This window comes from Proteus sp. STS61-E, from assembly GCF_040932335.1.
Taxonomy (GTDB): domain Bacteria; phylum Pseudomonadota; class Gammaproteobacteria; order Enterobacterales; family Enterobacteriaceae; genus Proteus; species Proteus mirabilis_B.
On sequence record NZ_JBFQGE010000007.1, the window covers coordinates 115,344 to 173,014 of the forward strand.

A 57,671-nucleotide genomic window follows, 5' to 3' on the forward strand; every position below is an offset into this window, starting at 1 on the left:
ATCCAACATGTTGTCTTTTTCGACTTGTGCATAAACCTTTTGAATCGCTTCTTTGGTTCTATCAATGTAAGGGTCCATTGATATGGTCGAGTCGATAACAAACACGACTGCGGCAGAAAAACCTTGCATCATATTGTCAGCATCTTTGCTGTTAGGTGTTGTCGGTTTTGTATTGTTTGCCGTTGCATTCGCATTCTGTGCTTCTTTGCTGTCTTTGGTTTGTGAAGAGACAGAAGCCACATTGAGGACACGCACTTTATAGCCTGCATCAGTAAAGACTTCATCTGAGCCTAATACAGGTAACAGATAAAAATTGCTTTTCTGATCAATCATATAATCTGGCTCTTTTGCTAAAACAGCCGGATTCACTTTCTGGTTTTTGATATCTGCTAAAAAGGGCTTGTACTGTTTTTCAGGTGTTGGGCTTTCAAGTAAGCTTTCAACCGTTTGCTTATCTTTGAAAAACAGCATTGGGTTACGACCCGCAGGGTTAGTAAACGCGAGTGTTAACTGCATTTTCCACTCTGAGGTACAACTTGCATTCATCCAACCACTGATATGACCTAAGCTATCAGGGCCAACTTGTAACCACTCATTGGCACCTTGTTTTTGGCGCTGATAAACATAAAAACGGCTAAATGCAGGTTGCTCTTTACCTTTTGCGCCAATAGTGTCAGCCACTTGGCAACCCGGGTAAGTTAATACACGTTGATAGAGAGTCTTTTTACCCTCTTGTAATAACGGCTTTTTCTCTTCAGCACTTGCTGGCGCTGTCAGAATTAAACCGCTGAGAATAAGAGTAAGCCAATGCGCCTTTTTCATGCGACTTTCCTATTTTTTCAAAGCTTCAAGACGCGCTTTTGCGTCACTGTTTTGTGAGTCGTGATTAAGAACCGCTTCGTACCAATAAATGGCCGTTTCTTTGTCTGCACCAAAGCAACCTTGTGCTGACGCGGTTTCTGGATCGTATTCACGAGCGTAATTCAGTGCGATATCAACATCACCTGATTGTGCTTTATAAGCATATAAACGCTGGGCAACATCACATTGATTGTTCTGTTTCGCTTGTTCAATAGTTGCAAGGATAGTTTTGCTATCCGGTTGGCTCTGTATGCAACTTTGTACAAAGGCTAATGCGGTACCCGATTTCATATTTTCGACACTGCATACACTCGGTGTTGCGGGTTCGGGTGTCGGTTGTGGTGCTGGCTCGCCAGCAGGATTACCTCTTAGTAAGAAGAACCATGTTAAGACACCCGCTAAAATTAAGATCAAGATAATGGCTAAAATTAAGCCAATTTTTGATTTCTTCGGTGCAGGTGGTGTTGGTCGTTGTGGCGGTTCATCCACGTTGATTTCAGGGATAACCGGTTCTACTTCTTCAGGCTCAATTTTGAGAGGTTCTGGCTCTGGCTCCGGTGGTGTTTCTTCAATAATAGGAGCAGGCGGAACGGGCTGATTATCTAATGTCGCTGTTGATTTTAATGCTTCACTCTGACCTTGCGCTTGTGAGGCTAATACGCCATCACGAATACGTAATCGCCCGATATCTTGTGTTTCGTTATCGTCTTTTAACGTAAATTGATACGCCATTTGTAAGTTGCTAACGAGGGGATCAACGAGCGTTTTATCAAGAACGATTTGATAACCATCATCAGCATCTTCAAGTGAAAGCTGGTGGAAAAAGGCATTACCTACCCATTCCCCTTTATCATTTAAGAAATAGCGATCTTGGTTACGCTGAATGCTTAAATAAACAGGGGAAGCATCACCTTCCCAATTACGAATACTTAATACCGCAAAGCCGGGACGAGCAGGTTGTACGGGTTTTAATTCTGGATTAAACACGAATTATGACTCCACGACGGATGATTTCATGGTTTGAATGATTTGACCTAATAGTGCGTTTTGTTCAGCACTGATCTCTCTTCCCGCAGAATGCCCTGCATTCTCAGTAATAACCGCTGATAAAGCGATAAGCCAATCAATCACAAATAAAAGGGTGTAGTTAACAGGGTTAGTAGGTAAGCGGACTAAACGCTCATCATCACCCCATTGCACACTAGCGCTATCAGGTCTTTCAAAGATCTTATGACCCGCATTGATTTTGCTATCAGGCTTCTCAACACCGTTATCTTTAAAATTAAACCAAGTAATAAAATCACCCAGCACATTATAAACGCGAGATGATTGCTGTTCGGCTAAGTCATCACGACGAGCAATAGCTTCTGTCCCTGCAAGGGTCTTCAACATACGCTGTTCAACACCAAGGCGATTGATTGCAGTGATAAGTTCATCAACTAACAGCACCATAATTTCTTGATCAATGCCTAAATAGGTTAACAAAGTACTGTTATCAGGCAGGCTACGCAGATGGTTTATCCATAATGCCATCACTTTTTTAGGGTAAGTAACCTCATTGCCATGACCTTTAGGGAGTTCATCTTCTTCTGGTACTAGAGAGATTGGCGCATCACTAAAGAGATCGAAAGCAGGTTGTTCCATAGCCGCAAAGGCGGAAACAGGGGCTTGTGTTGCCTTCTTGTCTGAAAGTGTATCGATAACCTCTTTTTCCTGCATATACAGGTCGTAGAGTGATTTGCGAGAAGGCAACAGGTAATCCAGTAACGCACCTTGTAAATAAGGACGGCTTTGCATAAAGCGTAAAATAGTGGCTGCATTACGGCGTTTGACTTGAAGCTCTTCTTCACCACCTGATTGATACCATTTTTCAAGGTGATGACCGATTAAATCACGTTGAATTTCTTGCAGTTGTTCGCTAATACGTTCAAGTTTTAGTGATTTTAATGCGACGGTTTCAAGGTAGTCGGCAAGGCGTTGCATACCGCCATCATTAAGCGCCAACATGGCATCCCATGCTTGGTCTGGCTCTCGAATATAGCGTTGGACCGTTTCATCTTCCGCAAAGGTTTTTTTCATCAGATGTAGCTGAGAAACACTGTCTTCATTTAGAACAGTTTCTTTGCCATTACTGATTTGAATAAACGGAGTAGGTACGCCCGGTTTACGCACTAAGAAGGTGTTATTAAATGCTTCACCGTTGATCCAATCTGATGACATCCATTCATATTGACCAAAGCGCTCTAACATCGCCATTTTGATCATGCCACCTTTACCCCATGATTGACGCAATAACGCTTCATTCATGGTTAAGGAGTTGGTAATACGCATATCAAACATGGTCATTGCCCAGATTAAACCTGAAGGGCGTTTGGCGCGCGTTAATGCATCTTTACCTTGGGTGTTATTGATCCATTCTGTGAGGACTGCACCGACTTCTTTCACATCTGATTGTTTGTTTGATGCGGTACATACCACTAAAACATTCATCTCTTGGTTATCGGTATAACGTTCAAATAGATAGGCGACTTTACCCCGTAGAATAAGCTGTGCCAGCGGATTTGCACTGTCATCGTTAACTTGACGACGTACATCAGCCATAGTTTCAACCCCTAAACGGCCGCGATAGCCCGGGAAATCGAGCAGTTCAACGTGTTCAAACAGGGCTTTACTTGGTGTATCTAATAGCGGAACGACTAATTCAACCGTCAGCGCAGTTAACTCTGCTAACGAAAGCGTCACAGGAGCATCAATACGATCGCCATGAACAGGACAAATGCTGATCTGGCTATCATTGGCAGTATTGAGACGCTCTAACATATCCACGTTCATAATACTGTCTTTTTGTATTAACACGCCGTCTTGCTCTTTGACTAAAGAAGTGAGCGGAGCCAAAACAAGAGGTGCATTACCTAAAGAGGCAAGAGTGGTGCTAAAACGTTGATAAGCAGATGTCAGCTCTGCAATATCGCCCCATAAAACAGAAAAGAGTTTAGCGCGTTGTGCAATGCTGAGATAAGGCGCTAACTCAATCGCTTTAGGCCAATAGGTTGTTGCCAATTTTTTCTGGCTTTTTTCAGCATGACGTTGCAGATAATCCCATAACGAGACAACGTCATCATGAGTAATGCCAGCAACAGGTGTAGCACTGCATTGTGTGCTTAATGAATTGATTAAACGAGAAATTTTCTCGTCATCTAATTCAAATTCAATTTTTTCCTGATTAAAGTCATACAGATAGGCATTGGCGAGAATTTTAACTATCTCAATTTCGCTGAAAAGATGCAGCTCAACAGGAAACTCTTGCGTACCTTTTGTGGCGTTGCGACTAAAGCGGGTTACTAAACCTGTGGCTTCTTTACCGCCACCCGGTGGGTTGATGTGGTCGATAAAATCAAGGGTTTTACCTGACATATTGGTTCTTAGGCGACCATCTTGCCCTGCGGCAAGTGCTGAAATCAGGTACGACTTTCCTGCTTGAGAAAGACCAAAAAAGCCCACAGACATTGGTCTCTGTGTTGCTAAACTGAGATTTTTTGCCATGTTACGGCTACGGCGCAGACGATAGATAAGGCTATCGGCTTCGGTATTTAAACGAGGTGCATTACCTCTTACTGCCGTTACCCAATCAATGGCTTTACCCGCGCCTTGATAAATGGCATCCCATTTGGCTGTTAACTGTTTTTCATCCATCATATTCATTTACCTAATACACTCCCGCTATCCAGCCAATAGGATGTTTCACCAATACCACTATCTGCTAACGTATTGAGTTTGAAGCTTAAACCGTTCTTATTAACGCCACCTTTGCCATTAATAAGCTCCATCTCTTCAATGCGTAATTTTTCAGATTTATTGTCATCATTATGGCCAGAAGCGCCTCTTTCTTCCCCTAGCTTGATATGCAATACGCTGTCTTCTTGGCTAAGTTGCTGTGCCAATTTCGGATTTTTAATGCGCAAGGTATAAAGTGGAGATGCGGGCCAACGGGCATTATCTAATTGACGGAAACCTAAGCGTATCCCGCCTCTAACTTCAAAATAGGTATCAGGATCAGGCTCAAATTTATCCTGAATATCACGGTAGTAAACGTCATTATCAGAAATGGTGTTGTTATTATCCAACATCCCTAAATAACGTACTGTTGAGTAAGTTTTAAAGTTACCTGTCGAGAAGTAAAAGTTGAGTAAACGTGCATTTTCAGCCATTAAACACAACATCGCACCGACCGCTGCTGTTGATTTTGGATCGTCAATACGACCTTTTTTGTTGAATGGATACCAACCACCTGTTTTGTAGCCATGTAATGGCAGAATACGAGAAGGCGGTACTGGCTGTAATACTTTTAACAGTGCTTGAATACCCGGTAAGCGCGAAGGACGACCTGTCAGCAGTAAAACATCACAGGAGTAGTAATAAAGCACTTCACACAGCGCTTTTAAACTACGCGTGATATTAATGCGTTCACCTGAAATAAATTCGGCGTGCAATTGCGCAAAGTTAATTTGTACAGGCACATTTAAAATGGAGAAACTCTCGCCACCACCCAGCTCTTTATTGGTTGCGTCATCAATATAACGACGTACATGCTCTGTCGGTAGAACGTTAAGTAATTCACCAAAAGTACTGTTAATACCTTCATGTGGAACTAATGGATCGTAGTTTTCATATTGGCTTAAAATCTTTAACCCAATCGGATTAAAGATTTGTAGGGTAAGCTGTTGGCGCAACACTTGCTGCCCTGCATCTAAACCTTCACTACCAAAAAGAGAAGACATCAGAGCATCGGCATCAGAAATACCTGCATCCGTTAATGCTGTGCGTAATGCAGGTAATACGCAAATCTGGATGATATCTAATAAAATATCATCACCCGCAATTTTAAATCCTTCACGGAATAACTGTGTTGGAATAATTTTAACGTTGCTACCTGTACCCGTATCCAGTTTATAACGTGTAATAACGAGATCGGTTGTTCCGCCACCAATATCGATTGAGGCAATTTTTAACGTGCTATCACCCGTTAATGCGCGGTTATCTTCGCGCACTTGGCTGGCAAAGAAGGCTTCAGTACGCTCACCAAATTTAATTTGTGTTTCGTTGTAGAGGTAAACTAACTGGCCACAAGTGGCTTCATCCCATTTCACATGGATGTTTGGCATTGGGATACGACACTGTTCATCTTTGCCATCAAAACGTAGTTTTTCGTCCGTTGGGTCCCAATTCATTGCTTTCCAAATGAGTCCTAATGCGTTTTCCATACACGTTTCAAAAATGGCACGCTCTGGTTTTGGCATCGCTGGTGGAATAGTCAAAATGATATTGCGTAATTGACGAGGCGCACTTGCGTGGCTCATTTTAAGGCGTTGAGCTGGGCTGTTCATTTGCGTTAATGCTTGCGCTAACACTTCGGTTAACATCATGGTCATTAATGAACTACGGGTATAGTTTGGCGTAAATACCGGCATGCGAAAGTCAGGCTCTAAACGGAATAACGGCTCACCGTGATCGTTTAGAAGGTATGTCATCGGAACAGCGGTTGCCAGTGGCTCTCTGTCTGTTTGACCAAAAGAGCGACTAAAGCGCCAACCCGGAGAATATGGCGAATCATCCCATAAATAGCGTTTAGGGCTTGAAATACCTGTTGAGCCTTCTGTACCTAATCGTTGCGCAGCCATGCGGTTGGCTTCAGGGCCAACACGACCAATCGTCGGCCACATAAAGGCATTATTGCGACCGCTATTCACTGAGAAATCTTGTTTACCAAATTCAGCTTGCGCAAATTCAACACGGCTTTCAAATGGTTCATTATAGATTTGATAAGGGTGGCTTAAATCACGCAGCGTCATTTCATAGAGTTGCGTTAACCCTTTATTATCATTGATATGATCTTCAATTAAGATCCCACAAGTGCGTGAGTTACCCACATCAAGAATAAGATCAACTTCAATCGCTGGCTCTTGTGGTTTGGTTTCGTTAATTTTGATTTCAGGTAAGCGTAGCTTCTCACCTAAGATATTGAGTAAATTGAGATAATGTGCCTGATGTTGAAACTCTTTGAGCGCATCTTCAAGTTCATCATGGTACATTTTGGTCACAGCCAGTGCTCTTTCGCTAAAGACTTCCTTTAACCAACCATCAATCCACGGTGTTTCAAGGAAGTTCTCAACTTCATAGCCCAAATAAGCCAACGCAAAAGCGACACCAGAGCGAACATCTTCTTCGTTTGGTGCTAGATAAGTTGTATTGGCGCGATTGGGTTCAATTCGAGTATCAAATGCCACAACAACGCGGTGTGTATGTCCATCTTCATCTGGCTCTGGCAGTTGATGGAACATCATTCTTACCCAGTTATCAGGGCCTTGAGAGAATGCGCGGGGTGGGTTAAAACGGAAAAATGGCACTGGTAGCCATGTGTCATTTAATAGCGTTAATGACTCTTCAAGGGAGAAGCTAAATTCAGCCTCTCTCGGTGTTTGAGGCTGATTTTTAGGTGCGGGATAAAGATAGTTATCATCTCGTTCATTATAGATGAGTCGCATTAACGGGCCGTTTTCGCCTTTTTTAACAAACTCACCGTACTCTTTGCGCTGTGGTAGCTTAAAACCAAAATCCAGAAACTGAATATTGCTGTCTCGGATAAGGGTAATTTTATCTTTATAATCGGTCAGTGGCGCTAACATGAATTAGTTATTCTCCCGCTTCATTGATAATGGGAATGGCTGATTGTTTTCATATTTCCCTTGGCAATCAGCAATATTTTGGCTTCCTGGTTGGCAAATAATATTTGGCATCAAATAGTTTGAACCATCACTACACAGAGCCTGACCTTGGTTATTGATATTTAATCCGCCCTGATTGACGGCAGCATTAACAGGTGCTTTACAGGTCACGCCATCACTGCGTGTCATGACGACTTGTCCTTTACCATTATCTAATTGGTAATTTAGGCTTAGTGGTTTACCTGTTTTTTGATCTTGAATTCCCGCCCCAGCTTTCCACTGGCCATTTAGGAATTGGGTTGAGCCATTCGCTAACGCATTCGCCGGAATGGTCAGCGGTGTTGTGTTATCTGCTGTCGCAGGTGGTGTCACATCTGGTGGTGCATTGGGATCAATAGGAGGGGTAGGAGTGTTGTTCTCATTCCCTGTATTTTGATTGTTATCTGTTTTCGGTTGCTCATTTTGTGCCGCTGGATCAACCGGAGGTACGTTAGGTTGTTGCGCATCTTCAGGCAATGTTCCTTCAGGTAATGCACCTTGGTTATTGTCTGTTTGAGGATCAACCACAGGTAAACCCGTATTAGGATCAACGATTGCGCCGTTATCACTTGTGCCATTAATCACATTCCCATTGGCATCAACGGTGCCTAATGTTCCTGTGTGAACCGTATTTGTTGGCACACCAACGGTGTGACCGTTAGTGACCACGGTGGGGACTTTCGGTTTTTCAAGCGTAGGATCTGGCAATTTAGGTGCTTCAATATCGGGTGTTTTAATATCGACCGTAGGTAATGCTGGCGTTGAAAAACAGCCTCTTAAGAAGAAAATCGCGAGTAGAAGTAATAATAAAGGTAATAGCCACCATAAGAAACGCCACCAAGGGCGCTTAGTGTCAGTAATAATAACTTTTTCTTGCACTGGTGGAACCACGGTTGATGCTGGTGCGATTGGCGCAACAGCGGGCTTTAAGCAAGCAACAGGGTCAACTCTAAGTTGTTGATTAGCAATGACAAAACCCCAGAAGGTAATAATAGGTTGGCCATCAACAATAAAAATATGGTTTTCATCAGGAAATTGGATAGTTTTACTGAGTAAGGCACCAAAAAGCTGACTTTCTTTATTTCCAGCCCTTTGCTGCTCTTGTTCACTAAAGGCGATTAAATCATCTTGATTCTTTTTCAGTAGCGCATAAGCGGCGGTGCGTTCTTCTTCTGAAGCCGCAGACCAAGGAATAACAGAGCCGTCAATCGGTGAATACCAGTCAATGCGCTCGCCAGTTTCATTTGGCTGAGGAATAGCAAGGCATTGAGAAATATGAGCCTTTCCTCTTAAACGCAGGGTTTCACGCAGCTGCAGTGCAGAGATATAAACAGCCTGTCCATTTTCTCCCATAGGGAGGTAACTTTCTAATTTACCACTTCGTAAGAATGCTTTATTCACGACGATCATTCCGCTAGGCAAGATTATCTATGGGTAAGTTGGCTTATCCGTAAATAGGCTTTAAGGCTAAAAATAAAGATATAAAATTTATATACATTTTATATTATCAGAAATTTGGTGTCTATCTAGCGGATTATTTAGGGTTAATTAACTGATTATTATTAAAGGATTTTTTATTTTTCTTGAGTGAAAATGGGAATATTAAGATGACGATGATGATAATTAAATAATGACATTACAGGTTGCGCTATATTTTCTTAAATATATGGATTAAATCACCGATATATTGGCTTTTGCATTAAAAAATAATGAAATAGAAGAAAAAAAAGACAAAATATAAAAGAATAAACTATTGGTAAGTATCTAATTGCTGTGATAATAATCACAAAATAGGTTTATTCTGAATAATGAGATAATAAGAAAAGAAAAAAACACACAATTAAGGAATGGTCTTAAATAGATAAGATATAGAGTTTGCCAGCGCCAATATAATAATAAAATACACGTAATACGTGAAAAATTCACCCTCAATATGAAATCAAAGAGGGTGAATTAAATATTAGAAACAGTAATCAATCATTATTTACAGTTCTTTGGAATATAATCTTCAATCGCTTTTCGAGTCATTAAAGTAACTTCATTAGCATTACGCGCCGTGAAGACTTTACCACCAGTGGCACTTGCCACACAGTTACCTGCGCCTGTGCCTAAAATATCAACTACATTAATGACGGCGCGGGGATGAGCTCGTTTTAACGTTCTGGCCGCTGCGCATGGGTCTTGATCGCAAGATTCTAAACCATCTGATAACAAGACAATAATAGTGTCACGATTATTACTTTTGATCAGAGAGCCTGCTCGTTGGATAGATTCGGCTAATGGTGTACCGCTATCAGGTTCAATACGTTTAATGTAGTTAAGCAATTTTGAGCGCTCATTGCCACCATAAGCCGGACTAGATTTCACTACACCGCAGTCTGATGCCACAACGGTGGTGATCTTCATATCTGAAGGAATGCTATTAATAATTTTTGTCGCTGCATTTCTTGCTACGGTGATACGACGAGGTTCTGCATCATAGCCCGCGAAGAGTTTCCCGGTGCTTGAGATAAAGTCTAAATCGTCTTCCGTTAAACTCATACTCAATGCCATTGAACCTGAAGCATCAAAGATAATAATCACTTGAGGTGCTAACTCTGCTGGACGTTCAGCTGGGCACATTTGCTTAATTTTGCTGGCTAAACGATTTTCACAGGTGGCATTTGCTGTTTTCTCCGTCACACCCGATTTTTTCAGTTCATCTTGTACACAAGCTTCTAGTGGCGTGAGTTTTTTCACTGGTACAGGTTTAGGCACTGGAGCCGGTTCTGGTACAGGTTCAGGTACAGGTTCAGGTACAGGTTCAGGGATAGGCTCCGGTACAGGCTCTGGAACGGGTTCAGGAATAGGCTCTGGCTCGGGGATAGGCTCTGGTTTTGGCGGTATGACAACGGCTGGTTTCTCTTCAACCACAGGAGGAACCACTGTCGGATCAAAACAGCCTTTTAGCCAAGATGCCAGTAAGACCAAAAACAGTAAGAATAACAGCAGTAATAACCAACGTAGCCAGCGATTGCGTGTTTTGGCTGGCACATCGGCAAGTGCGGCACCCGCAGCGGCTGCACTTGCACCTGCGGTAACTTGTGCAATTGGGGGTGGTAATGGAGTGGTGCGTGGCCACCATGTAATAACGGGTTGCCCATTAATAATATAGACACTTTCGCTATCAGGTAGCGTTGATGCTGTATCTAAAAGATGGCGCTCTTCATCCGTGATCCTATTTTGTGATGCTAATAGCGCCGTTTGCGTTTTAATATCGTTAAGGCGTTCATCTAAAATACGTCTTATTTCTTGTTGCTCTTGCCCTTGTAACGACGTTAAAGCGACAGGATTACCAGAAACCGGAGAATACCACTCAACAACGTCATCCGATTTTTTCTCTGGAGTCGCAAATAGAGAGCGGTACTTAGTCGGAAAGTGTTGAGTTAGCAATTGAAGTAATTGCTGTTGATGCGTTAAGGCAAAATCGGCGCGGGTAATATCAGCCGTTAATCGTGAGATTCGATTCATATTTTAGAGAGCCTTATGTGACGGCTATATTCGTTTAAAGAAAGAAATTTAAGATAACAATATTATTGACTATAACGGTTTTATAAAAAAGGTGAAATTAAAGCGCTCACTTTTTTAATATAAGGCAAAATTAATTTTTATTTCTAAATTCGCTCAATTTATTTCTCTATTTTAACAGGGGAAATAATCCATTTGCTCATTTATCTTCACGTCCATTAGGATGGTGTATTTATGTTAAAGAGGGAGATCGCAAATTGGCAGATCTTCCTTATTGAGTACTGGTGAATATTGATATAGCACATAGAGCATCTTGGGGTTACAAGGTATGTTACCCACACTAAAAAATAGCCAAATCATTCGCTTTTAGGGGAATTTATTCCTCTCTTTACGTTGATATAACAGCAGGTTTCTGATGACAAATAAAATAAATAATAACCAATTACTTAATGATGTAACTCGCTACTGGAATATCAGAGCTGAAAGTTATAGTGAGTCGAATCAACAGGAATTGCTGAGTGAGAAACAACAGAAATGGCGTCATCTATTATTGGGGCATACCAAAGTAGGTGAAACCTTAAAAGTGCTTGATATTGGAACGGGACCTGGTTTTTTTGCCATTTTATTAGCGCTATCAGGTCATGAGGTGACGGCAATTGATGCAACGGAAGGTATGTTGCTGGAAGCCAAACAAAATGCGCAAACGCACAAGGCAAATATTCAATTTGTTCGTGGTGATGTACACCAACTGCCTTTTGCCAGCGAACAATTCGATTTAGTGGTCAGTCGTAACGTGACATGGAATTTAAAAGCACCTCAAAAAGCGTATTCGGAGTGGTTTCGAGTATTAAAACCGGGTGGCAGTTTAATTAATTTCGATGCTAACTGGTATTTACATCTCTTTGATGAAAGCTACTGGCAAGGTTTTGTGGCGGATAGAGAGCGTTCAATTGAAAAACAAGTTGAAGATCACTACGTCAATACAGATACCAAAGAGATGGAGCGAATTGCTCGCCAATTACCATTAAGTCAAATTAAACGTCCGCAATGGGATATAAACACCCTGTTAGAAGTCGGTTTTAGTCGATATATGATAGATACTCGTATTGGTGATTTTGTGTGGAACGAAGAAGAAAAAATCAATTATGGTTCAACACCGATGTTTATGATCCACGCACAAAAACAAAGAATAGATGATTAAAGGAGAATAACGTGAAGCCCTTACTTTCAGTGTTCCCAACACTATTATTAACACTTGCATGTGCTTTTCCTGCATTAGCAGACAAAAGTAATAATATGCTGGATTATGCCAGCACAAAAGATATTCGTGATATCAACCCGCATCTCTACTCTGGTGAGATGGCGGCTCAAAACATGGTATTTGAATCCCTTGTATTAAATACTGAAAAAGGCGTTGCACCTTATTTAGCGGAGCGTTGGGATATTTCTCCTGATGGAAAGAGCTACACTTTCTTTTTACGCCATGATGTGACGTTTAGTGATGGCGAACCCTTTAATGCTAAAGCAGTAAAACTAAACATTGAAGCGGTACTAGACAATTATGAACGTCATGCGTGGTTAGAGTTAGTTCGTCAGATTGATAGCGTTGAAATTGTTGATGAATTCACGGTTAAATTAAATCTAAAAAACCCTTACTACCCAACCTTAACGGAATTAGGTTTAACTCGCCCATTCCGCTTTATTTCTCCGAATTCTTTTATTAATGGCAAAACTAAAACGGGTGTTGCGAACTATGTGGGCACAGGACCTTGGGTATTAACTGAGCATAAAAAAGACCAATATGCGGAGTTTAAAGTTAATCCCAATTATTGGGGAGAGAAGCCGGTATTAAATGGCGTGATGTGGCGAGTGATCCCCGATAGACAAACCATGCTACTTTCTCTGCAAAAAGGGGATATTCAGCTTATTTTTGGCGCAGATGGCGACATGTTAGATATGGATTCATTTGAAGCTCTTATGGCATCAGATAAATTCAAAACTGAAATGAGTGCGCCGATCGCGTCTCGTGCCATTGTACTCAATAGTAGCCGTGCAATGACATCCAGCCAAAAAGTACGTCAAGCATTGCAATATGCGGTTGATAAAGAAGGGATTGCCCAAGGTATTTTAGCGGGAAGTGAAAAAGTTGCTGATAGTTTAATGGCTCGCAGTGTACCTTACTGTGATTTTGCTTCTCCAACCTATATTTATCGTCCTACAAAAGCGATTGATCTATTAGAGGCGGAAGGTTGGGTATTACCAAAAGGTAAGACTATCCGTGAGAAGCAAGGTGAGAAATTACAGCTATTGCTCTCTTATAATGTGAATAATGCTGTTGAAAAAGAGATAGCTGAGCTTATTCAAGATGACTTTAAAAAGATTGGTGTCGGCTTAACGATTTTAGGTGAAGAGAAACAAGCCTATTTAGATAGACAAAAAAATGGTGATTTCGATTTACAATATTCGCTCTCATGGGGAACACCTTACGATCCGGCTTCTTTTGTTTCATCATTTAGAATACCTGCTCACGCGGATTATCAAGGGCAAAAAGGATTGGCGAATAAAACCCAATTGGATGCAATGATTGGCGAGTTATTGATTACACCTAATGAAGCGCGTCGTCAGGAATTATATAAAACCTTGTTTACCTCATTAGCAGAGCAAGCAGTTTATATTCCATTAACTTATTCACGTACTAAGGCTATCCATCGTAGTGAATTAGAAAATGTGGGCTTTAATCCATCTCAATATGAAATACCGTTTGAAAAGATGCGCTTTAAGCCTTAATTAATGCATCAATGAGATTAACCATAATAAGTGTGGCTCGTAATATCAACGTGCCACACTGATCAAACCTTATGCTACGTTATATATTCTGGAGAGTGCTGGCTATCTTCCCACTGGCACTGATGATTTCATTTATTGCCTTTATTCTGTTGGAGTTAGCCCCGTCTGATCCTGCGGAAGTCGCGTTACGCGTCAATGAAATAGTACCAACACCCGAAGCTATTGAAGGGATGCGCCATGAGTTAGGGTTAGATAAGCCTTTTTTCACGCGTTACTTTTTATGGTTAATATCAGGCTTACAACTCGATTTTGGTACTTCTTTTCTTACAAGAACGCCTGTTATTCAAGAGATGCTAAGGGCATTACCGCCAACACTTTGGTTAGCCTCAACAGCGCTATTCTTTACGATTATTCTGGCATTACCTTTAGCATTATGGTGCGTGGCTAAACCTCAAAGTTTTACGGATAAATGCATCCGTTTTATTGTGTTTGTTTTAACGGCAATTCCTAATTACTGGTTAGGGTTGCTCTTAATTTGGGGCGTCGCGGTTTATTTAGATTGGCTGCCTGTCAGCGGGATGTTATCGCCACAGTCTGTTATTTTGCCCGCACTAGCACTCTCTTTAGGATATATCGGCACTTATTTACGATTATTACGCGGTGCGATGTTAAATCAATGGCATCAGCCTTATGTCTTTTATGCCAAAGCGCGTGGATTACCCGATAACCTTATTTTACGTCGCCATATTTTGCGTAATTCGCTGTATTCCAGTTTAACGGCATTGGGAATGAGTATTCCGAAGCTTATTGCTGGTACGGTGGTGATTGAAAATATTTTTGCTTGGCCGGGAATAGGGCGACTATGTATCAGCGCTATATTTGGTCGTGATTATCCGATGATACAAGCCTATATTTTATTGATGTCACTGTTATTTCTCTTTTTTAATTTTCTGATGGATGTCATTCAAATGATGACTGATCCACGGTTAAGGAGATAATGATGTGGCAACTGTTTTGGCAACGACTTGCAAAAGATAAAAGCGCACAACTGTGCTTATTGGTGATTATGATTGTGGTTATCGCAGGAATATTCGCCCCTTGGTTGGCACCGCATGATCCCACATTAACCTCGATACGTTTGAAATTTAAGCCAATGAGTTTTGATTATCCGTTAGGTACGGATAATTTAGGACGCTGTATCTTTTCAAGATTATTGTTTGGTGTAAGAACAACGGTATTTTATGCCTTATTAGCCATGAGTGTGACATTAATAATTGGTTGGTTAATGGGAATGTTAGCCGGATTTTTTCATGGCAAGACAGATACATTAATTATGCGGTTATGTGATGTGGTTTTGTCATTTCCAGCAGAAATTATGATCTTGGCGTTAGTGGGAATAATGGGACCGGGTATTGGTAATATCTTAATTGCCGTTATTTTAGTGAAATGGGCATGGTATGCCAGAATGATCCGAGGGGTTGTTCGCCAATATTCTCATCGTAATTACATTGCATATGCACAGGTAATTGGTGCGCCGTCTAGTCATATTTTACGGCGACATCTATTACCCGTCACTTTCGCTGAAACTATTGTCTTAGCATCAACGGATATTGGTAGTGTTATTTTAATGATATCGGCTCTCTCCTTCTTAGGATTAGGTGTACAACCACCCACGCCAGAATGGGGAAATATGCTCAGTGAAGCAAAAAATGTCATGGTATTACATCCAGAGCAAATGTTACCCGCAGGAATTGCGATTACCCTTGTTGTCACCGCATTTAATTTTTGGGGTGATTTTTTACGTGATGTGTTTGATCCCGATAATCGTCAGTCAGTAGGAGAAAAGCATGAACAACTTACTGACGCTTGAGCATGTTTCTATTTTTCATCAAGAAAGTGGAAAAAAACTGATTGATGATATCTCTTTCTCGATAAAACAGGGACGTACATTAGCGATTGTCGGAGAAAGCGGTAGTGGTAAAAGTTTGATGAGTAAAGCCATTATGGGATTGCTACCTGAACAATTAGCAATGTCAGGAGAGATTTTCTTTGAAGGAAAGAAAATCGGTCATGAAGCACTTTCTCAACGTCGAGCTTTATTAGGAACATCTTTAGGTGTGATTGTGCAAAACGGCATGAGTGCCTTTGATCCTCTGATGAGGATTGGAAAGCAATTTTGCCAAACTTTAATCTACCATTTTTCCTACTCTAAAAAGCAAGCCATAGAAGAAACTCAGTCGGCATTATCTCATGTTTTTCCTTATCAATTTCAATCTATTATGCAGGCGTTTCCTCATCAATTAAGTGGCGGGCAACTACAACGTGTAATGATTGCGATTGCACTTGCTTTATCACCGAAGTTATTAATTGCTGATGAACCGACAACGGCGCTTGATGCACCACTTCGCCAAGATATTTTAAAATTGCTTCATCATGTCGTTACAACACATCATTCAACACTGATTTTTATTTCTCATGACTTGGGGCTAGTTAATGAAATTGCTGACGATATAGTCGTTATGCAAAGAGGCAAAATGGTTGAATGTGGCGATAAAACAACCGTTTTATCGCATCCAACACAAGAATATACGCGTTATTTAATTAATGCACGCCGACAGCTTTCATTACGTTTCGAGCAATTGATTAATAAAAAAATAGATTAGTATCATCATAATAAAAGAGGGTTTATGTTATTAAACGTTGAGAATATGAGTAAGTTTTATACTCAAAAAAATAACACACTATTTGGTGAAAAAGTGAAGGTTATCGACTCACTCTCTTTTAATATTAATTCAAGTGAAGCCTTTGGTTTAGTGGGTGAAAGTGGTAGTGGAAAAAGCACATTAGCACGTTTAATTTGTGGATTAGAATTACCTGATAGTGGCGCTATTTCTTTAAATAATAAGCCCGTTACAAAACGACTTCATCGCCAAGGTATAATTAGTATCGTTTTTCAAGATTATATGACTTCCGTTAATCCGACATTAACAGTAGGTGAAATTATTGCTGAGCCGATTAAAATCATTAATCCAAGTATTAGCCATCAAGCATTGAAAACACTTATTTTTGCTTTTTTAGATAAAGTAGAATTACCTAAAAGTTGCTATACACGTTATATTTTTGAACTTTCTGGTGGGCAGGCTCAACGAGTCTGTTTATGTCGTGCATTAGCGTCTTATCCAAAACTTATTGTATTAGATGAAGCGCTTAGCTCCTTAGATATTCCCACGCAAGTTCAAATATTAGATTTATTAAAACAGTTAAAAGAAGAGTTTACACTCTCTTATCTTTTTATTAGTCATGATATTCAAACGGTGGCTTATTTCTGCGATAAAGTGATGTTTTTTTTACAAGGCAGGAATATTGAATTGTGTGAGATAAATAATTTAGGCAATGTTTCTCATGATTATTCTAAAAAGCTTATTCAATCTGTTATTTAATCAACAAACAGCAATGCCTTTAAGCATTACTGCTTGTTGAGTTTAATGTATTTAGAGATTATTCATTAAGTGTTCTTGAACTGCTTTTGCATCGTTTGAGGCATTGAAATCAATACCAAAATTCAGCGTGCCTTCTTTGAGTTCAATACTACGCGGTGTTGCTTTAGAACAGGTAATATTCTGTATTTTTTCTTTTACTGTTTCTTGTGCTATTTTCGAGCTCTCACAAGTATTAATTACGCCTTTTAACCCTTCGCTACAATAACTATCAACACCTATTGTTTTTAAATCCTCAGCAGTAAATGCAGACCAATCAAAAGCAACTTTTATATTGGCATCACAGCTTTTATTTAAATCGACAACACGAGACTGAATATTCTCTTCGAATTTTTGTTGTAATTCTCTTTCAGCTAATGTCGCTGAAAAAGCAGAAGAGGAAATAAGTAGCAGAGAAAGACTAATAGCAATATTTTTCAACATAATAAATGCTCCAAAAAAGAATATATAAATTTAAGTTAACTTATTAAAAATAAAGTAATAGCGCGTTATAGCAATAGGAATATTATTGTTTTTCTTTATTTCATTATTTTTTGAATAATATTTCTTATTATTAGTGAGATATCTTTTAATAAAATCGTATTTATTGTCGAGATATTAACATTTCAATAAGTGCTTTTACTTATCTTATTAATTAAATGTTCGTTAGTTTCATAACGAACATAATCGATTCAGTACATCGTTTAAATAACCCACAAAGCCAAATAAATAAATCATCAATAAAATCATGTAATTATATTATCAATGTAGATCTGCATCACAAACTAATCTTATTGTGATTGTTTTTTCGTCATGCTCGAATTAACTTGCTAACTCGAAGTAGCAAAAATTAGCATAGCGTTAGCAAATGATGAGGGTTCGCATGGAACAACAATATTTTATTGGCGTTGATGTTGGCTCAGCCAGTGTCCGTGCAGCGGTATTTGATAGCAATGGAAAGCGTTTGGGCTTTTCTGTTCGCCCTATTGCGCAGTTCCGCCCAAAAACGGATTTCGTTGAGCAATCGTCTACCGATATTTGGCAGCAGGTTTGCACTACCGTAAAAGAGTCGGTGGCGTTATCTGCTATTGATCCTATCCATGTGAAATCTATTGGTTTTGATGCCACTTGTTCTTTGGTTGCAGTGGATAAGGACGGTAAAGGGCTTTCTGTTTCACCAAGCGGTAAAGCTGAGCAAGATATCATCATGTGGATGGATCACCGTGCTGTACAAGAAACAGTCACTATCAATCTGACCAATGATCCTTCATTGCGATATGTTGGCGGTGAAGTGAGTATCGAAATGGAATTGCCAAAAATTCTGTGGTTAAAAAATCATTACCCAGAGCGTTATGAAAATGTATGGCGATTCTTTGATTTAGCTGACTTTTTAGTTTGGAAAGCAACATCAGGGGATGTCGCAAGTACCTGTACATTAACCTGTAAATGGAACTATTTAGCACATCAGGGACAATTTAGTGAGAGTTTGTTAGCCGATGTAGGTTTGGATGAATTATTAGAAAAAGTACCACAAACCATCCTTGCGTTAGGTGAACAAGCAGGTTGTTTAGATGAATCAGTTGCCAATGCGTTTGGCTTGCACACGGGTGTCATTGTTGCCTCAGGCATTATTGACGCTCATGCGGGTGGCTTGGCATTAACAGCATCACAACCTGAAGGGAGTTTGGCAATTATCAGTGGCACGTCTAACTGCCACATGATTGTGAGCCAATATCCAATTATGGTACCCGGTGTTTGGGGACCTTATTTTGGCGCGATGTTACCCGAATTATGGCTAAACGAAGGCGGTCAAAGTGCTGCTGGTGCGTTAGTTGAATGGTCTATCCGTCGTCATGAATCATGGGCTGAATTAGAGCAAGAAGCGAATGAAAAAGGCGTTAACTACTATGCCTTATTAAACGAAGCCGTCGCTGAATTGGAAGAGAATGAACAATATCCAACAGCACAGTTTCATGTTTTAGCTGACCATCATGGCAATCGTTCTCCGCGCGCAAACCCTGCCGCTAAAGGCATGGTAAGCGGATTAACGCTGGAAAGTGGTCGAGTTGCATTGGCTCGTTATTATCTCGCGACACTGCAATCTATTGCTTACGGTACACGCCATATTATCGACACGCTTGAAGATGCTGGACATCAAATCAATCGCATCGTGATGTGTGGTGGTGCAACGAAAAATCCATTATGGCTACGCGAATATGCCAATGCGACAGGTCGTGAAATTCATTTAGCACAAGAAGAAGATGCAGTGAATTTAGGGGCTGCATTATTAGGTGCAGTGGCATGTAAAGCCTTTGATGATTTCTCTAAAGCTGCCAGTGCAATGGTGCGAGAAGGTGGCATTATCACTCCAGATAGCGACACGTTTGCCTTCCATCAGGCCAAATATCAAGTTTATTTGCAGATGTATCAAGATCAGCAGCGTTATAACGAAATGATGTCGGATTGTTGACCACTAATTTTTCCGATTATGAACCGAGTTTACCTTACCAGGGATATCTTATGTTGAACTTAAATCTACCAAAATTACCGACAACCATCACAGCAGGTCAGAAAGAGATCCTGATGGTCACCAACGCAGACTTACGCGAGCCTGCAAACGTAACGTGCTGGCCTGTACAGAAAAAATTTGAAGATAAATTGGCTGCAGCATTAGAAGCTCAAGGTTACAAAATGAAGCGTGCTCATGAAATTAATGAAGCTCGCGGTCATGGTTTTATCAGCAGTCAGCGTGAAGGTTGCGATATGTTTGCCGCAATCGATCCTGATGCACCGGTTATTGTGTTATTAACCGCATGGCAATATTCACACCATATTGCCTCTTCATTAGCACACCATCGTGGCCCTATTTTACTGCTGGCTAACTTTGATGGTACATGGCCGGGTCTGGTGGGCATGTTGTGTTTAGCGGGTACGATGACCAGTTTAGGTAAAAATTATTCACGTTTATGGTCAGAAGAGTTTGATGATGAATTCTTTGTAGATGGTTTAGCAACTTGGTTGAAATATGGTTATGTAAATCATAAGCTTAGCTATCTTACAGATATTGCGCCAACACACAGGGTAATGGCGACAGAAGCTGGCGAAGTAGGTCGTAAAGTCGGCGAATATATAATTAAAAATAAAGAAATAATTGGTTTGTTCGATACATTCTGTATGGGAATGATTAACGGGGTCTTCCCACAACAGGCAATGATCAATATTGGTATGCCAATTGAATCCCTTTCTCAATCTGCGTTACTGGTCGAAATGGCAAAAGTACCGACAGAATTAAGAGAGGCATGTTTACAGTGGTACGAAGATAACGGGATGACGTTTATGTTTGGTCAAGATGACAAAACTGAACTCACTCGTGAACAAGTGATGGAGCAGTGCGCCATGATGATTGCAATGGCGCGTTTCGTAAAACGTTTTGGTCTAACAGCGGTGGGTGTGCAATATCAGCAGGGCTTAAAAGATTGTTGCCCAGCGTCTGACTTTGCTGAAGGTGCGATTGGTTCAACCGCGCGTTTCCCATTGCCAGATGAAAACGGCGAGATTATCTGCCCTAACACACCAATTCCTTGTATCAACGAAGTGGATATGGGTACGGCTATTCCTCAAACGATGTTATGGCGTTTATTAACATCATTAGGATTACCTGCTGAAACCACACTACATGATATTCGTTGGGGTAGTGAGTATGAAGGAACATTCTACTGGGATATGGAAATTTCAGGCTCTGTTCCTTTTGAACACCTTAAAGGTGGCCTAAAAGGCGCAACAGGTTATCGCCAGCCTCCGATGTTCTTCCCTAAAGGGGGTTCAACTATCGCAGGTCAAGGCAAAGCAGGACGCTTGTTATGGGGTCGTGCGCACTATGAAGGTACTGATGTGATTATGCATATTGGTACAGGTGTGGCTGTGGAGTTACCTGAAGCAGAATTTGAACGTCGCCGTAAAGCAACTAACTACGAATGGCCATTATTAAACTGTACGTTAGATGGCGTAACTCGTGATGACCTTATGGCGGGACATCAAAGTAACCACATTACTGTGGCTTATGTTGATGAAGATAAATTGGCGTTTGTGCTAAAAGCATTTGTTGCTCAAGCACTGACTCAAGGTATCCAAGTGAAAGTGGCAGGTGATGCCATTAACTTACTGTAAGGAATTGATGATGAGTCAGCAAAAATACGTCGGTGTTTGGCCTGTTATGCTAACCCCTTTTGATGCCAAAGGGGAGATTGATTGGGCGTCATTAGAGCGCCTTGTAGACTGGTATATCGATTCTGGTGTACACGGACTCTTTGCCGCCTGCCAATCAAGCGAAATGTTTTATTTAAGTGATGAGGAAACTCAAGCACTCACCCGTTTTATCGTTGAAAAAGCAGATGGAAGAGTACCTGTAGTTGCTTCTGGTCATACTGCAACAGCATTAAGTCAGCAAAAAGAACAATTGCAGGCAATGGCTGGCACAGGCGTCGATGGCGTCATTATGATCAGTAATCGCTTGGCTCTAGTCGGGGAGTCGGATGATAAAGCGCTGGAAACACTGCAAGTCTTAACCAATGTGGTATCAAAAGAGATTGATTTGGGTATCTATGAATGCCCTTATCCTTACAAACGTTTGTTATCTGAGGAAATTGTAGAGTGGTGCGCACAAAGCAATCGCTTTACCTTTATCAAAGATACGTGCTGTTCTCTTCCGATGATAGAACGTCGTTTGGCATTATCAAAAGGAACTCGCTTGCACCTTGCAAACGCCAACAGTCAAACGCTATTAGCTTCATTCCAAGCAGGATGTCAGGCATATAGCGGTGTAATGGCAAACTTCCATCCAGAGCTTTATGTTTGGCTTTATGAGAATTGGAAGGATAAACCAGAGCAGGCTGCGGTGTTAGCAGATTATTTATCAACAGCAGCGATGACCGAAACACTGGATTATCCAGCATGCGCTAAATATCATCAGCGCCTGATTGGTAACTTCAGCACACTGGTCTGCCGTTCCCGTAACAGCAGTCAGTTTGAAAACTCATTTTTCCCTTCTGCGGTCAATAGCATGACTGCATTGGGTGAGAATATGAAGAAGTGGCTTTCGTTAGATTAATTTAGGACACAGGAGTAGGAATATGCCTTTCGTGATGAAGGAAACCCAGTTTGTGCTTGATAATGCACATTCACTTTTTAATCACTGCCATGCTTCAACGATTGTGCGTGTGCCTAACTCTGAGCGTTTGTTAACCGCTTTTTTTGCTGGCGATAAAGAAGGTAGCGGTAATACCGCTATCTGGCTGGTAATGAAAGAGGGTGATCATTGGCAACACGCTCAACCTGTTGTTAAAAATCCGGGTGTTGCACACTGGAATCCAGTTTTACATGTTGACCCATCAACAGGTAATATCTGGCTGTTTTATAAAACGGGTCCCGATGTACATAGTTGGACGACCCAATACGTTATCTCGAAGGATGGCGGAAATAGCTGGAGTTTACCGAGTGAATTGGTTTCTGGTGATGTAGCACCTAGAGGTCCTGTGAAAAATAAAGTGTTAGTGATGTCGAATGGCGAGTGGTTGGCACCGGGATCGGTTGAGGATGACCAATTCTGGGATGCGTTTGTCGATATTTCGAGTGACAACGGTCAACACTGGTTGCGAGTAGATATTCCAATTGAACATCATAAAGGTGAACAAGCGGAACATGAAATCTGGCAGGGTTTAAAGGACGATGCCTTATGGGAGACTGATCTACAACGCGTTTTTCAATGGGACGGCGTGATACAGCCAACACTATGGGAATCCCGGCCTGGGCATGTGCATGCCATGATGCGGAGTACGCGCGGTACTATTTATCGTAGCGATTCAACGGATTATGGGCGCAGTTGGTGTCCAGCTTATGCAACAATATTACCAAATAATAATAGCGGCATTGATGTCGTCTCCTTCGCAGATGGTCAACTGGCATTGGTGTATAACCCGAATTCAGGTAACTGGAGTCGTCGTTATCCAATCTCTGTCAGTCTTTCATCCGATAATGGCAGTACTTGGTCTGAACCATTCGATTTACTCGATGGGGAAGGCGAATTTTCATATCCGGCTATTATTGCTGAAAACAATACCCTACACGTGACCTTTACTTGGAATCGAAAAAACATTGTTTATCAGCAGTTAATGGCTACTCAATAAAAATGTGGAGAAAGGGTTTTATGAAAAAGAGTCTACTCGCAGCGTTGGCGATTACGATGACACTGGGCATGGGGAACGCAGTTGCCCAACAGTTAACGTATCCTACAAAAAATATTGATGTTGTCATCCCGAAAAACCCGGGCGGTGGTACTGATACTTCAGCACGTACTATCATTGAATTTGCAAAAGATGTCATGCCAGCGGGACGTATTTTTGTTCCTGTGAATAAGCCAGCTGGTAATGGTTTAACCGGTCTGATTGAAGTTGCTAATGCGCGTCCAGATGGCACGAAATTAGTTATGACAACCGTTGAACTTGCGATGTTCCCACACCAAGGAAAATCACCAGTTACTTATAAAGACTTCACCCCAATCGCAACAACTATCGCTGATCCAGTCGTGTTAGTTGTTAATGCAGAATCACCTTATACCACGTTACAAGAGTTTATCGATGGCGCGAAAGCGAATCCGGGTAAACTGAAAGTGGGTAACTCAGGTATGGGTGCTATTTATCACTTAGCTGGCGTTAATATCGAACGTACCACTGGCGCTAAATTTAACCATATCCCTTACAACGAAGGTACAGGCCCTTCAATCGCTGCTTTAGTGGGTAACCACATCGATGGCGTATTAACAACGCCGGGTGCCGTTAAATCTCAAGTTGATGCCGGTATTCTACGTGTTCTTGGTGTAATGGATGAGCGTCGTTTCCCATTATTCCCAGCAGTACCTACTTTCAAAGAAGCATTAAAATTAGACACTAACGTGAAAATGCGTGCTTGGGCAGTATTAGCAACAACCGCTAATGTGCCTGATAACGTGAAGAAAGAGTTAGTTGGCGCATTCTCTGAAGTGGTTCAAAAACCTGAATATCAAGAAGCACTGAAAAAACAAGGTATTATGCCTGTATTTATCACTGGTGACGATGCTTACCAAATGATGAAAGAAGACCACGAGATGTATGCTGAGTTAATTTCAGCAACCCTGAAAAAATAACTTTTCTATTATTATAAACCACCCTACCTGTTACGGCAGGTAGGGTCGGGGAGATCCCGACATGACAAAAATCAATACAATCATCGGTGCGATTTCAGTGGCTTTCGGGGCACTAATTATCTATCTCTCCCGTGATATGAGCATGTTTGATGATTATGGTGTGCCTGGGGAGCGTTTTTGGCCTTATGGTCTTGCCATCTTATTTATTTTACTGGGGATTTTTCAATGGATCAGTATTGTGGTTGATAAAATCAAACACGTACATAAGTCTGTTGACCTGAGTTCTACCGCAGTTAAACGCGCTTATGGTTTAGGCATCTTTATGTTGGTCTATGCCACTGGTCTGCACTTTTTTGGTTTTATTATTCCGTCACTGCTTCTTATCCCGGTCATTATGTGGCTGATGAATGAAAGAAAACCTATCGCACTGGTTATTATTCCGGTTGTAATGGTTGCCGCCGTTTATGTCTTCTTTGACATTATCTTTAATTCACCTCTGCCAACCTCCGTCTTTTTTGAGTAAGCGGTAAAGGAGCTTTGAGATGGAAATACTAGACGCTTTAATGGTCGTTTTCAGTCTGGAAACGATAACGATGATCCTGTTAGGGGTATTCGCAGGTATTATTATCGGCGCATTACCAGGCCTAACAGTGAATATGGGGATTGCATTACTTCTCCCATTAACTTACTCCTTCCAAGGAATGACGGGTATCCTCCTGTTATTAGGAATGTATTGTGGTGCCGTTTACGGTGGCTCAATTACTGCGATATTGATTAGTACGCCGGGTACTCCCGCTTCTGCTGCAACGGTATTGGATGGTTATCCAATGGCGAAAAAAGGTGAAGCAGGAAGAGCGCTGGGTTTATCTACGATGGGGTCTATGTTTGGGGGGATTTTTAGTACGATTGCCCTGATCGTTATTGCGCCTCAATTAGCAAAAGTAGCAACAGGTTTCTCTGCGGCTGAATATTTTGCACTGGCGGTATTTGGCATAAGTATTATTACCAGTGTATCATCGCAATCGATTGTGAAAGGATTAATGGGTGGCGCGATAGGTTTGGCTATTGCGACAATTGGACTTGATCCAATGACATCTGGACCTCGTTTCACCTTTGATACTGTGTACCTGATGGGTGGGGTTTCATTTATTCCTATCTTGGTTGGTCTGTTCGCTTTCTCTCAAGGCTTGATTAGTTTTGAAGAAGAGTACCGTGAACGTAAGCAGAAGAAGAGCGAAAAAATTAACGCGCGTATTCACCGAGTCTTACCAACATGGGCTGATTTTAAACGTGTGTTACCAACTTATTTTCGTTCATCTGCCATAGGTACAACGATTGGTGCAATTCCGGGAACGGGCGGAGATATCTCATCATTTATCTCTTATAACGAAGCGAAACGTTGGTCTAAACACCCTGAAGAGTTTGGTCATGGTTCACCAGAAGGTGTTTCTGCGCCAGAAGCTGGTGCAAACTCAGTAACAGGCGGAACCATGGTGCCTTTAATGACCTTAGGTATTCCAGGTGATGGCGCAACTGCCATTATCATGGGTGCATTTATGGTTCAGGGATTGGCATTAGGGCCTCAACTCTTTACTGACAATCCAGTTGAAGTTAACAGCATCTTCATTGGCTTGATGATGGCGAATATTTTCCTCGGTATCTTAGGTTTCTTATGTATGAAACTCTTTGTTCGAGTGATGGATGTTCCGCGTCGCGTATTAGTACCAATTATCTTTGTATTATGTAGTGTAGGTGCTTATTCTGTGAACCATAGTATCATTGATGTATTCGTGATGATGGGGGCAGGGTTACTCGCTTACATTATGATTAAGCTCGATTTCTCCATGTCTCCTGTGGTTATCGGGATTATCTTAGGGCCGATGGCTGAATCAAACTTACGTCGTGCTTTAATGATGTCTCAGGGTGATTTATCTATCCTGTATACACGCCCGATTACAGCGACATTCTTAGGTATTGCGATACTGACGTTGATCCTACCAATTATTGGACCTTCGTTAAAAGCGATGTGGAAGAAATACCGAGCGAAGCCGGCTCAGTAAAGGTTAACTGGCCCTCATCATTAAGATGAGGGCAATATCAATGATGGAATATTAATGGCAAAAACAGTTGAACAGATTGCAAATGACCTGAATTTGTCTATTACCACAGTCAGATTGGTATTAAATGGCAAAGGTGATCAATACCGGATCAGTGCAAAAACGCAAAAGAAGATAGCGGACTATGTTGAGGTGTTTGGTTATACCGTCAATCATGCAGCTAGAAGCTTAAAGCTTAATAAAACAGATACCTACGGATTGGTTATCCCTCGTCTTTCTAACCCATTCTTCGCCGCTTTGGCTGAAAAATTAGAGATGCATTGTCACCAAATTGGTTGTCAGCTAACGATTAGCTGTACCTATGGTGATATCAAAAATGAAAATAAGCTCGTTAAATCAATGGACGAGCGTAATGTTGATGGTATTTTCATTGTGTCATCAAGCCGTAAAAATCAGCTACACCATGTGAAGCATCGTCAAAAACCATTGGTTTTTTTAGATAGAGATTTCTCTGTCAGTGAGGCTATTTGTGTCGCTTCAGATAACTGTGACAGTGGTGCGCAACTGACAAGAGCGATGATAAAGCGAGATGCACCAATTCATTTTTTTGCGGGCGATGCATTATTACCCACCATCGCAGCGCGTTTGCGCGGTTATGTGCAAGCCATAAAAGGGCATTATGGTGATGATAATCGTGTCACTGTCTCTTATGCTGAGCATAATACGACCAAAGATGGTGAGCAGATGATGAAACAGTATTTAGAGCAACATCAGCAAATACCTTCTCATTTTATTGCCTCATCATTGCCTATTCTTGAAGGTTTATTGAGTGTTATCCGTCAGCGTGAAGGAAGTATTCCTGCTCATCTTCATATTGGTACATTCGATGATCATGTGATGCTGAGTTTTTTACCTAATAATGTGTGGTCAATGAAGCAAGACGAAGCGTTATTAGTCGAAAAAGCCTTTGAAATCATGTCTGCAAAGATAGCCGGCACCGCAGTTAAATCCCCTGCATTAATAAAAACACAACTTATCGAACGCCTAATTTCTACCCAATGAGTCAATTAAATCGCTTATTCGCCTCACTTTGTGAGTAGATTAGGCTTTCTATTCGCCTCATTTTGTGAGTAGAATAGAGTTTATATTCGACTCATGAGGGTAATTTATGTGGATTTGGCAACATTCAAACTGGACTCATTTCAGATTTAACAACAGTACCGTGATCCCTTTACTTATTGATACTCGTTTTGTTCAAGGGATGCTCTATGGTCAAAGCCAAATGTTGCCTGAAAACAGTACATCTGCATTAGATTCTATTTTGGCAAATATTATTTATTCGAGTGATATTGAAGGTGAAAAGCTAAATGCATTTTCTGTGCGCTCTTCACTAGCGACTCGTTTAGGTATTGTGGAAGAGAAAACATATCCAACTGATGAAAAGTCAGAGGGTTTTGTGCAAGCTGCATTAGATGCTATTAATAATTTAGATGAACCATTAACTCATGAACGTTTATTTCAATGGCATAACCTATTGTTTCCTGAAGGACATTCTATTTTAAATCCTATTACTTCAGGGAAATACCGAACAGGTATTGTTCAGGTCGTTTCAGGTAAAAGAATTGATAAACCTATTGTACATTTTGAAGCTCCGCCACCTGAATCAATAGAAACTGAGATGGCATTATTTTTGGATTGGTTTAATAAAACAAGAGTTCATTATGAGCCTGATTTGATTATCAGAGCGGCTATTGCCCATCTGTGGTTTTTAACTATTCATCCATTTGAAGATGGTAATGGGCGGATAGGCAGACTTATTATGGATTTAGCATTAGCTCAAGCTGAAAATAAAACAGTCAGATTATATGCGATGTCAAAAACGATTAATGAGCATCGCCAAGAATATTACGACATCATCGAAAATACCCAAAAAGGTGATGGTGATATTACATTATGGCTTCAATGGTTTTTACAAATGCTTCAATTATCTATTTTGGAAGCTACACATGAAATTGATAAGACAGTAAGAGCAACTAAATATTGGCAAACCCATGATCAAGCGTTGTTGTCGCCAGAGCAATCAAAAGTTATCAATAGAATGCTTCAAGGGGATTTTGTCGATGGAATTAATAATAGCCAATATAAGAGTGTGGCAAAAGTGAGTCGAGCAAGTGCAACAAGACATTTAGCATTTCTTGTTGAGCAGGGTTTTTTAGCAGACAGTGGGGCTGGCGGGCGAAGTGTGAGATATATTTTACAAGACTAAATTTTTATTATTTAGCCACAATAGGAACATTAGTCTGCTCGTTTTATTGTTATTCTTTTTTTTACTTTTACAAATGCGCGCTACTCTACTTATCTCGTTTTAACAAAAATAGGGGCTCTTGATTATCTGCAATCAGAGGCTCATAATTTAAGCGGATAGTTCCATTTTATTAATATAAAAGGATATTAAAGAAAGATGAACGATGATGTTGACCGATGTCCTGAGTGTGAAGTAAGGGCGTATTATACGAATGATTTTGTTCGTGTTTATCAAGCCTATTCAAATACTATTGCTCAGAGCGCAGTCGCAAACGGAACATTTGTTTCGCCCCCTTTTAGTATGACCCGTATGACTTGGGTAAAACCTTCCTTTCTTTGGATGATGTACCGTTCTGGTTGGGGACGCAAAGACGCTAATCAAGCTTCTATTCTTGCGGTTGATATTACGCATGAAGGCTTTCAAGAGATGCTGACACAAGGAGTTGTGAGTCATTTTGATCCAGACCGCTATGCCAGTGCGCAAGCGTGGAAAGAAGCGTCAGAAACCAGTAATATCCGCATTCAGTGGGACCCTGAACGTGATATTTATCTGAATCGACTCAGTTATCGTACTATTCAAATTGGTTTGCGAAATCAAGCAGTTGAAAAATATTGCAAAGAGTGGATTGTGAATATTACGGATGTTACCGATAAGGTACGTAAAATAGATGCTTGTATTGCTAATGGTGATCTCGACACCGCATACAGCCTATTACCGGTAGAAAAACCGTATCACTTTGGTGAGTAATTCATCAAGATGTCACCCCGCTTAATTGGCGGGGTAATTGTAAGATAGGATCAGGCTTGCACAAGTTCAGGACGAACACCTAGCGTATGGCAAATAGCATAGGTTAATTCTGAACGATTAAGTGTATAAAAATGGAAATCTTTGACTCCTTCACGGCTTAAAATCTTCACCATATCAATAGCAATCGAAGCACCTACCAGACTACGCGTTTCAGGATCATTATCTAACCCATCAAACATTTTATGCATCCAACCCGGAATTTTTACATTGGTTAAACCTGCAAAGCGTTTTAGTTGTTTAAAATTCGTGACAGGTAAAATTCCCGGCACAATCTCAACATCAATACCTGTTGAAACGCAGCGATCACGAAAACGTAAATAGCTTTCGACATCAAAGAAAAATTGAGTGATCGCGCGATTTGCTCCCGCATCTACTTTTCTTTTTAAGTTAATTAAATCTGCTTGTGCACTTTTTGCTTCAGGATGCACTTCAGGATAAGCCGCAACAGAGATATCAAAATCACCCACGCCTTTGAGTAAGTGAACTAAATCTGTGGCATACATATCGGGTTTTTGAGAGTTGTCTGGTAAATCGCCTCGTAAGGCAACAATATGGCGAATGCCACTTTGCCAATAATCTTGTGCGATATGTTGTAGCTCTTCACGGCTAGCATCAACGCAAGTCAAATGCGGTGCGGCTTCTAATCCTGTGCGCTCTTTAATTCCTTTAATAATCGAGTGAGTTCTATCTCGCTCGCCTGAGTTTGCACCATAAGTCACAGAAACAAAGCTCGGTTTTAAGGTATTTAAGCGCGCAAGAGATTGCCAAAGAGTATTTTCCATCTCTTCGGTACGAGGCGGGAAAAACTCAAAGGAAACTTGGATCTGACCATCAAGTTCGGCAAGATTTTGATTTAATGCTTCATGTTGGCTTGCGTGATAAAAGCTCATACCTGTACCTCATCAATCATGTCACTGTGTTGTTATTCTTATTTAAGTATCACTACCTATTTACCCATCTAACCATTTAGACGTCTAGATGTAGATTCTCTTAATTAGGCTATTTAGTCAACAACTATTCACCCTGTTTTTGATGAGGATAATTCAATAGAAATGAGAGAAAACTTCATGTTGAAGTCTTCTTTAATAAAGAAAATTAGCTTCACTATGCATAAGCTGTGTGATTTTTCTTCTACAATTAAATGAATTAACTTATTGAAGGGAGGCGAAATGATCACCTGTAAGCGAGTGTATAACGATAAAGAGGGAACCCATGAAGGTTATCGCGTATTAGTGGATAGATTGTGGCCAAGAGGCGTGAAAAAAACAGACTTTCATTATGATGAGTGGAATAAAGAGGTTGCACCTTCGACCGAATTACGAAAATGGTTTCATGCTGGTGGCGGCGATTTTACTGAATTTACCCAACGTTATATTGCCGAATTGACAGGCGCTCCTGAACATTGGCAACCTCTCCTTGTGATAGCAAAAGAGCAACCGCTAGTACTACTTTATTCAGGCAAAGATGAGCAACAAAATAATGCAACTGTATTAAAAGCTTTTTTAGAAAAACAGTTAGCACGCTGTTAATAATGAATAATTTGAGCGTTTTGGTAAAAAAAGAAAAAAAAGTGGCGCGGTATTAGGCGCCACAAAAATTGCTAATAAAAACATCGAACAGAGTCAGAGAATATTTTTGCTACTCTTATGCAGTGTGTGTATTTGCCGCTAACCATTGACTAATACGTTGTTTTTGTTCGTCATTTAGCCACATGCCGAGTTTGGTACGACGCCAAATAGCATCATCAACTTCGATAACCCACTCATGTTTTACTAAATAACGTAATTCTGCTTCATACAGATTATGACCAAAGTTTTCACCCATACCTGCTAAATCAGTAATACCTTCAAGCAGTAATTCAGTGTTGCTACCGTAAGTACGGGCAAAACGCAGTGCGAGTGCTTCTGGTAACCAAGGGTGACGCTGACGAATTAAACGAGAATAACCATCACGATCACAACCTTCTAAATTACCACCCGGTAATTGACCGTTTTTAGTCCACGGTTTACCCATATTAGGGAAATAGCTCACGAGTTTATCAACAGCGTGTTCACCTAATTTACGATAAGTCGTTAATTTACCACCAAATACAGATAACAGTGGTGTTTGGCCATTATCATCGTGAACATCTAAGGTGTAATCACGGGTGATCGCTTGTGGAGAATCTGATTCATCGTCACATAATGGACGCACGCCAGAGTAATCCCAAACCACATCTTCTTTGGTTAACTGCTTTTTAAAGTGATCGTTATAGACTTTCAGTAAGTACTGAATTTCGTTGTCATCAATCGCGACATCTTTAGGATCGCCGTTATATTCAACATCCGTAGTACCGATGATAGAGAACTCATCCATCCAAGGAATAACGAAAACGATACGGTTATCTTCGTTTTGTAAAATATAAGCTTGTGGTTCGTTATGAGCACGAGGAATAACAATATGGCTACCTTTAATTAAGCGGATGCCATAAGGTGATTTCAGTTTTAAGCCTTCATCAAACAACGTTTTAACCCAAGGGCCGGCGGCATTGACAAGAGCTTTTGATTGATAGAGCGATGTTTCACCAGTGCGTAAATCTTGCGCTTCTACCATCCATAAATTATTTTCACGCCAAGCGCGAGTGACTTTAGTGCGAGTGCGCACTTCACCGCCACGACGGACAATCTCTTGTGCGTTGAGTACCACTAAACGTGCATCATCAACCCAGCAGTCTGAATATTCAAAACCGCGTGTTAATTCTGGTTTTAACACAGAATTTGCACCGAATTTAATGCCTTTACTGCTTGGCAGGCTGACACGTTTTCCTAAATGATCATAAAGGAATAGACCAATACGGATCATCCAAGCTGGGCGTAAGTGTGGTTGGTGCGGTAGACGAAAGCGCATTGGAAATGCGATATGTGGTGCTAAACGTAATAATACTTCACGCTCTGCCAGTGCTTCGCTTACTAAGCGAAACTCATAATGTTCTAGATAGCGTAAACCACCATGAATAAGTTTAGAGCTCGCGGAAGATGTCGCACTTGCTAAGTCTTGAGCTTCCAGCATAAGTACTGAAAGGCCTCGGCCAGCTGCATCCGCCGCAATTCCAGCGCCGTTTATTCCGCCGCCGATGACAATCAAGTCTTGAGTTTTCATAACATCCTCCTACGAATGCGCGAAACAATTCTTTAATGTTCGTTTTCGCTCATAATTGTAATGAAGTTTGATGAAAATGCCAACTATATAACTGATAAAAAACATAACCGCGTGATATGGATAACAATTTATTATCATATCCACATTTTTTGTGGGCTTATTAAAAATAAACAACATTGTTAATGTATTAATAAAAAAGACAGGTGATGTATCAAAAAAGAGTGTAAATAGAATGAGTTAATTAGAGTTTAGTAAAAAATAGGCGAAAAAAAAGTACCTAAGAAGGTACTTTTTGAGGAATCTATTCAATTAACATAATTCGAGTTGAACGTTGTGTTGCTCAACAATTTTTTGGATCCCTGCTGGTGGTTCTTGATCGGTAAATAAGTAGTCGATCAAATTCATATTGCCTAAATTCACCATTGCATTACGACCAAACTTAGAATGGTCAGTCACCAACATTACGCAGCGTGAGTTTTCGATAATTGCGCGTTTAGTTCGAACTTCATGGTAATCAAACTCAAGTAGAGAACCATCCATATCGATGCCGCTTATCCCTAAGATGCCGTAATCAAGACGGAATTGAGAGATAAAATCAAGTGTAGCTTCACCGACAATACCACCATCTCGCGTACGTACTTCACCACCGGCAAGAATTAAGCGAAAGTCTTCTTTGCCCATCAGTAACGTTGCCACATTGAGATTGTTGGTCACGATACGTAGGTTTTTGTGGTTAATTAAAGCATGCGCAACGGCTTCAGGTGTTGTTCCGATATCAATAAACAGTGTTGCACCATCAGGAATTAAGCTTGCTACTCGTTGTGCGATACGTGATTTTTCATCAGACCACATGATTTTACGATCATGATAAGCCGTATTCACGGAGCTTGAAGGTAATGCTGCACCGCCGTGATGACGTTGGATTTTGTTCTTTTCCGCTAATTCATTTAAATCACGTCGGATTGTCTGTGGGCTGACTTCAAAATGCTCCACCAATTCTTCAGTGCTGACATAGCCTTGTAGGCGTACCAGTTCAATGATGGCATCATGTCGTTGCGTTTGCTTCACAGGTATCCCCTAATGTTAAAAATATCATGTTAATTTTATTATGATCTACGAGATAATTGATGTCGATTATCCCACAAAGCCATCAATAAGCCGATAAGGAAGCCTGCAAAATGTGCAGTATTTCCGATTGAGTCACCTAAAACGCCCATGTAGCCCGCAACAATCCACAAAATCGAAAAGCCGATTAAGCCTGTTGGAGCACCAATACCTTTTTCTGGATTACGTATTCCCGTTAAGCCTACATAGCCGATTAATGCGTAAACAACACCGGAAAGCCCACCAAAATTAGAGTCTGTAAACAGTGATTGTGCCCAATTACTAAAGAGCGCAGAAACGAGCATGATGACAAATAGTTTACCCGTACCTAATCGTTGCTCTGTTTGACTTGCGAGATACCACCACATCGCAAGGTTAAAGGCGATGTGCATCAGTGAGAAGTGAACAAACGCAGGGGTGATATAGCGCCAAACTTCAAAGTTCAGGCTCTCTTTGTAAGGCCATGCCAGATGGAGCATAACGTTATAATCGCCTACTACTTGTTGCCAAATAAAAATAAGGATACATAAAATGACCACCAGTACCGTTAATGGGCCTGAGCGTTGCACCATATTTTTTATCGAAAAGGCAGGGCGATATTTTATACCCGTATTCTTCGGATCTCCGGTTTGCCAACTCGCTGCTTGGTAACGTGGGTGAAAAGGCTCACGTAAAAAAGTATTTAGTTCTTTTTCAACCATATCCAACTGATGTTGGTCTTCTAACCAAAGTGAGATCTGCTGATTTTCATTTTTTGCGTGAATTCGCACACCTTTCGTTGTCATATAATTGACAAATAAATCAGCTGCTTGAGGGTTAGAAAGCGTAATAATGTGGATCATTAACAAAACTCATCTGTAGTTATTGCAGAGAAGTTATCGCTTGTGGAAACTCTCTTAGCCATGCTTCAAAACCACCGTTGATACTATAAACGGTTTCAAAGCCCATATTGACCAGATATTGAGCTGCGCCTTGGCTGCTATGACCGTGATAACACATCACCATAACAGGAACATCAAAGTCAGCATCTTGTAAAAATTGGTTTAGCGTATCATTGGTGAGATGAAATGCGCCAGTAGCATGACCAATGCGGTAACTCTGAGGATCTCTTACATCAACTAAGATTGCCGATTGAGATGTCCAGAATTGATAGGCTTGTTCAATACTAAGAAATTGAAACTTATCCATAATTGTCTTATTTATTATATTGTTAATTGATTTATTTGTTCTGAGCGAGAGAACGATACATTTATCATAACGTCAAATGGGTAAAGATGACGTTACACTTTGTAAATGATTATTTTAATAAACAAATCCCCCATGATATCAGTGCAGGTGAGTATCATAGGGGATGTGATACTGAGGGATCAGTAGTAGGAGTGTTCGCCGCGTTGGTGTTCAGTTAAATCTTTCACACCTTTCAATTCATCTGGGAACAGGTTTAACAGCTCTTTTTCGATACCATCTTTTAATGTGACATCAATCATTGAACAACCGTTACAGCCACCACCAAATTGTAAGATAGCATAACCATCTTCAGTGATTTCCATCAGACTAACGCGACCACCATGACCGGCTAATTGTGGGTTAATTTGTGATTGTAGTACGTATTCGACGCGTTCAATTAACGGTGCATCAGCATCGACTTTACGCATTTTTGCGTTAGGTGCTTTCAGCGTTAATTGTGAGCCCAGTTGGTCAGTGACAAAGTCAATTTCTGCATCTTCTAAGAAAGGTGCGCTGATGTCATCAACATACGCAGAAAGTTTTTCGAACTTAATTTCAGTATCGTTTGGCTCTACGGCATCAGGTGGGCAGTATGAAACGCCACATTCAGCATTAGGTGTGCCTGGATTGATAACGAATACACGAATTTGGGTGTTGGGTTCTTGGTTAGCCAGTAGTTTGGCAAAATGCGCCTGTGCGGCATCAGTAATAATAATCATATCGTCTTGCTCAATAGTTGACTGTTCTGGTTGGTTATCATACGCCCAATTGGCGGTTAACTACAAGGTTCGGCAAATCGCCCATACCTCAACAGAGCGTGCTCCCGCACGAAATAACAAGGGGGCAATGCTCTTTAATGTCGCGCTTGTAGTGATAACATCATCAATTAGTGCCAGATTTTTCCCTGATACCGACACTGTGTTATTTAATACAAATGCATTCTTTAAATTTTGTTGCCTTTGTTTGGCATTAAGATGCGTTTGCACCAGTGTAGCACGAGTTCTTATCAGGGTATCCGGTTGATAAGCACAATTTAGCCACCTTGCCAAAGGCTTAGCGATAGCTTCTACTTGCTCAAAGCCTCTAGACCAACGGCGATGATGATGCGAAGGAACGCTAATAATTCTGTCAGGTATCTGCACCAAGTTTTCTCGCCGATGTGAAAGCCATCGCAATAGAAAAAGTCGTGCAAGACATAAAGCTATTTGAGGGCGAGGTTGGTATTTATAAAGGTGTAATAATTTATTTAATGGCGGTTGATAGTCAGTGACTGTCAACATCTGTTTCCATAATGGAGGCGATTGCAAGCAGCGTCCACATAGCATCATAGAGTGAGATGAGGGATATAAACAGCATGGGCAGCGGTTATGCTGTTTAGGTAAATGTCGAATACAACTCGAACAAACACCTTTAGTATCATAATGTAAGGGTTGGCGACACAACCAACAATATCCTGCTATTGTTATCCACATAATGAAAATCCCTGTACTAAGAGAAGAGAGCATAACAATGAATAAATTGTATTGGCAGACAATGGGTGAAGGAAAAACGCATCTTGTGCTATTACACGGATGGGGATTGAATGCAGAGGTCTGGCAATCATTAATACTGCGGCTAAGCTCGCATTTTACACTGCATCTTGTTGATCTCCCAGGATATGGTCGTAGCCAAGGTTTTCCTGTTCTTACATTAAAAGAGATGGCTGATATTGTTTTTGCCAAAGCCCCCGATAATGCCATTTGGTTAGGATGGTCTTTAGGGGGATTAGTCGCCAGCCGTGTTGTTTTAGATAATCCCAATAATGTACAAGCATTGATTACAGTGGCTTCTTCGCCTTGCTTTGCTGCTCATGAGGATTGGCCGGGTATCAAACCTGAAGTGTTAAAGGGATTTGAACAACAGTTAAACGAGAATTTTCATCGCACAGTTGAACGTTTTTTAGCACTGCAAACATTGGGCACACAAAGTGCGCGTGAAGATATGAAGGCATTAAAGTCAGTAGTATTAGAGCAACCACTCCCTTCTGTCGAAGTACTTAATGGTGGACTAGAAATTTTGCGTACTGAGGATTTACGAGAAGAGTTGAAAACGCTGAGTTGTCCTTTTATTCGTTTTTATGGCTATTTAGATGGCTTAGTTCCTCGGAAAGTGGCTGGATTATTAGATGCTATTTATCCTCATTCACCTTCTGTTATTTTCCGTAATGCGGCTCATGCGCCGTTTATTTCACATCCAGATGAATTTGCTCAAACGTTAATTGAGGCTTGTGAAATAACATCATAATTATCACCCAAAACTGCCCATACTTGAGGGCAGTTTTGAGAGTTTATAACTCTCTATTTTCAATGTGGTTTTCGACACTATAAGATGTTTCACAAATCGGCGGATTTTTAATAGTGTCAAAAACAGGGCAAGTGCGTTCAATAAAAGCGATAAATGCCGCGATCTCTTCTTCACTATTATCTGCTTCAATAAAAAACTCGGTCGTAATTTTACTAAAACCGATTTTGGCTTCTTTATTTTTTCCGGTAAAACCATCGGTATCTAATTCGCCTCTGACTTCAATGCGAATATTTTTAAGATTAATTTGGTGCATACGTGCAAAGCTTTTTGCCACGATACCTTTACAAGCACCTAGCGTACCTAACAGTGCTTCCACAGGATTCATGGCACTGTCTTTACCTCCCAGTGATACAGGTTCATCAAGTAAAAATTGAAATTGGCGCGACGCGCATTGCATTTGTAATTTGCCTTGCTCGCCTGTGGTAATTGTTGATGAGAATTCAGTTATTGGCATAATTTTTATATTCTTATTAAGTGAAATTAAATAGACGTCTTTACGTCTATATTTAATGGATTATGCCGTGATAGTTAGGAAAGTAAATCATTAAATAGGAAGATGAAAATGATTCATCTTGCGCATTAGATAAAAAAATCCCCTACATAAAGTAAGGGATTATTATGATGGTATTTATCAATTTGTTAGACTATTTGATAAAGCTTTGTCTGGCAGGCGGTGGCCTCTGGGCAATTTTTACAGCTACCCGTAAGACAATCCTCGACATCGACTTCTTGAAGCTTACCCATCAATGTGAGCCGTTCTAACATTGCTTGTACCAACGGTTCAGGCATATTGAGTTGATGGCTGATAAGACGGGCATCGGCTCGACCATTAAGGGCGATACAATTACGTACTTCTATCAAACTGGCCATCTTACTTTTCCTTTGTCACTTAGTGACAGCTACCTTTTGAACAACATTGTTTAGTCAATGATGACTTATTGCTTAAGTTAATTGTTAGACGATTACGAGCATTACGCAACAAGATAAATAGAATTAAGTTAAATATCACAACCGCAGCAATGGTGATTGTACTGCTTTGTGGATGCTCGCTGAAGGTTGCGGTTTGATAGAACAGCGCAGCCAGTGAGTAAGCAATATTTAATCCCCAAAGAATAGAGAAGGTCATCCAGCCACGACTAGTTTCACGAGCGATAGCACCCATTACTGAAACACAAGGTACATACAGTAAAACAAAGATTAAGTAGCTATAAGCAGCAATGCCTGAACCGAATTTAGCGCCCATGGTTCCCATTGTGCCGGTATCCATTTCACCATCACCTTTACTGGCTTCAATTGGGTTAGAAAGTGCAGCTAAAGTGAAAGTCTCTTTTAAGCTATCCCATGTTTCACCAAAGGCATCACCAATTTCTCCCCACAGGTCGAATTCTTCAGGATCAAATGGCTCATTAACAATGCTTTCTGCGGTATAGAGGGTATTTAATGTTCCCACAACCACTTCTTTTGCCATCGCACCAGTGACTAAACCAACCGTTGCTTGCCAGTTATCATTGTGAACACCAATAGGTTGCAGTAATGGTGTGATCACTTTACTGACAGAAGCTAATGCAGAATCATTGATGTTATCCGCAGGTTTACCAGAGAAGGTAAAGCTATTTAGCGCACCAATAAACATACTCGCAATAATGATGACTTTACCTGCACGTACAACGAAACCTTTTAGGCGTTGCCATGTTTGCATGAGTAACGTTTTTAGGTGGGGAACGTGATAAACAGGTAGTTCCATCACGAAAGGTGACGCTTCACCGCGCATAATGGTGTGTTTTAGCAGCAAGCCAGTAAGGATAGCAACCACAATACCGAGAAGATAAAGTGAGAAAACAACACTCGCGCCGTTTTTACCAAAGAAGGCTGCCGCAAATACCGCGAAGATAGCTAAACGAGCACCACAAGACATAAACGGTGCCATTAATACGGTGATTAATCGTTCTCTTGGTGCATCAAGAGTACGAGCACCCATAATAGAAGGTACGTTACAACCAAAACCAACAATCAGTGGTACGAATGATTTACCCGGTAAACCCAGAGCCTGCATCAATCTATCCATAACAAACGCGGCACGAGCCATATAACCTGAGTCTTCAAGGATAGATAAAAAGAGATACATCATCCCGATTTGTGGCACTAATGGCAGAACAGTATTGATACCACCACCGACACCTTGTGCAAGGAAAATTGTCAGCCATTCAGGGAAGTTAAAAGTTGAGCCAATCCATTGAATACCATGAATAAAGATAGCTTCAGAGCCACCTTCAAAAGCAGGTTGTAATGCACCACCGATGTTAATCGCAAGTACAAACATTAAATACATGACAAATAGGAAGATAGGTACGCCTAACCAACGGTTTAATATCACTTTATCGATATTTTGTGTCAGGATATTTGGCTTAATAGACTCCATATTAATCACAGCATGACAGATGCGCTCAATATTTTGATAACGGGCATCAGCAATGACTAATTCTGGTTCATTATTGTGTTCATCTTGAATTCGTTGGCGAATGGCTTTGATATCTTCACTGGTGACTTGCGCACGTTGATGGGTATAGATATCCCCTTCTAAACACTGTAATGCCATCCAACGACGTTGCTGTAAATTAAACTCATCATGATTAATTTTTTCAGCAAGTGCCTCGACTTCATTTAATAACCATAGTGGATAAGAAGTCAGTAATTCTTGTGGTTTTTTCTTTTCAGCAGGGAAGGTATCAATGGCTTCTTTGAGCTTATCAATGCCAGATGCTTTGGTTGAAATCATTGGAATAACAGGGCAACCCAGTTGCTCTGAAAGTGCATTGATATCAATTTGCATATCTTGGTGTTCTGCAATATCGAGCATGTTTAATGCCACAATACATGGAATACCAAGCTCAAGCAGTTGCAATGTCAAATAGAGGTTACGCTCAAGATTTGATGCATCAACCACGTTAATCAGCATGTCTGCTTCATTACTTAAAATGAAATGGCAGGCAATTTGCTCATCAAGAGATGTCTGTTCTGAAATTGTCGTTAAAGAGTAAGTCCCGGGTAAATCGACGAGCTCAATTTTATGATTTGCAGTTGTGAAACGACCAACTTTGCGTTCGACCGTTACACCCGCCCAGTTACCCACACGCTGACGAGAGCCTGTTAACTGATTAAAGAGTGTTGTTTTACCGGCATTAGGATTACCGATAAGACCTATAGTGAGAGGAGTCATAATAGTGATGCCAATAGTTGTCTTGCCTGGTTGAATGAGAAATAACGATTATTTTTCGTTATGAACCACTTCGCTAAGATTAATGAGTGCGAGATCTTTTTTTCTCAAAATTAGGGACACTCGGTGAGTTTCTATTTGAATAGGATCACCCAGTGGTGCGATACGAATAACGTTAAACACAGCGCCAGGTAACATACCTAAAGATAATAGTTTCTGTCTGTATGCAGGGCTAATCTGAGGTGAGTAGCTCAAGATTTTATAACTGTGATTTGGGATCAGAGACATAATCGTCCTTCCACGAATATTGATACAAAAAATAATGATACTGATAATTATTAACGCGTATGAGAATTCACACAATAATAGTCAGGGTAATTATAATAAATATTTTTAATGCTAATGAGAATTATAATTATCCTTATTGGGTATAATTTAGCCTAGTCTACGCTTATCTACACTTGATTTAAATCAACCAGAGAAAAGATATTAGGATGAAAATAGGCTGTTTGCCTTATCTGTTACTAGACAAAAACAAAATGTGAAGAGTTGAAATGTCAACGTAGCAACAAAATAACAATCAGTTAATGATGTTAACGGGTAACAATATAAAAGTAGATTTTAAGAATATGAAGATCGCGAGCTTAAGTAAAAAGCTCGCGTTGTCATGGTGAAATACTCGCTAATTAGTGAGTTTGCTGGTGGCTAAAAAGTTGGTAAATATTGTTCGGGGTATAACTATCATCTTCGTATGAAACGACCCAATCAGTTATTAATGCGGTGTTGATAGGATAGGTTTCACCTTCTTGCATATCCTCAACGTAAAATGGCACGTTGAGTAATTTTGCATAAATGGTATCTCCATCACGAGACTGTGGCACAAACCACATATGCTCTAGTTCTTTTTCTTCCCCATCACCATAAGGAATACCGAACTTGATCATAAACTGCCAAGGGTTTTCGGTTTCTTCAGGTTTGTCTTTTCCTAATAACTTAGAGAGGAAACCACTCTTTTTCTCAACAGGTGGCTGATTATAGTTATCAAACATAGAAACGAAGTATTCCCAGCGTCGCTTGGCTTTTTCAGACATCTCATAGGTTTCTTCATTACTACGCAGTAGCATCATTGCTTGTTGTTCTTCATAACCTTTAAAGAAAGTTTCTAAAATTGGGTTTTCTTCATTGGTTCTAAATAGCATGGAAGAAGGATGTTGATGATATTCATCACGATCGGCTAAATCACCCAAGAAAACGCCATTTGGTGCGCCTTCAGTGTCATAACGCATTTCCTCTAAAGGTCTAAGGCTTTCAAGCGGTGTTGATTGATTAACATGGCGAATACCCTCTTCAAAAGGTAAGGCGACAAGATACTCTAAGCCTGATGATGTTTGACCACAAAGCATCGGTTCACCAAATTCGATTTGGCGATGATTAATACTGTTGTTAACAAAGCAACGGAAGAGATCAGGAATACCATAGTAAGACTCAAGCATACTTGGAATAACTAAATCGACTTCGGTCAAGCCACAACGTGCTAATCCATGAGTATGGAACCAGAACATGGTTGGTGGATCATTTTCTGTATCATAGACAGCATGAATAACATATAAGCTTTCTACTTCAGGATAGAGATCGGGTGTTTCTAATTGAAAGCGGACCCACTCAGGCGTTAATGCTTTACCTGCTGCTGATTCATCTAATGCTAAGATCATTTCTGGTGCGATGATATTGAGAAAATTCAGTTGATGACGATAACTTGCTAAAGGATGCAAGGTTTCAGTAAAAAGTGTTTCTAATAATAAATCTTGTGTTGTCGCATTTGCATGCGCAAGTAGTTGCGGCGTGAGTTCGTCAGTCGAATACATTGGGCGTATTTCGTAATCTTCATCACGAGGGTAAAGGCAGACAAAAAAATGTAATTCGTCATCACCATGCTGACAACGATAGAAAAAACCGTCATCAATATTTTCACTTAGGTAATTGATTTCACCATCAGTGTAATCTGTCTGTTCTTCTAGGCGTTGTTCAATAAGCGCATAGTTTAGTGGCTGTGCAGGGAAAGCCACTATACGAGAGGGCACTTTTTCTCCTTGCCCGGCTGCGATATCTAAGTACTGCTGTCTGTTATCCATGTTTTTTATCACTCGTATATTAAAGATAGAAAAATAGGATATCAGGGATAACAAGAGAGGAATAGATGGAGTTATCTGAGCTTAAGCTGGTTAATTAATCTATTGTTAATGGTGAGGATTAATGAAAAATAAAAAAGCGAATATCTTATAAAAAAATAATGGATATCAATAGGTTATTGATATCCGTTAGATGTAAGGTAATCAAGGCAAATGATTAGCCTTTTGATTATTTACCTTTCAGTAATTGCATGATGTCTTCAGTTTTTTCTTCATCGTCATCATCTTCAAACTCAATACCTAGCTCAACCATTAATTCGTCAATGCGATCAAGGGTTTTCTCAGTATAAGCCTGTTCTTCTGCATTGAGTTTTTCACCGTTTTCAAGACGAGACAGTAATTCATCTAAACGTGCATCGTTTTCTAACAGATCTAATTCTTGCTCAGGCGTTAAACGAACTGGCTCTGCTTTAACTGGCGCAGGTTTTTTCTTCACGACTTTTGGTGCATCACCTACAATCAGAGGGATCGGTTTTTTGCTACCAATGCGTGGATCTTTCGGCGCTGTATTTTTAGCTTGCTGTTTATTTTCCGCTTCCTGCTGACGGTTACCGGCAGGATTGCCACGGTGTTTCTTTTGACGTTTACGTTCACGTCCTTCCGCGTTCAGCTCTTCACGCGATTTCTTACGTGCTTTAGCTGCGGGCTTTCTTTTAATCATATTCATAATGGTAACTCGATAGTGATCTTCTTGGTTGCGCAATCTATCAGAAACAAATTTTCAATAAAAGCGCAAATTTAAGACAATTTAATTTTTGCTCACGTACAATGTGCGGTTCGTTTCACTATACTTTACTGTGTTGTGACATCATTTAACGACTAAACTAAATTAATTAACTTAAATTTCTATTTATTATGACATTATCATCTGCACAATTTCGTAAACCAGTATATTGGTGGGTTATTGGTTATGCGGCAATTTGGATCTTAGTGAGTTATCTTTTTGACCCTACAGTGCCTTATGATGCCGTAGAGGCTGTCAATTGGGGCACTAACGGAGGGTGGGGTTCCCCTAAAAATCCTTGGTTTGTTGGCTTTATAATGACACCAGCTATTTACGGCGGTATCGATTTTAGCTTTTATTGGTATTTTATCCACTTTATTGTCATTGCTGTTGGGCTATTAGGCGTTTGGAACTTAGCCTATAAGTTGACACAAAATACTAACTTAGCTTGGTTTGCTATGCTGGCGCTTAATTTATCTGGCGTTATCAACTTTGATATTATCCCTTATAACGATAACTATATTCTAGTTGGTTGTTGGGCATGGGCGTTCTATTTTTTCCTTTGTGCTATTAATGACAATCAAAAATATTGGATTGGTTTTGCCATTACGATGGGTATCGCCACAATGGGGAAATATTCATCATTAGCTTTTATTGGTTCTGTGTTTTTATCAAGCCTTTTTGTCCCTAAAGTTCGAGCAAGCTATTGTTCACCTTATTTCTATTTAGCATTGGCTATTTGGTTTGCTTTTGTTATTCCTAATTTTATTTGGTTATGGCAAACCGATTTTGCCGCTTTTAAGTGGGTCGATTCACAAATCGAAAACCGTTTTAATTTACGTACTACTCGTGCTGCACTCACTGTTTTTTACCCAGTGATTTTAATGTGGGGAATTTTACGTTTTTATGGTGGACGTGTAAGTTGGTTTGCTTCTAAAGATAGCCAATTACTCAATTTTCTATTTCTATTTCCATTAACGATTATTTTTATTTGGTTTAGTTTTCATGAAGGGGGACGTATCAGTGAGTGGTTACAACCCTTTATGTCGATTGCGACTGCACTTTTTGTCGGCTCAATTAGTGTCATGCCCAAACGTTCATTACGTGGCGCACTGTATGGTTTAGGTGTTTTCGGTATGTTGGTTGTTTCTGGTTATACCGTCGTTCAAGCCGCTAATGTGCGTAATGCAGGTCAAAAATTTATCGGTGTAAAAACTTTTGTGCAAGATGTTGAACAAGCTTGGTATCAGCATTATCACACTCCACTTGCGTATGTGGGTGGTGAATATATGCATGAATGGGTAACTTTTTATGGCAAAGATAGGCCATTATCTTCACAGCCTTGGGTGTTAGAAGCGAATGTGCAGCCTCCGAATATTTATAATCGACATATCACACTTCAACAGTTAGAAGAAAAAGGTGTCGTATTGGTCAGTGAAGTTGGCTATTACTGTGAGAAAGCACATTTTGATGAAGGCTTAAAGTATTGGCCGAGTTTAAAAATAGTCGATACTCAAGAGATAATGTTTCGCGCAGAGCCCGATGCCATTACTGAGCCAGTTTGTATCGCTTTTGTGGCGCCAAAAACACATAAGGAAAAGTAGAGATGCGTTACGCTGATATTCAAGTTGAAACAGAAAGATTAAGATTGCGTCCTTTTGAAATGGGGGATGCTGAAGATTGGTTTAAGATCATGAGTTCAGCTGAAGTGACGCGTTATTGGAGCCATCTTCCTTGGCAGTCACTGCAAGAAGCGCAGGAAGATATTATTCAAGATATCACGCATATGGAAAGAAAAGAGTATCTGCGCTTAGCGGTGATAGATAAAGCAACAAATGCACTGATGGGCATGTGTGTTTTTTTTAATCATTACCCTAATTCACGACGTGGCGAAATTGGGTATTGCCTTGATACAGTTTATCAAGGTAAAGGCGTCATGAAAGAAGCGATGGTGGCATTTATTGCGTATCTTCAAACTCATCTATCTGTTCGTCGTTTAGAAGCGGATATCCACCCTGATAATAAAGCATCAGCTGCGTTGTTAGCAAAATTAGGTTTTGAACAAGAAGGGTATCTAAAACAGCGTTGGATAGTCGGTGATGAAGTTTCTGATTCGATTGTTTTTGGTTTGTTGCTGCTTACAATAGATATAGATAAAGCCTAATTAAGGGGAGTCTATTAGGCTGGATATTGCAAGTAAAACGACTCTTTCGCCAAAATCGCCTTCTGGGATATTTAATTTTTCTATGAAGGCGAGATCAATACTGAAATCTATTGAAGAAGGTCTACTCCAAATATGAGCGCTGTTTGTTATAAGAGATTTTCTATTGCATTCATAAAACATCAATTCACCATCAGAAAAGTATTTATGTGATAGCGTATTATTATGACAATGCATTACATAAAGCGTAATATTTTCTGAATTTGATAAACCAATAGTCCATAAACTCATGCCACCCAGAGTTTGCTGAGTATCACTAATTACGCCACCGTAAATTTCAATTATCCTTAAATAAATTGCGACTGAAATACCTAATGAACGGTATTCATTATCTACATAGGCAGATTCTATTTGAGGTAAATTAGGTGAAAATAATATTGGTGTGGATAAATTAAAACTCATTACATAATTAGCAACAACAATATTATTTTTTATATCTTTAACATATAACCGATTTAATTCAGAACTAACGTTTTCTCTTAATAATAAATATTCTTTTTGATCATTATCTAAAATTATTCCTAATTCATCTATTTCACCAAAATCCCCGCTGTTATCTGGATTAATTAGTCGTTTATCATGGCGATCAATTAATATGGGTGGCATTCATTTGAGCCTTTTTATGCTGTGAGTTAAAAGTCTTAATCATTTTTTTAAGCTTTCTATGATTAAAAAGCTTTTCATAGTGTACTTTATATTTATTATTTATTTTATTTGAAAAAGATTCAGATACAACACTAAATCCTTTTTTATTTTTAGATAGCGCTAATTGAACTTCAAGAATAGGATATACATTATCCCAAATAGCTGTTTTTTCCCAGCCATCATTAAGGATTAAGACTCTAGGTCTTGTTTCACGCTCTTTCATTATTCTAACTTCGAAATTAATGCCTTCACTATCTTTAATTTCACCAATTAGAATAGTTCTACTTGCTATTGTATGAGGTGAACGTTTATTCATTTCTCCTCCTAATAATTAGTAAGCTTAAAGTTATTATGATGAATATAATGTTTAGTAAATATAATAATTATTAAGAAAATTATTTATTGCATATCATTATAAATAACCATAACGTTCCCTTTATAGTATTTTAGTGATGTTTAAAAATAAAGCAAAACTTGTCGCCTGATAAAAAATAGGAAAAGCAATAGCCAGTAGACTATTGCTTTGGAGTGAAATTTAGAAAAGATTTTTTAAATCAATCACATGAGTATCAATCAGCAATATTTTTAAAATAAATAGCAGTGAAACAATCACAACACATAGATTAATTTCTTTCCAGCGGAAAGTACCCACTTTCATAACACAATAAGCAATAAAGCCTAGTGCGATACCTTCGGTAATCGAGAAGCTAAATGGCATCATGACTGCGGTGATAAAAGCAGGAACAGATTCTGTTAAATCATCCCATTTCACGCGTGTAAGGCTGGATGTCATTAATACACCCACATAAATCAGTGCGCCTGCTGTCGCATAGCTTGGCACCATACCTGCTAGTGGTGATAAGAAGATAGCGAGTAAGAAAAGAATACCCACAACAACGGCAGTTAAACCTGTGCGACCACCGACAGAAACACCGGAAGTACTTTCGATAAATGCGGTTACAGAAGATGTTCCCATTGCAGAACCTGCAACAGAACTTAAGCTATCGACGTATAATGCTTGTTTCATTCGTGGAAACTTGCCTTTGTCATCAGTTAAACCTGCTTTATCAGTGACACCAATTAATGTGCCAGAAGAGTCAAATAGGTTAACCAACATAAAAGCAAAAATTACGCCTGAAAGACCGATATCTAAGGCTCCCATAATATCAACTTTACCAACAACGGTTGTGATAGAAGGAGGAACAGCAAAGATACCTTGATATTGAACATCACCTAAAAGAAGACCAATTACAGTGGTGATAACAATTGAGATAAGAATAGCGGCATGAATATTACGAGCAGCAAGAATAGCGATAATAAAAAAGCCTAATGCACCTAATAATACGTTATGAGAAGCAAAATTACCGATAGTAACGATAGTGTCATTATTAGGAATAATAATACCGGAGTTTTTTAAGCCCATCATGGCGATAAAAAGACCGATACCGCTAGTAATACCAACACGTAAACTCAGTGGAATATGGGCAATTATCCAGTAGCGAATACGAAAGAGAGTCAGTAAAAATAGCCCTACGGCACCCCAAAAAATCGCACCCATAGCGACTTCCCATGAGTAACCCATAGCACCAACGACGACGAAGGCAAAGAATGCGTTTAAGCCCATCGCAGGTGCAACGGCAATAGGTAAATTTGCCACTAATCCCATTAAAATACTGCCGAAAGCCGCAATTAAGCAGGTCGTCACGAAGACGGCTTTGATATCCATATTGGCAGCAGCAAGAATTTGAGGGTTAACGAAGATAATATAAACCATCGTTAAGAAAGTCGTGATACCCGCAATCAGTTCGGTGCGAGCGTTTGTGCCGTGTTCTTGTAGCTTAAACAGGCGTTGGAGCAAACCCTGTGATCCAGAATTTGGTGATGACATGCTCATAGACAAAAGATCCCAAAAAAAATGTTTTTCGCTTTATCCTACACAAATAAAACAATAACTGCACCTAAAAAAGTAATCGATTGCGTAGAGCGCTACAGCGAAGGCATTAAAAATAGATGGAGATATTTAATAAACTAAGTGTAGTTTAGTGCTAATAATTGTATGACGTCAAAATGGCACATTTTATTTACTTTGTTAAAATTTGATCATATTATCTTGCTTGAAAAGTGAGCTGTTTTGAAGTTTTACTAGTTTTATAAATAACAGCTATTAAATAAGTTTTAATAAAGAGGTGGAGGAATTATGCCTACTTTATCAAATGAAAGGATCACAACACGTATTAGTCCCGAAATGAAAATTTTGTTAGAAAAGGCTTTATCATTATCAGGTTATACGAGTTTAAATAGTTTTATTGTACAAGCAGCTATTGCTGAAGCTAAACGGCTAATCGAGCAAGATATGCGTATTAAACTTTGTCAGGAAGACGCTTTAGATTTTATTAATGCATTGGAAAAACCAATCGAAATAAATGATCGCTTCCTTCGTGCCGCGCGCAAGCATAAGGAAACAATTCTTGATGAAAATAAGTCCTCTGAATAGAAAAATACATGATAGAACATCTTTTGATTGTGGCGATAAAACACTTAATAACTACTTGAAAGCAATATCCAATCAACATCATGAAAAAGATTTAGCACGTACTTTTGTATTAACAAGTGAAATCGAGCCTACAAAAATTAAAGGATTTTATTCATTAGCATTGTGTACTATCGATTTAGATGAATTACCGCAAGAAATCGGGAAAAAATATCCCAAAGAGCTCTATTGCGTATTAATCGGGCGGTTAGCAATTAGTCAGCAGTATCAACGCCAAGGTTTAGGATCTATTTTATTAGTTGATGCTGTAAGAAAAGCAATAAATTCATCTGGTAATATTCCGATACCCATGATTATCGTAGATGCAAAGCATGATATTGCAAAAAGTATGTATCAAGGATTAGGTTTTTCTTCATTTAGCCAAAATGAATATCGTTTATTTATGACTATGGCGAATGCTAAAGCGGTAATCAGTCTAGTTGATAATGAATAAATCAATTATAAAGAGACTAACTTATTTTATTAAAACAATAAGTTAGTCTCTTTTGTTTATCCCATTTCTTTCTTAACAAATGATTGTTGTTTAAACGGCAACACCATCTGCCAAAAAGGGCGCTTTTCTTTTTGTGTGGAAAATAATTTAGCCACTCTATTGGCAATAATCTCCAATGAAAAACAGAGAATAAAATAGATAAAAGCAACAAACAGGAAAACTTCCATTGGATAAACCATACTGCGGTTATTAACTTGAGTCGCTAAGAAAGAAAGTTCACCCACACCTACCACATAAGCTAATGAAGTATCTTTAATTAAGGCTATCCACTGATTAATAAACGAAGGCACCATCATGCGTAATGCTTGTGGCAAGACGATGTACCACAACACTTGCCAGCGATTAAAGCCTAATGATAATCCAGCTTGCCATTGCCCTTTTCCAATCGCCAAAATGCCGGCTTTAACGCCATGCGCAATATAAGACGACGTAATTAAGGCCAATGCACAAATTACGGTGGTGATTTCAGGAATTTCCATTCCTAATACAACGGGCAATAGAAAATAGACCCAAAATATCAACATAATGACAGGAATTGCGCGGAAAAAACCTAAAAAAGCTGCAAAAAGGTTAACCCAGACACCTCTGAGCATAGCCAAAGCAATGCCACCTAATGTACCCAAAATAATTGATGCAATACCCGCAATGATGCTGATAAAAACGGTCAGTGCTGCACCTTCTAAAGGCCCATCAGGATAAGCACCAAAGAGTAAGTACTGCCAGTTATCAGCAATAACAGTAAAGTCCATATTAATACCCTTGTGCTAATTTACGTTGCTGATGCCATTGTCCCCAAGCTTCCATCAATGCGATTGCTGCAATATAGAGGATCGTTGCAACACCAAAGGCTTCAAAGGTGCGTAGTGATTCTGTTTCGACTTGCCTTGATGCGTAAGAAAGCTCCGCAACACCAATAGCCATCGTCAGTGATGAGTTTTTTATCACATTCATGTATTGACCCAATAAAGGGGGCAGAGCAATACGAAAGGCTTGAGGTAAAATCACATAGCGCATAGATTGCCACTGAGTTAGACCTAATGCCAAAGAGGCATACTTTTGTCCTTGCCTAACACCTTGAATACCGGCTCTTAGCTCTTCGGCAATAAATGGCGTTGAGTAAAATGTCAGACCCACAATACCCGCCAAAAACTCAAAAGAAGGCCAAGAAAGCGTTATACCTAAAAATGTAATCTCATGAGGAGTGTTTAACCATACCATGGCGCTTTGTGGCAGAATTTCTCCTGATGCGAAATACCAAAAGAATAACTGCACTAACAGCGGAGTATTACGAAATAGAGAAGTATAAGTAGTAGCTAACCAGCGTAATGGTGCAAAAGCGCTATCTCTTGCAGCACTAAGGGCAAAGCTCATTAATGTTGCAATGACAATAGTCCAAAAAGAGATAAGCAAGGTGATTAGAAAACCACTCCAGAGCCAATTTAAATAGTGTGGCTCAAGAAGGTAATGTGAAAGAAATTGCTCAAACATATAATAGGCCTATTGTAGACACCAAACCCCGCAAAAGCGGGGTAGGTGTTTTAATAAAGGAATAACTTTATTTTGATGAAAGAAGAAAGTTATTACGCTTTAAAGATCAAGATTGTGGTGTTTGCTCTGATAGTGGGGCAAATTTAAAATCACCACGAGGTTGAGCTGATTTTGTTTCAGGGCCAAACCAACGATTGTAGATCTCGTCGGCTTTACCCTCTTTTTCCAATCTTAATAGGGTGTTATTGATTTCGTTAATTAAACGCTCTTCACCTTTAGCGGCTGCAACTGCTTGGTATTCACGGGTAATGCTAAATGATGACACTTCAAAATCGGCTTTAATGGCATCAGGAAGATTTGCTAATAAACCCACTAACTTCGCATCATCTTGTGTGATGGCTTGTACGTTACCGTTACGTAATGCAGCAAAAGCCAGTGGTGTATCGTCATAAGAGATAACTTTGGTGTCAGGATAGCGTTCACGTAATGTGATTTCTTGAACAGTACCTTTATCAGCACCAATACGCAGTGAGTGAATTTGTTCTGGGTTGGTTAAAACCCCTTTACGTGCAATAAATTTTTGTCCGGTTGCAAAGTAAGGAACAGAGAAATCAACTTGTTTAGCTCGCTCATCGGTAATGGTGAAGTTAGCTGCGATTAAATCGACTTTTTTAGAGCTTAAAAGTGGGATACGGTTTGCTGGGTTTGTTGGACGCAGTTCCAGTTTTACACCTAAATCTTTGGCGATCTCATTGGCGATATCTGCATCATAACCTGCGAGTTTTTTGGTTTGAGGATCAATAAACCCAAATGGAGGATTACTGTCAAAAATCGCGATACGTACTACACCTGCTTTTTTTATATCATCGAGCTTATCTGCTTTTGCAATACCAGAGAAAAGCACAGAGCCTGCAATTAATGCGGTTGCCAAGACACGTAATTTCATTATTCACCCCAAAGAAAAGAATTATCATCGTTATGTTGGATATCACGCTATCAAGTTGATCTAAGTTCATAAAATAATAAAAATTGATATGGATATGCTTTTAAGGAATAAGATGGAAAAAAGTGTTGAGCGAAAGCGGTATTAATTTATAGAGCATAAAAAAACAGCGACATGAGCGCCGCTGTTTTGAAGAGAAGAAAAAGAGAGAGAAATTTATTTAGAAGCGTTGCTATCGTCATTTTTTGTGAGCATTTTTTCTACTTGGTCACCCCCTAAATGGCGGAAATCATGACCTTTTACGTAATAGAAAATAAACTCACAAATGTTCTGACAACGGTCGCCAATACGTTCAATAGAACGCGCGCAAAATAGTGCTGTTAGCACGCTAGGAATAGTGCGAGGATCTTCCATCATATAAGTCATCAATTGACGGACGATACCTTCATATTCGTTATCAATTTTAGCGTCTTCACGATAGATACGCACTGCTTCATCCAAGTCCATACGCGCAAATGCATCAAGAACATCGTGAAGCATTTGTATGGCGTGTTGACCTAAAGATTCTAAGCTCACGAGCAGTGGTTGATGTTGGTGTGAAAACTTTTCAAGTGCGGTTTTACAGATTTTTTCAGCAACGTCACCAATACGTTCTAGTTCAGCGATCGTTTTTGATATCGCCATAATTAAACGTAAATCACTCGCGGTTGGCTGGCGTTTAGCAATAATTCGCATACACGCATCATCAATGGCGACTTCCATCATATTGACGTTATGGTCACCTTGAATGACTTCATTTGCTAATGCTTGATCCTGATTATGCATCGCCATAATGGCTTTTTTCAGTTGCTCTTCAACAAGTCCACCCATAACCATTAGCTCAGTACGGATATGCTCTAACTCAGCATTAAATTGACCAGAAATATGCTTATTGTGATTTAAATTATCCATTTAGTGCCTCGTTATCAGCCGTAACGCCCAGTGATGTAATCTTCAGTTTGTTTTTTCGCAGGACGCGTAAATAACGTATCCGTATCGCTAAATTCAATTAACTCGCCTAAATACATAAATGCAGTGTGATCAGAACAACGTGCCGCTTGTTGCATGTTATGTGTCACGATAACCACGGTATATTCTGATTTAAGTTCACTGATAAGTTCTTCAATACGACCAGTTGAGATAGGGTCAAGTGCTGAACAAGGCTCATCAAGTAATAAAACCTCAGGGCGAATAGCGATACCGCGTGCTATACATAAACGCTGTTGTTGACCACCAGACAGACTATATCCACTCTGATGTAATTTATCTTTGGTTTCGTTCCATAATGCGGCTTTAGTCAAAGCCCACTGAACACGTTCATCCATATCAGCGCGAGACAATTTTTCAAATAAACGTACACCAAAGGCGATGTTGTCATAAATCGACATCGGGAACGGTGTTGGTTTTTGGAATACCATTCCGACTTTGGCACGTAATAACGCAATATCTTGCTTATCTGTCAGGATATTGTTGCCATCTAGCAGAATTTCACCTTCTGCACGTTGTTCGCCATAAAGCTCATACATTTTGTTAAAAGTACGCAGTAAGGTTGATTTACCACAGCCAGAAGGGCCGATAAATGCAGTCACCTTATTTTTGGCAATATCTAAAGAGATATTTTTCAGCGCATGGAATTTACCGTAGTAGAAGTTCAAATCACGAACTTGAATTTTATTTCCTGCGTTATCATTAGCCATAATCATTCAACGTCTCTCTTGCTTAACTTTCTGCGTTAACCGTGCTTGCGTTTAGCAAATAGCACGCGCGCAATAATATTGATAAATAGAACACAGAGGGTGATAAGTAATACGCCAGCCCAAGCAAGCTCTTGCCATTGTGCAAAAGGACTCATGGCGAACTTAAAGATAGTCACAGGTAAGTTAGCTATCGGTTCGTTTAAGTCTGTGCTCCAGAATTGATTTGATAGTGAAGTAAATAACAGTGGTGCAGTTTCGCCTGCAATACGCGCAATCGCTAATAACACACCTGTGATAATGCCTGATACCGAGGCTTTTAAGGTGATTTTAGAGATCATCTTCCACTTTGGTGTCCCTAATGCGTAAGCGGCTTCGCGTAAGCTATCAGGTACTAACTTCAACATATTTTCAGTGGTGCGAATAACGATAGGAATTTGCAGTAACGCTAATGCGATAATTCCCGCCCATCCTGAAAAGTGCTGCATCTGTGCGACAACAATGGTGTAGACAAAAAGCCCGACAACGATTGATGGCGCTGACAGCAAGATATCGTTAATAAAGCGTGTGGTTTCAGCAAGCCATGAACGACGACCATATTCAGCAAGATAAATCCCTGCAAGAATACCTAATGGTGTTCCAATCACTGTTGCCCAAAGGATGAGTAATCCACTACCGACAATGGCATTCGCCAATCCGCCACCATCAGTATTCGGCGGAGGTGTCATTTCAGTAAAAAGTGCAAGTGACATGCCATCGAAGCCTTTGGTAAACGTGGAGAATAAAATCCATGTTAACCAGAAAAGACCAAATGCCATGGTAGAGACAGATAAAAATAGCGCGATACGATTTTTTTGACGACGCCAAAGTTGGCGTTTATGGCGTACACGCAGCTCGTTTTCTGTTTGAACTCGCAATGAAGAAGAGGATGTTTTAGACATATCAGCGCGCTCCTTCATTTCTTGATAAACGTAATGTCATAAACTTAGAAATCGCAAGAACGATAAAGGTGATGACAAACAGGATAAGCCCTAATTCCATTAATGCAGCAGTGTGTAATCCCGTCTCAGCTTCAGCAAATTCATTCGCTAATGCAGACGTGATACTGTTACCCGGCATAAATAACGAGGCAGAGTCTAATTGGTAGGTATTACCGATGATAAAGGTTACCGCCATAGTTTCACCTAAGGCACGTCCTAATCCCAACATAACACCGCCGATAACGCCATTACGGGTATAAGGTAGAACGATATTCCAAATCACTTCCCATGTTGTACACCCAATGCCGTAGGCAGACTCTTTCATCATGACAGGCGTCTGTTCAAACACATCACGCATAACAGAAGCGATATAAGGAATGATCATGATAGCGAGGATAACGCCTGCAGCTAAGATCCCGATACCAAAAGCAGGGCCAGAGAAAAGCTCGCCAACGATAGGAATAGAAGAAAGCACATTACCTACCGGCTCTTGGAAATAGGTTGCAAAGAGTGGTGCGAAGACAAACAGTCCCCACATACCATAAACAATACTTGGAATAGCGGCGAGTAACTCAATAGCGATACCTAACGGGCGTTTTAACCAATTAGGCGCTAATTCAGTTAAGAAAAGAGCGATACCAAAGCTGACAGGAACGGCAATAACCAGTGCGATGACTGAAGTTACAATGGTGCCGTAAATGGGTACTAGTGCCCCAAATTCCTGAGCAGGAGGGTCCCACTCTTTCGACCATAAGAATGAAAGGCCGAATTGTTGAATACTTGGCCATGAGGCGAAAATCAGTGAAACAATGATACCTGTTAAAAGCAAAAGTGTAATCAACGCAGCTAGACGAACCAGTGCGCTGAAAATAACGTCCCCTCGTTTACTAGGGGCCTTTATTACCGTTGTATGCTCGGCCATAAAGCCTCTTTTAATTTATTACCCCCTGTTTAGCAGGGGGTGAACGTTAACTTATCTCTTAATGGTTCCCGGTTTTATTAGTAAATCGGTTTACCATTACTGTCTTTAATACTTGTTTTCCATGCCGCACGAATTTGCTCTACAACTTCTGCGGGTAATACGGCGTAATCTAGATTTTTCGCTTCTTGATTACCTTTGTCGTAAGCCCAGTTGAAGAAATTCAGTACTTCTTTACCTTTTTCTGCATTTTGCTGTTTCTGATGCACTAAGATAAAGGTGGTGGAAGTAATCGGCCATGCGTTTTCACCTTTCTGATTAGTCAGGTCTTGTGCAAAGCTTTTGCTCCAATCAATTTTTCTTGCTGCGGCACTAAAACTGTCTGCTGTTGGTGCGATTGCTTCGCCGTCAGCGGTGACTAATTTAGTATAAGCAAGGTTGTTTTGTTTTGCGTAAGCATATTCAACATAACCAATTGAACCCGGTACACGTTGAACGAATGCCGCGATACCATCATTCCCTTTTCCACCTAAGCCTGTCGGCCATTTAACAGTAGAGCCAGCGCCTACTTCATCTTTCCATGCACTATTTACTTTTGATAAGTAGCTAGTGAAAACGAAAGAGGTTCCAGAGCCATCTGCACGACGAATAACTGCGATATTTTGGTCTGGTAATTTTACGCCCGGATTAAGTTTAGTGATGGCAGGGTCGTTCCATTTTTGGATCTTGCCTAGGTAGATATTACCGATAGTATCGCCATCTAAGGTCAGTTCACCTGATTTGATACCAGGAATATTAACTGCCATAACAACGCCACCAATCACGGTAGGGAATTGGAATAAACCGTCAGCTTGTAATTTATCGTCTGCTAATGGCGCATCAGAAGCACCAAAATCAACGGTATTTGCAATGATTTGTTTTACACCACCAGAGGAACCAATGCCTTGGTAGTTAATTTTGTTACCCGTTTCTTTCTGATAGGAATCTGCCCATTTAGCATAAACTGGGGCAGGGAACGTTGCGCCAGCACCAGTCAGCGAGGTCGTTGCCTGTGCAGAAAGAGCGGTCATTGAAAACGCAGCGGCAATGACACTAGTCAGGGTGGTACGCATCAGTTTCATAATCCCTCCTGTGGGATAGGTAGAATAATTTTCGACATCTATCAACTTCGGTTACGGTACGCACAGACAATAGGTCAGTTTGATGACAATTAAATGTCTTAATTGTGACAGTTTTATGACAAAGCAAAAAAATGATGAAATATTTATAGGAGGAGAGAAATTAGAATGGAAATGGCGTCATAAAAAAGCACTTCAATACTTGAATTAGAGAGGACTAATCATCCTCATCTTCACGCTCTTTTAATGGGAAGTTAGCTCGAATTAATAATCCGCCTTTAACGCTATCATCAAGCTCAACATAACCACCATGAGCATCCATAATACGGCGAATAATGGATAAACCTAAACCTGCACCTGTTGAACTACGCGCTTGTTCACCTTGAACAAAAGGTTGGAAAAGACGTTGTCTATCTTCTTGTGGGATACCGGGACCATCATCTTCAACTTGGAACCAAGCATATTCTTCATTTTTGCCACTTGAAACGCGTATCCAGCCATTACCATAGCGAGTGGCATTCACAACCATATTGGCAAGTGCTCGTTTTACCGCAATAGGGTTAGCTGTGATATTAATGGGTTCAGGATGAAGATGTTCTTCACTGATTTTTCCTGAATTAGATTCGGCTGAAATGACTTCTTGCAATAGATTATTCATATCACACAGCTCTAAAGACATCTCTTTACCCGTGCGCATATAGTCTAAGAATTGCCCAATAATGGAATCACAATCTTCGATATCTTTATTGATAGAGTCTGCGAGGTAACTATCTTCGGGACTCATCATTTCTGTTGCTAGACGAATTCGAGTCAATGGCGTACGCAAATCATGGCTGACACCTGCCATAACGAGTGTTCTATCATTATCTAATGAGCGAATTCCTGATGACATCTGGTTAAAGG

At 40.1% G+C, this 57,671-nt stretch carries 54 protein-coding genes (2 of these 54 cut by a window edge); 22 read left to right on the forward strand and 32 right to left on the reverse strand.

The genetic code is table 11. From position 1 onward, the window contains the following. From AB4J89_RS15635 to AB4J89_RS15660, 6 genes are all read right to left on the reverse strand, one after another. Positions 1–822, reverse strand: partial view of a vWA domain-containing protein gene (locus tag AB4J89_RS15635; protein WP_368469862.1) — the beginning only. It extends 1,182 nt beyond the left edge of the window; only the first 822 of its 2,004 coding nucleotides appear in the window; it begins with the start codon at positions 820–822; the stop codon falls past the left edge of the window. Positions 823–831: 9 nt separating this feature from the next. After that, positions 832–1,848, reverse strand: a complete 1,017-nt coding sequence (locus tag AB4J89_RS15640; RefSeq protein WP_368469864.1) for a hypothetical protein — start codon at positions 1,846–1,848, stop codon at positions 832–834. Between the two features lie 3 nt (positions 1,849–1,851). Continuing rightward, positions 1,852–4,557, reverse strand: a complete 2,706-nt coding sequence (locus AB4J89_RS15645; RefSeq protein ID WP_368469866.1) for a putative virulence factor — start codon at positions 4,555–4,557, stop codon at positions 1,852–1,854. A gap of 2 nt (positions 4,558–4,559) precedes the next feature. Then, positions 4,560–7,544 carry a virulence factor SrfB gene (locus AB4J89_RS15650; RefSeq protein WP_318620371.1) on the reverse strand — a complete coding sequence of 995 codons (2,985 nt, stop codon included), beginning with the start codon at positions 7,542–7,544 and terminating at the stop codon, positions 4,560–4,562. 3 nt (positions 7,545–7,547) lie between these two features. Beyond that, positions 7,548–9,023, reverse strand: a complete 1,476-nt coding sequence (locus AB4J89_RS15655) for an SrfA family protein (protein ID WP_368469869.1) — start codon at positions 9,021–9,023, stop codon at positions 7,548–7,550. A gap of 579 nt (positions 9,024–9,602) precedes the next feature. Then, on the reverse strand, positions 9,603–11,132 hold the full coding sequence (locus tag AB4J89_RS15660; RefSeq protein WP_368469871.1) for a VWA domain-containing protein: 1,530 nt from the start codon (positions 11,130–11,132) through the stop codon (positions 9,603–9,605). A 412-nt stretch (positions 11,133–11,544) separates the two neighbouring features. Here AB4J89_RS15660 and AB4J89_RS15665 point away from each other — a divergent pair, with 412 nt between their 5' ends. The 6 genes from AB4J89_RS15665 (at position 11,545) to AB4J89_RS15690 (ending at position 17,356) form a co-directional block, all read left to right on the forward strand. Further along, positions 11,545–12,330, forward strand: a complete 786-nt coding sequence (locus AB4J89_RS15665) for a class I SAM-dependent methyltransferase (RefSeq protein WP_088494284.1) — start codon at positions 11,545–11,547, stop codon at positions 12,328–12,330. 11 nt (positions 12,331–12,341) lie between these two features. After that, positions 12,342–13,916: a nickel ABC transporter substrate-binding protein gene (gene nikA, locus AB4J89_RS15670; protein ID WP_311755518.1), complete on the forward strand. Its 1,575-nt coding sequence runs from the start codon at positions 12,342–12,344 to the stop codon at positions 13,914–13,916. Positions 13,917–13,987: 71 nt separating this feature from the next. Beyond that, positions 13,988–14,914 (forward strand): nickel/cobalt ABC transporter permease, encoded by a 927-nt coding sequence (gene opp1B / locus AB4J89_RS15675; protein WP_088494286.1) that lies wholly within the window; start codon positions 13,988–13,990, stop codon positions 14,912–14,914. 2 nt (positions 14,915–14,916) lie between these two features. Next, positions 14,917–15,786 carry a nickel/cobalt ABC transporter permease gene (gene opp1C / locus AB4J89_RS15680; protein ID WP_088494287.1) on the forward strand — a complete coding sequence of 290 codons (870 nt, stop codon included), beginning with the start codon at positions 14,917–14,919 and terminating at the stop codon, positions 15,784–15,786. Continuing rightward, the gene (locus AB4J89_RS15685) at positions 15,764–16,579 is read left to right on the forward strand and encodes an ABC transporter ATP-binding protein (protein WP_311755517.1); all 816 of its coding nucleotides are present in this window, start codon (positions 15,764–15,766) and stop codon (positions 16,577–16,579) included. Before opp1C ends, AB4J89_RS15685 begins: the two co-directional genes overlap by 23 nt. A gap of 24 nt (positions 16,580–16,603) precedes the next feature. Beyond that, positions 16,604–17,356 (forward strand): ABC transporter ATP-binding protein, encoded by a 753-nt coding sequence (locus AB4J89_RS15690; RefSeq protein ID WP_088494289.1) that lies wholly within the window; start codon positions 16,604–16,606, stop codon positions 17,354–17,356. Between the two features lie 51 nt (positions 17,357–17,407). On the opposite strand, the gene AB4J89_RS15695 is transcribed toward AB4J89_RS15690, so the two are convergent. Further along, positions 17,408–17,836 (reverse strand): hypothetical protein, encoded by a 429-nt coding sequence (locus AB4J89_RS15695; RefSeq protein WP_311755516.1) that lies wholly within the window; start codon positions 17,834–17,836, stop codon positions 17,408–17,410. A gap of 439 nt (positions 17,837–18,275) precedes the next feature. Here AB4J89_RS15695 and AB4J89_RS15700 point away from each other — a divergent pair, with 439 nt between their 5' ends. The 10 genes from AB4J89_RS15700 (at position 18,276) to AB4J89_RS15745 (ending at position 29,678) form a co-directional block, all read left to right on the forward strand. After that, positions 18,276–19,862 carry an FGGY-family carbohydrate kinase gene (locus AB4J89_RS15700; RefSeq protein ID WP_088494291.1) on the forward strand — a complete coding sequence of 529 codons (1,587 nt, stop codon included), beginning with the start codon at positions 18,276–18,278 and terminating at the stop codon, positions 19,860–19,862. Positions 19,863–19,912: 50 nt separating this feature from the next. Further along, on the forward strand, positions 19,913–21,559 hold the full coding sequence (locus tag AB4J89_RS15705) for a signal transduction protein (RefSeq protein WP_075671193.1): 1,647 nt from the start codon (positions 19,913–19,915) through the stop codon (positions 21,557–21,559). Between the two features lie 10 nt (positions 21,560–21,569). Then, positions 21,570–22,499: a dihydrodipicolinate synthase family protein gene (locus AB4J89_RS15710; protein WP_368469875.1), complete on the forward strand. Its 930-nt coding sequence runs from the start codon at positions 21,570–21,572 to the stop codon at positions 22,497–22,499. A 22-nt stretch (positions 22,500–22,521) separates the two neighbouring features. Further along, positions 22,522–23,574 carry an exo-alpha-sialidase gene (locus AB4J89_RS15715; RefSeq protein WP_088494293.1) on the forward strand — a complete coding sequence of 351 codons (1,053 nt, stop codon included), beginning with the start codon at positions 22,522–22,524 and terminating at the stop codon, positions 23,572–23,574. A gap of 20 nt (positions 23,575–23,594) precedes the next feature. Beyond that, entirely contained in the window at positions 23,595–24,569 is a 975-nt protein-coding gene (locus tag AB4J89_RS15720; RefSeq protein ID WP_227718964.1) for a tripartite tricarboxylate transporter substrate binding protein, read from the forward strand. Positions 24,570–24,630: 61 nt separating this feature from the next. Next, positions 24,631–25,092 (forward strand): tripartite tricarboxylate transporter TctB family protein, encoded by a 462-nt coding sequence (locus AB4J89_RS15725; protein ID WP_088494295.1) that lies wholly within the window; start codon positions 24,631–24,633, stop codon positions 25,090–25,092. A 19-nt stretch (positions 25,093–25,111) separates the two neighbouring features. After that, entirely contained in the window at positions 25,112–26,629 is a 1,518-nt protein-coding gene (locus AB4J89_RS15730; protein WP_069369516.1) for a tripartite tricarboxylate transporter permease, read from the forward strand. 54 nt (positions 26,630–26,683) lie between these two features. Beyond that, positions 26,684–27,688 carry a LacI family DNA-binding transcriptional regulator gene (locus AB4J89_RS15735; RefSeq protein ID WP_088494296.1) on the forward strand — a complete coding sequence of 335 codons (1,005 nt, stop codon included), beginning with the start codon at positions 26,684–26,686 and terminating at the stop codon, positions 27,686–27,688. A gap of 106 nt (positions 27,689–27,794) precedes the next feature. Next, positions 27,795–28,892 carry a Fic family protein gene (locus AB4J89_RS15740; RefSeq protein WP_088494297.1) on the forward strand — a complete coding sequence of 366 codons (1,098 nt, stop codon included), beginning with the start codon at positions 27,795–27,797 and terminating at the stop codon, positions 28,890–28,892. Between the two features lie 195 nt (positions 28,893–29,087). Continuing rightward, the gene (locus AB4J89_RS15745; RefSeq protein ID WP_311755513.1) at positions 29,088–29,678 is read left to right on the forward strand and encodes a DUF4291 domain-containing protein; all 591 of its coding nucleotides are present in this window, start codon (positions 29,088–29,090) and stop codon (positions 29,676–29,678) included. 50 nt (positions 29,679–29,728) lie between these two features. Here the strand turns inward: AB4J89_RS15745 and metF are convergent, their stop codons facing one another. Then, positions 29,729–30,628, reverse strand: a complete 900-nt coding sequence (gene metF, locus AB4J89_RS15750; protein WP_088494299.1) for a methylenetetrahydrofolate reductase — start codon at positions 30,626–30,628, stop codon at positions 29,729–29,731. A 279-nt stretch (positions 30,629–30,907) separates the two neighbouring features. Here metF and AB4J89_RS15755 point away from each other — a divergent pair, with 279 nt between their 5' ends. Continuing rightward, positions 30,908–31,267 carry a DUF488 domain-containing protein gene (locus tag AB4J89_RS15755; protein ID WP_088494300.1) on the forward strand — a complete coding sequence of 120 codons (360 nt, stop codon included), beginning with the start codon at positions 30,908–30,910 and terminating at the stop codon, positions 31,265–31,267. A gap of 115 nt (positions 31,268–31,382) precedes the next feature. Here AB4J89_RS15755 and glpD read toward each other — a convergent pair whose 3' ends face one another. From glpD to gntX, 6 genes are all read right to left on the reverse strand, one after another. Then, positions 31,383–32,876 (reverse strand): glycerol-3-phosphate dehydrogenase, encoded by a 1,494-nt coding sequence (glpD, locus tag AB4J89_RS15760; RefSeq protein ID WP_088494301.1) that lies wholly within the window; start codon positions 32,874–32,876, stop codon positions 31,383–31,385. 309 nt (positions 32,877–33,185) lie between these two features. Further along, complete coding sequence (locus AB4J89_RS15765) at positions 33,186–33,944, reverse strand: DeoR/GlpR family transcriptional regulator (protein WP_006534541.1); 759 nt, start codon at positions 33,942–33,944, stop codon at positions 33,186–33,188. A gap of 38 nt (positions 33,945–33,982) precedes the next feature. Then, complete coding sequence (gene glpG / locus AB4J89_RS15770) at positions 33,983–34,822, reverse strand: rhomboid family intramembrane serine protease GlpG (RefSeq protein WP_311755512.1); 840 nt, start codon at positions 34,820–34,822, stop codon at positions 33,983–33,985. 19 nt (positions 34,823–34,841) lie between these two features. After that, positions 34,842–35,168, reverse strand: coding sequence for a thiosulfate sulfurtransferase GlpE (glpE, locus tag AB4J89_RS15775; protein ID WP_069369522.1), 327 nt, complete (start codon positions 35,166–35,168; stop codon positions 34,842–34,844). A gap of 179 nt (positions 35,169–35,347) precedes the next feature. After that, entirely contained in the window at positions 35,348–35,926 is a 579-nt protein-coding gene (gene nfuA / locus AB4J89_RS15780) for a Fe-S biogenesis protein NfuA (protein WP_023583208.1), read from the reverse strand. Between the two features lie 60 nt (positions 35,927–35,986). Beyond that, positions 35,987–36,679: a DNA utilization protein GntX gene (gene gntX, locus AB4J89_RS15785; RefSeq protein ID WP_227718965.1), complete on the reverse strand. Its 693-nt coding sequence runs from the start codon at positions 36,677–36,679 to the stop codon at positions 35,987–35,989. 37 nt (positions 36,680–36,716) lie between these two features. Here gntX and bioH point away from each other — a divergent pair, with 37 nt between their 5' ends. Beyond that, complete coding sequence (gene bioH, locus AB4J89_RS15790; RefSeq protein WP_088494304.1) at positions 36,717–37,490, forward strand: pimeloyl-ACP methyl ester esterase BioH; 774 nt, start codon at positions 36,717–36,719, stop codon at positions 37,488–37,490. Between the two features lie 43 nt (positions 37,491–37,533). On the opposite strand, the gene AB4J89_RS15795 is transcribed toward bioH, so the two are convergent. The 6 genes from AB4J89_RS15795 to yihI form a co-directional block, all read right to left on the reverse strand. Further along, the gene (locus AB4J89_RS15795; protein ID WP_368469882.1) at positions 37,534–38,004 is read right to left on the reverse strand and encodes an OsmC family protein; all 471 of its coding nucleotides are present in this window, start codon (positions 38,002–38,004) and stop codon (positions 37,534–37,536) included. Positions 38,005–38,189: 185 nt separating this feature from the next. Beyond that, on the reverse strand, positions 38,190–38,420 hold the full coding sequence (locus tag AB4J89_RS15800; protein WP_368469884.1) for a FeoC-like transcriptional regulator: 231 nt from the start codon (positions 38,418–38,420) through the stop codon (positions 38,190–38,192). A gap of 19 nt (positions 38,421–38,439) precedes the next feature. Next, positions 38,440–40,767: a Fe(2+) transporter permease subunit FeoB gene (feoB, locus tag AB4J89_RS15805; protein ID WP_368469886.1), complete on the reverse strand. Its 2,328-nt coding sequence runs from the start codon at positions 40,765–40,767 to the stop codon at positions 38,440–38,442. Positions 40,768–40,815: 48 nt separating this feature from the next. Continuing rightward, positions 40,816–41,052: a ferrous iron transporter A gene (gene feoA, locus AB4J89_RS15810; RefSeq protein ID WP_036914344.1), complete on the reverse strand. Its 237-nt coding sequence runs from the start codon at positions 41,050–41,052 to the stop codon at positions 40,816–40,818. A gap of 398 nt (positions 41,053–41,450) precedes the next feature. Continuing rightward, positions 41,451–42,896, reverse strand: coding sequence for a DUF4026 domain-containing protein (locus AB4J89_RS15815; RefSeq protein ID WP_088494308.1), 1,446 nt, complete (start codon positions 42,894–42,896; stop codon positions 41,451–41,453). 226 nt (positions 42,897–43,122) lie between these two features. Further along, positions 43,123–43,620, reverse strand: a complete 498-nt coding sequence (yihI, locus tag AB4J89_RS15820) for a Der GTPase-activating protein YihI (RefSeq protein WP_088494309.1) — start codon at positions 43,618–43,620, stop codon at positions 43,123–43,125. Positions 43,621–43,808: 188 nt separating this feature from the next. Between yihI and AB4J89_RS15825 the strand changes: the two genes are divergently transcribed. After that, positions 43,809–45,281: a glycosyltransferase family 39 protein gene (locus AB4J89_RS15825; protein WP_368469889.1), complete on the forward strand. Its 1,473-nt coding sequence runs from the start codon at positions 43,809–43,811 to the stop codon at positions 45,279–45,281. A 2-nt stretch (positions 45,282–45,283) separates the two neighbouring features. Continuing rightward, a complete protein-coding gene (locus AB4J89_RS15830) occupies positions 45,284–45,841 on the forward strand; it encodes a GNAT family N-acetyltransferase (protein ID WP_311755509.1) in 558 nt (185 codons plus the stop codon). Here AB4J89_RS15830 and AB4J89_RS15835 read toward each other — a convergent pair whose 3' ends face one another. The 3 genes from AB4J89_RS15835 to AB4J89_RS15845 all read right to left on the reverse strand — a co-directional run bounded on the left by AB4J89_RS15835 (position 45,842) and on the right by AB4J89_RS15845 (position 48,437). After that, positions 45,842–46,504, reverse strand: coding sequence for a hypothetical protein (locus tag AB4J89_RS15835; protein WP_368469892.1), 663 nt, complete (start codon positions 46,502–46,504; stop codon positions 45,842–45,844). After that, positions 46,485–46,859, reverse strand: coding sequence for a hypothetical protein (locus tag AB4J89_RS15840; RefSeq protein ID WP_311755507.1), 375 nt, complete (start codon positions 46,857–46,859; stop codon positions 46,485–46,487). The genes AB4J89_RS15835 and AB4J89_RS15840 overlap by 20 nt, the downstream gene beginning before the upstream one ends. Before the next feature lie 219 nt (positions 46,860–47,078). Further along, positions 47,079–48,437: an NCS2 family permease gene (locus AB4J89_RS15845; protein WP_252957024.1), complete on the reverse strand. Its 1,359-nt coding sequence runs from the start codon at positions 48,435–48,437 to the stop codon at positions 47,079–47,081. Positions 48,438–48,740: 303 nt separating this feature from the next. On the opposite strand from AB4J89_RS15845, the gene AB4J89_RS15850 reads away from it, so the two are divergent. Both AB4J89_RS15850 and AB4J89_RS15855 read left to right on the forward strand, forming a co-directional pair. Next, a complete protein-coding gene (locus AB4J89_RS15850; protein ID WP_109408979.1) occupies positions 48,741–49,037 on the forward strand; it encodes a DUF1778 domain-containing protein in 297 nt (98 codons plus the stop codon). Further along, positions 49,015–49,527 carry a GNAT family N-acetyltransferase gene (locus AB4J89_RS15855; RefSeq protein ID WP_109408978.1) on the forward strand — a complete coding sequence of 171 codons (513 nt, stop codon included), beginning with the start codon at positions 49,015–49,017 and terminating at the stop codon, positions 49,525–49,527. Before AB4J89_RS15850 ends, AB4J89_RS15855 begins: the two co-directional genes overlap by 23 nt. Before the next feature lie 56 nt (positions 49,528–49,583). Here AB4J89_RS15855 and AB4J89_RS15860 read toward each other — a convergent pair whose 3' ends face one another. From AB4J89_RS15860 to envZ, 9 genes are all read right to left on the reverse strand, one after another. Next, positions 49,584–50,336 (reverse strand): amino acid ABC transporter permease, encoded by a 753-nt coding sequence (locus tag AB4J89_RS15860; protein ID WP_311755506.1) that lies wholly within the window; start codon positions 50,334–50,336, stop codon positions 49,584–49,586. 1 nt (position 50,337) lies between these two features. Further along, on the reverse strand, positions 50,338–51,075 hold the full coding sequence (locus AB4J89_RS15865; RefSeq protein WP_088494314.1) for an amino acid ABC transporter permease: 738 nt from the start codon (positions 51,073–51,075) through the stop codon (positions 50,338–50,340). 106 nt (positions 51,076–51,181) lie between these two features. After that, positions 51,182–52,021, reverse strand: a complete 840-nt coding sequence (locus AB4J89_RS15870; protein WP_036933789.1) for an ABC transporter substrate-binding protein — start codon at positions 52,019–52,021, stop codon at positions 51,182–51,184. 213 nt (positions 52,022–52,234) lie between these two features. Beyond that, positions 52,235–52,969: a phosphate signaling complex protein PhoU gene (gene phoU / locus AB4J89_RS15875; RefSeq protein ID WP_088494315.1), complete on the reverse strand. Its 735-nt coding sequence runs from the start codon at positions 52,967–52,969 to the stop codon at positions 52,235–52,237. A gap of 14 nt (positions 52,970–52,983) precedes the next feature. Then, a complete protein-coding gene (gene pstB / locus AB4J89_RS15880) occupies positions 52,984–53,760 on the reverse strand; it encodes a phosphate ABC transporter ATP-binding protein PstB (protein ID WP_088494316.1) in 777 nt (258 codons plus the stop codon). Positions 53,761–53,789: 29 nt separating this feature from the next. Next, positions 53,790–54,692: a phosphate ABC transporter permease PstA gene (gene pstA / locus AB4J89_RS15885; protein ID WP_228766712.1), complete on the reverse strand. Its 903-nt coding sequence runs from the start codon at positions 54,690–54,692 to the stop codon at positions 53,790–53,792. Between the two features lies 1 nt (position 54,693). Beyond that, positions 54,694–55,653, reverse strand: coding sequence for a phosphate ABC transporter permease PstC (gene pstC / locus AB4J89_RS15890; protein WP_088494318.1), 960 nt, complete (start codon positions 55,651–55,653; stop codon positions 54,694–54,696). A 77-nt stretch (positions 55,654–55,730) separates the two neighbouring features. Continuing rightward, on the reverse strand, positions 55,731–56,771 hold the full coding sequence (pstS, locus tag AB4J89_RS15895; protein WP_088494319.1) for a phosphate ABC transporter substrate-binding protein PstS: 1,041 nt from the start codon (positions 56,769–56,771) through the stop codon (positions 55,731–55,733). Between the two features lie 214 nt (positions 56,772–56,985). Beyond that, on the reverse strand, positions 56,986–57,671 hold the 3' portion of the coding sequence (envZ, locus tag AB4J89_RS15900; RefSeq protein ID WP_088494320.1) for a two-component system sensor histidine kinase EnvZ. Its footprint extends 655 nt past the window's final position; only the last 686 of its 1,341 coding nucleotides appear in the window; its start codon lies off the right edge, out of view; it ends in the stop codon at positions 56,986–56,988.

Coding starts and splice junctions, on each gene's coding strand:
- AB4J89_RS15645 (WP_368469866.1), bottom strand. CDS start 4,557: ATGATGGATGAAAAACAGTTAACAGCCAAATGGGATGCCATTTATCAA.
- AB4J89_RS15650 (WP_318620371.1), bottom strand. CDS start 7,544: ATGTTAGCGCCACTGACCGATTATAAAGATAAAATTACCCTTATCCGA.
- AB4J89_RS15660 (WP_368469871.1), bottom strand. CDS start 11,132: ATGAATCGAATCTCACGATTAACGGCTGATATTACCCGCGCCGATTTT.
- AB4J89_RS15665 (WP_088494284.1), top strand. CDS start 11,545: ATGACAAATAAAATAAATAATAACCAATTACTTAATGATGTAACTCGC.
- opp1B (WP_088494286.1), top strand. CDS start 13,988: ATGCTACGTTATATATTCTGGAGAGTGCTGGCTATCTTCCCACTGGCA.
- opp1C (WP_088494287.1), top strand. CDS start 14,917: ATGTGGCAACTGTTTTGGCAACGACTTGCAAAAGATAAAAGCGCACAA.
- AB4J89_RS15685 (WP_311755517.1), top strand. CDS start 15,764: ATGAACAACTTACTGACGCTTGAGCATGTTTCTATTTTTCATCAAGAA.
- AB4J89_RS15690 (WP_088494289.1), top strand. CDS start 16,604: ATGTTATTAAACGTTGAGAATATGAGTAAGTTTTATACTCAAAAAAAT.
- AB4J89_RS15695 (WP_311755516.1), bottom strand. CDS start 17,836: ATGTTGAAAAATATTGCTATTAGTCTTTCTCTGCTACTTATTTCCTCT.
- AB4J89_RS15700 (WP_088494291.1), top strand. CDS start 18,276: ATGGAACAACAATATTTTATTGGCGTTGATGTTGGCTCAGCCAGTGTC.
- AB4J89_RS15705 (WP_075671193.1), top strand. CDS start 19,913: ATGTTGAACTTAAATCTACCAAAATTACCGACAACCATCACAGCAGGT.
- AB4J89_RS15710 (WP_368469875.1), top strand. CDS start 21,570: ATGAGTCAGCAAAAATACGTCGGTGTTTGGCCTGTTATGCTAACCCCT.
- AB4J89_RS15715 (WP_088494293.1), top strand. CDS start 22,522: ATGCCTTTCGTGATGAAGGAAACCCAGTTTGTGCTTGATAATGCACAT.
- AB4J89_RS15720 (WP_227718964.1), top strand. CDS start 23,595: ATGAAAAAGAGTCTACTCGCAGCGTTGGCGATTACGATGACACTGGGC.
- AB4J89_RS15725 (WP_088494295.1), top strand. CDS start 24,631: ATGACAAAAATCAATACAATCATCGGTGCGATTTCAGTGGCTTTCGGG.
- AB4J89_RS15730 (WP_069369516.1), top strand. CDS start 25,112: ATGGAAATACTAGACGCTTTAATGGTCGTTTTCAGTCTGGAAACGATA.
- AB4J89_RS15735 (WP_088494296.1), top strand. CDS start 26,684: ATGGCAAAAACAGTTGAACAGATTGCAAATGACCTGAATTTGTCTATT.
- AB4J89_RS15740 (WP_088494297.1), top strand. CDS start 27,795: ATGTGGATTTGGCAACATTCAAACTGGACTCATTTCAGATTTAACAAC.
- AB4J89_RS15745 (WP_311755513.1), top strand. CDS start 29,088: ATGAACGATGATGTTGACCGATGTCCTGAGTGTGAAGTAAGGGCGTAT.
- metF (WP_088494299.1), bottom strand. CDS start 30,628: ATGAGCTTTTATCACGCAAGCCAACATGAAGCATTAAATCAAAATCTT.
- AB4J89_RS15755 (WP_088494300.1), top strand. CDS start 30,908: ATGATCACCTGTAAGCGAGTGTATAACGATAAAGAGGGAACCCATGAA.
- glpD (WP_088494301.1), bottom strand. CDS start 32,876: ATGAAAACTCAAGACTTGATTGTCATCGGCGGCGGAATAAACGGCGCT.
- glpG (WP_311755512.1), bottom strand. CDS start 34,822: ATGATCCACATTATTACGCTTTCTAACCCTCAAGCAGCTGATTTATTT.
- glpE (WP_069369522.1), bottom strand. CDS start 35,168: ATGGATAAGTTTCAATTTCTTAGTATTGAACAAGCCTATCAATTCTGG.
- nfuA (WP_023583208.1), bottom strand. CDS start 35,926: ATGATTATTATTACTGATGCCGCACAGGCGCATTTTGCCAAACTACTG.
- gntX (WP_227718965.1), bottom strand. CDS start 36,679: ATGTGGATAACAATAGCAGGATATTGTTGGTTGTGTCGCCAACCCTTA.
- bioH (WP_088494304.1), top strand. CDS start 36,717: ATGAATAAATTGTATTGGCAGACAATGGGTGAAGGAAAAACGCATCTT.
- AB4J89_RS15795 (WP_368469882.1), bottom strand. CDS start 38,004: ATGCCAATAACTGAATTCTCATCAACAATTACCACAGGCGAGCAAGGC.
- AB4J89_RS15800 (WP_368469884.1), bottom strand. CDS start 38,420: ATGGCCAGTTTGATAGAAGTACGTAATTGTATCGCCCTTAATGGTCGA.
- feoB (WP_368469886.1), bottom strand. CDS start 40,767: ATGACTCCTCTCACTATAGGTCTTATCGGTAATCCTAATGCCGGTAAA.
- feoA (WP_036914344.1), bottom strand. CDS start 41,052: ATGTCTCTGATCCCAAATCACAGTTATAAAATCTTGAGCTACTCACCT.
- AB4J89_RS15815 (WP_088494308.1), bottom strand. CDS start 42,896: ATGGATAACAGACAGCAGTACTTAGATATCGCAGCCGGGCAAGGAGAA.
- yihI (WP_088494309.1), bottom strand. CDS start 43,620: ATGAATATGATTAAAAGAAAGCCCGCAGCTAAAGCACGTAAGAAATCG.
- AB4J89_RS15825 (WP_368469889.1), top strand. CDS start 43,809: ATGACATTATCATCTGCACAATTTCGTAAACCAGTATATTGGTGGGTT.
- AB4J89_RS15830 (WP_311755509.1), top strand. CDS start 45,284: ATGCGTTACGCTGATATTCAAGTTGAAACAGAAAGATTAAGATTGCGT.
- AB4J89_RS15835 (WP_368469892.1), bottom strand. CDS start 46,504: ATGCCACCCATATTAATTGATCGCCATGATAAACGACTAATTAATCCA.
- AB4J89_RS15840 (WP_311755507.1), bottom strand. CDS start 46,859: ATGAATAAACGTTCACCTCATACAATAGCAAGTAGAACTATTCTAATT.
- AB4J89_RS15845 (WP_252957024.1), bottom strand. CDS start 48,437: ATGAGCATGTCATCACCAAATTCTGGATCACAGGGTTTGCTCCAACGC.
- AB4J89_RS15850 (WP_109408979.1), top strand. CDS start 48,741: ATGCCTACTTTATCAAATGAAAGGATCACAACACGTATTAGTCCCGAA.
- AB4J89_RS15855 (WP_109408978.1), top strand. CDS start 49,015: ATGAAAATAAGTCCTCTGAATAGAAAAATACATGATAGAACATCTTTT.
- AB4J89_RS15860 (WP_311755506.1), bottom strand. CDS start 50,336: ATGGACTTTACTGTTATTGCTGATAACTGGCAGTACTTACTCTTTGGT.
- AB4J89_RS15865 (WP_088494314.1), bottom strand. CDS start 51,075: ATGTTTGAGCAATTTCTTTCACATTACCTTCTTGAGCCACACTATTTA.
- AB4J89_RS15870 (WP_036933789.1), bottom strand. CDS start 52,021: ATGAAATTACGTGTCTTGGCAACCGCATTAATTGCAGGCTCTGTGCTT.
- phoU (WP_088494315.1), bottom strand. CDS start 52,969: ATGGATAATTTAAATCACAATAAGCATATTTCTGGTCAATTTAATGCT.
- pstB (WP_088494316.1), bottom strand. CDS start 53,760: ATGATTATGGCTAATGATAACGCAGGAAATAAAATTCAAGTTCGTGAT.
- pstA (WP_228766712.1), bottom strand. CDS start 54,692: ATGTCTAAAACATCCTCTTCTTCATTGCGAGTTCAAACAGAAAACGAG.
- pstC (WP_088494318.1), bottom strand. CDS start 55,653: ATGGCCGAGCATACAACGGTAATAAAGGCCCCTAGTAAACGAGGGGAC.
- pstS (WP_088494319.1), bottom strand. CDS start 56,771: ATGAAACTGATGCGTACCACCCTGACTAGTGTCATTGCCGCTGCGTTT.